Raw genomic sequence first — 57671 nt, forward strand, 5'->3', positions numbered from 1 at the left:
TGGCGTCTGCGGCAGGCCCCCCCCGGTGGGGGGCAGACCGGGGGGGGGGGGGCGTGTGGTGGTGGGTGAGGGGGGGGAAGTTCCCTCCCGGCCACAGCCCCGCCGGGGAGGACACGCCGCCGCTTGCCCGGGACCGCCGAACTTGGAGTACGGGCTGTCAGTCGGTGCGGAAGCCGGCCATCACCGAAGCCGGGTAGCGGCTGCCTGCGGAGCCCTGGGGAAGGACCTCCCGGATACGGGCCAGGTCGGCCTCGGTGAGTTCTGCCTCGGTGGCGCCGACGTTCTCCTCCAGACGTGTGGCGCTGCGGGTGCCCGGGATCGGGACGACGTCCTCGCCCTGGGCGAGCAGCCATGCCAGGGCGAGCTGGGCGGGGGTGATGCCCTTGGTGGCGGCGAGCTTTCGGAGCTGCTCGGCGGCGTTCAGGTTGTAGGCGTAGTTCTCGCCCTGCCAGCGCTCGTCCCAGCGGCGCATGTCGTCCTCGGGATACTCGTCGGCGGGCTTGACCACACCGGAGAGGAAGCCGCGGCCGAGCGGCGAGTACGGCACCAGGCCGATCCCCAACTCCCGCAGGACCGGCAGGATCTCGTCCTCCACCTCGCGTTCGAAGATCGAGTACTCGTACTGGAGGGCTGTGACCGGGGTGACGGCGTGGGCGCGGCGGATGTACTGCGGGCCGACGTTGCTCAGGCCGAAGTACTGCACTTTGCCTTCGGTGATCAGGTCACCGACAGTGCCGGCGACCTCCTCGGCCGGTACGTCGGGGTCGGAGATGTGCTGGTAGAAGAGGTCGATGCGGTCGGTCCGGAGGTAGCGCAGGCTGTTCTCGGCGACCTCACGGATGTTCTCCGGGCGGCTGTTGACGCCGCTCCCCAACGTCTTGCTGGTCATGTCGAAGCCGAACTTGGTGGCCAGGACGACCTCGTCGCGGAAGTCGTTGACCGCGTTGCCGAGCAGCGTCTCGTTGCTGCCGGTGCCTTGGCCGTACAGCTCGGCGGTGTCGAAGAAGTCGACTCCGAGTTCGTGGGCGCGGTGAATGGTGGAGATGCCGTCCTCGTCGTTCGAGGGGCCGTAGGCCAGGGACATCCCCATCACGCCCAGTCCGAGCGCGGAGACGCGCAGTCCCTGCTGTCCCAGGGTGCGGTGCTGCATGAGATCGCTCCTCGTGTCATGTCGGCAGCTCGTAGCTGACCAAACCAAACTGTTCGGTATGACCCTATGCCTGTCCGGGGCGCCGCGCAAAACCGAACGGTTCGGTCGCCTATCCTGGGCTCATGCCTCGCTCCACCAGCCCTGGTCAGACCCCGGACGCCGCCACCTCGGGCGAGTCCACCGACTCCACGCGCCAGCGGATCGTCGCCGCAGCCAAGGAGGAGTTCGCCGGGCACGGGATCGCCGGCGCCCGCGTGGACCGTATCGCCAAGCAGGCCAGGACGAGCAAAGAACGTGTCTACGCCTACTTCCGCAGCAAGGAAGCCCTTTACGCGCACGTCGCCGAACGCGAGACGACCGCACTCGTCGAGGCGACTCAGCTGGATCCGGCCGACCTGCCCGGTTATGCCGGCATCCTCTTCGACCACTTCACGGCTCGTCCGGACCACTACCGCCTGATCACGTGGGGCCGCCTGGAACTGGCCGAGTCCGCAGACGACACCACCAGCCCCCTCCAGGCCACGATCGCCGGGAAGCTCGACAAACTCCGCGACGCTCAGCGCATCGGGCTGCTCGACCCGGCCTGGGACCCGGTCGACGTCCTCGCCCTGATCAACCAGATCGCCATGACCTGGGCAGGTCAGCCCGAGATCGCCGCCGCTGCCGCAGACCTGGCCGTGGACCCCTCCATCACCGCCCGCCGCGCCGCACTGGTGACCGCCGTCGAGCGCATGTTCCCTCGCCCGGACTGAGACCACCACCCAAACCGTCTGGTTTGACGCACGCCTCCGGATGGCGGTAGCAGCCCTCGTCGACGGCTGTGCCGACCAGGAGTTCGGCGACACTCGACAGACGCGCCGCCGGTCGCTTTGTCGGGTGCGGGTCGGTGGGGCTTCTCGCCCAGTTCCCCGCGCCCCTGGCCATGCTGTCCCTAGGCGGTACTCTCCAGGCGCTGTCCGCGCAGCATGAACCAGGCCGCCACCGAGGTGGCCAGGAGGACCACCGCGCCCGCGCCCGCCGCGATGGTGAGGCCGTCCACGAAGGACTCACGCGCGGAGGTCAGCAGGGCCTGGGCCGTGTCCGACGGCATTCCCCCCGCCGCGTCGACCGCGCCGCCCAGTGATTCGTACGCCCCTTCCGGAGTGCCCGCGGGCGCCGCGAAGTCGCGGTACACGCCCGTCACGATCGAGCCGAGGACCGCGATGCCGAGGGCGGCGCCGAGTTCGTAGGCCGTTTCGGAGACCGCCGAGGCCGCGCCGGCCTGTTCCCTGGGGACGCTGGAGAGGATGACGTCGGCGGTGACGGTGAAGGAGAAGCCCGCGCCGATGCCGACGAGCAGCAGGGCGGCGCCGATCAGGGGGTAGCCGGTGGAGCGGTCGACCACGGTGAGCAGGGCGAGGGCCAGGCCGATGGCCGCGAGGCCGCCCGCGACGACGGAGCGGACGGAGAAGCGGCGGGCGGCGGCGCCGGCGATCAGGCCCGCGGCCACCGCGCCGATCGCCGCCGGGAGTTCCGCGAGACCGGCCTCCAACGGGCGCCTGCCCTGGACCAGTTGCAGGAACTGGGAGAGGAAGAAGACCAGGCCGGACAGGCCGAGGATGGTCAGCAGGTCGGCGAGGACGGCTCCGGAGAAGCCCCGGTTGCGGAAGAGCCGCATGTCCAGCAGCGGGTGCGGCCGGGTGAGCTGACGGCGTACGAAGAAGAACAGCCCGGCGATGCCGAAGAGGCCCGCGGCGAGCGCGTTGCCGTCGACGCCGTGGGTGGCGGTCTCCTTCACCGCGTACACGACACCGATCATGCCGACCAGCGACAGACCGACGCTGGGCATGTCCCACGGGCCCGGGTTCGGGTGGCGGGACTCGGGGAGCAGCTTGATGCCGACGAGGACCAGGACGGCCATCACGGGCAGGTTGATGAGGAAGACCGAGCCCCACCAGAAGTGTTCGAGCAGGAAGCCGCCGACGACCGGGCCGACGGCCGTACCGGCGGAGGCCGTGGCGCCCCAGATGCCGATGGCGAGGCTGCGTTCGCGCGGGTCGTGGAAGAGGTTGCGGATCAGGGCGAGGGTGGCGGGCATCAGGGTCGCGCCCGCGACACCGAGCAGCGCCCGCGCCACGATCATCATCTCGGGTGTCGTCGCGTACGCGTTGAGCACGGATATCGCGCCGAACGCCGTGGCGCCGATCAGCAGCAGCTTCTTGCGGCCGATGCGGTCACCGAGGCTGCCCGCCGAGACGAGCAGGCCCGCGATGACGAACGAGTAGACGTCGCCGATCCACAGGAGCTGGGTGCCCGAGGGCTTCAGGTCCTCGCTGATGTAGGGGGTCGCGAGACCGAGGACGGTCGCGTCGACGGCCACCAGCAGCACGGCGAGCACGAGGACGGCGAGGGCGAGCCAGCGGCCGGGCCTCTTCTCCGTCTCCACGGTGCGGGCCGGCCGCAGGGTGCTGGTCATGATTCCTCTCTCGGTCGTACAGCGTGATCGGGGTGTCCCGGTTGGTCCGGGTGGCGCAGGGCGCCGCCGAGCAGCAGCTCGGTGATCATGAAGGTGAAGTCGTTGGGGGCCACGCGGCCCTCCGAGACGGCCCAGGCGCCGGAGGCCAGCAGGCCGTACAGCGCCTCGGTCAGCCAGGCCGGGGTGAGGTCGATACGGAACTCGCCCTCCGCCTGGCCGCGTTTGAAGAGGGCCCCGATACCGGCGTCGATCCGGGCCCAGCCCTCGTGCTGCTCCTCGCCCTCGAACAGCTGGTTCTCGGTGTAGAGGAAGGCGAGGAGGCCCGCGGCCGGTTCGATCTCGCGCACCAGCCGTCGTACGGCGTCGCGTGCCGGACCCTCGGCCGGGCGGGCGGCGGCCAGCGCGGCCTCGCACTCCTCGATACCGAGCGCCTCCAGCGCCCGGACGAGCGCGTCGCGCCCGGCGAAGTGGCGGTGCAGCGTGGCCCGGCTGATCCCGGCGGCCTTCGCGACCTCGTCCATCGTCGCGGTGGACTTACGGGTCAGCAGGGCGGCTGCGCTGCGCAGCACGTGTTCACGATCGACGGCCATGAGACAACCATAGCCCATGTGAGACATTGATGTCTCACTGCAGGCGTGAATGTCTCATGGCCGTGAGGGGGTGCGGGAGGTTCTTCCCGCGCCGGGGCCGCCTGGTCAGTGCCAGGGCAGCCCGGCGCGCTTCTCCCAGTACGTCCGCGGGTCCTCGGCGAGGGCCGCGAGGCGGGTCAGCTGGTCGTCGTCGAGGTCGACGACCGCCGCGTGCAGGTTGGAGGCGAGGTGGCTGACGGTGGCGGCACCGGAGAGGACGACGCCCGCCCACGGCTGTCGCAGGACCACCGCGAGGGCGACCGCGTCGCAGCCGAGGCCCGTCTGCTCGGCCACGGCCCGCAGTGCGTCCGGGGCGTGCGGGCCGGCGAGGCGGCCGTTGGCCATGCCCTCCTTGACGATCACGGTGAGCCCGGCGTCGTGGGCCTCGGCGAGGGCCGGGGCGGCGGAGGTCTCCAGCGCGTTGTACGTCGACTGGACGGTACGGAAGAGGGGTTCGCCGTCGACGGTCACGGTGAGCGCGGTGCGGATGGCGTCCGCCTGGGCCGGGCCGCTGGTGGAGAAGCCGATGGTGACGCCCTGGGCCGCGGCCTCCGCCAGCCGGGCGTGGAGTTCCTTGTCGGTGAGGGCCGGGCTGTCCGGGGTCACCGAGTGGATCTGGTAGAGGTCGAGGCGGTCGCCGAGCAGGTCGGCGGTCTCGGCGCGCTGACGCTCGTACGTCGGCAGGGTGTGGTCCTTGACCTCGTGCCGCTCGGCGTCGGTGGTCCAGTCGGCGGTGTAGGTGTAGCCCCATTTGCTGCCGATGACGACGTCGTCGTAGCCGGGGTGGGTGGTGAGCCAGTCGGCGAGGAAGTCCTCGGAGAGGCCGTAGGAGCGGGCCGCGTCGAAGTAGCGGACGCCCTGGGCGTAGGCGGCGTCGAGGAGTTCGTGGGTGCGGGTGCGGAGGGCTTCGACGGTGCGGGTCTCTCCGAGGTCGGTGTCGCGGTCGAGGGTGATGTAGCCGGGGCGGGCGACTGCGGCGAGGCCGAAACCGATGTGGCAGGTGGGGGTGGTGGCTGTGGCCAGTCGGGCGAAGGGCATCGCGGGCTCCGTTCGGTCGGCTCCTGGGGTTCGACCAACGTAACTCGCGATGACCTTCGTTGTGCGGTGCGGGGGGTTGGGGCTCGGGGAGATTTCGCCCCCGCCGCCCCTACCCGTCCCATCCTCCAGGGGCTGCGCCCCTTCGACCCCCTCTTCGCGCTCCGCGCGGGGGTGGGTGGGTAGGTGCGGGTTCGGTGGGGGCTGGTCGCGCAGTTCCCCGCGCCCCTTACGGGGCGCGCCTTCTCGGCCTCGCCGCTCCCCGGCTCAGCTCTTCTTGGCCGTCGCCCACGTGTGCTGGGCCGTCACGTCGCGCTTGATGTCCGCCAGTTGGATGGCCACCGCGCTCGGGGCGGTGCCGCCGCGGCTGTTGCGGGAGGCCAGGGCGCCGGGGACGTTCAGGACGGTGCGGACCTCGGGGGTGAGGTGGGAGGAGATCTTGGCGAACTGGTCGTCCGTCAGGTCGTTCAGCTCCTTGTTCTCGGCCTCGGCGGCCTTGACGCACTCTCCGGCGACCTCGTGGGCGACGCGGAAGGGGACGCCCTGCTTGACGAGCCACTCGGCGACGTCGGTGGCGAGGGAGAAGCCGGCGGGGGCCAGTTCCTCCATGCGCTCGCGGTGGACGGTGAGGGTGGCCATCATGCCGGTGAAGGCGGGGAGCAGGATCTCCAGCTGGTCGATGGAGTCGAAGACCGGCTCCTTGTCCTCCTGGAGGTCGCGGTTGTAGGCCAGCGGGAGCGCCTTCAGCGTGGCCATCAGACCCGTGAGGTTGCCGATCAGGCGGCCGGACTTGCCGCGTGCCAGCTCCGCGATGTCGGGGTTCTTCTTCTGCGGCATGATCGACGAGCCCGTGGAGAACGCGTCGTGGAGGGTGACGAAGGAGAACTCCTTCGTGTTCCAGATGATGACCTCCTCGGCGATCCGGGAGAGGTTCACGCCGATCATCGCGGTGATGAAGGCGAACTCGGCGACGAAGTCACGGGAGGCCGTGCCGTCGATGGAGTTCGCGGAGCTGCCGTGCTCGAAGCCCAGGTCCTTCGCGACCGCCTCCGGGTCCAGGCCCAGGGAGGAGCCGGCCAGGGCACCGGAGCCGTACGGGGAGACGGCCGTGCGCTCGTCCCACTGGCGCAGCCGCTCCGCGTCCCGGGAGAGGGACTGGACGTGGGCGAGGACATGGTGGGCGAAGAGGACCGGCTGGGCGTGCTGGAGGTGGGTGCGGCCGGGCATCGCCACGTCGGGGTGGGCCTCGGCCAGACCGATCAGGGCGTCCTGGAGGTCGGCGATCAGGCCGCCGACCGTGCGGGCGTGGTCGCGCAGGTACATGCGGAAGAGGGTGGCCACCTGGTCGTTGCGGGAGCGGCCGGCGCGGAGCTTGCCGCCCAGGTCGGGGCCGAGGCGCTCCAGCAGGCCGCGCTCCAGGGCGGTGTGCACGTCCTCGTCGGCGACGGTGCCGACGAACTCGCCCGAGGCCACGTCCGTTTCGAGCTGGTCGAGGCCCGCGATCATCCGGGTCAGCTCGTCCTCGGTGAGCAGGCCCGCCTTGTGCAGCACGCGGGCGTGCGCGCGGGAGCCCGCGATGTCGTACGGGGCCAGCCGCCAGTCGAAGTGGACGGACGCGGACAGCTTCGCCAGGGCCTCGGCGGGGCCGTCGGCGAAACGGGCGCCCCAGAGCCGTACGTCACCGCTGTTGCTGCTCACTCGCGTTGCTCCTAGAGAGGGTCGGTCGGTCTCACACTGTGTGCGCTGCCGTGCGTGATCTGCCACCTGCGATCCGCCATGCATGATTATGCAGAACCCTGCATGAATCGTCAATCTGAGAGAACTTTGAGAGACGCGGAGAAAGGTTTGAACAAACGAAACCGCTTACCCGTAACTCTCCCCGAACGCAGGCGCCGCGTTTGTAAACAACGACCACACCCGACCCTAGTGAGGCATCCGCATGTCCAGGGCTCTTCCGAAGTACAACAAGCGTCGCGTAGGGATCATCGGCGGCGCCGCCGCTGTCGTGCTCTCCGGAGCGGTCATCGCGGGTTCCGCTCTTGCCGGTGAGGGTGCCAACAACGGCCAGGACGCCGCGGGAGCCGCCTCCCCCGGCACCATCTCCTGCCCGGCCGTCGAGGGCAGCCTGCCGGCGATCCCCGCCTCCGCGCAGGCCGAGGTCGACAGCAACCTCGCCCAGCTGCAGACCCAGATCCAGGAAGCCAACCAGCGCCTGATCGACACGGTCGGCCAGGGCGGCGCCAACTTCGTCCAGAACGCCATCCTCGGCCCGCTGGAGGACAAGCGCGTCGCCGCGCTCAACCGCATCGAGACCGCCATCGGCCGCGCCGCCGCCAAGCCCGAGGGCCTCGAAGCCCTCGCCCCCTGTGAGCTCGTCCAGGGCGGCGCCGCGGGCGCCGGCGGGGAAGCCGCGGCCGGCGCGGGTGCGGACGCCGGTGCGGGTGCGGACGCGGGTGAGGGTGCCGCCGACGCGGGCGACGCCGGTGCCGCGGGCACCATCACCTGCCCCGAGGTCGAGGGCAGCCTCCCGGCCATCCCCGCCTCCGCCCAGGCCGAGGTCGACCGCAACCTGGCTCTCCTCGACACCCAGATCCAGGAAGCCAACCAGCGCCTGATCGACACCGTCGGCCAGGGCGGTGCCAACTTCGTCGACAACGCCATCCTCGGCCCGCTGGAGGACAAGCGCGTCGCGACGCTGAACCGCATCGAGACCGCCATCGGCCGCGCCGCCGAGAAGCCCGAGGGCCTGGAGGCGCTCGCCCCCTGCGAGCTGAACGAGGGCGCCGCGGGCGCCGGTGAAGAGGCGGACGCCGGCGCCGAGGCCGGTGCGGGTGCCGAGGCCGGCGCCGGCGAGGAAGCCGGTGCGGGCGCGGACGAGGGTGCCGCCGACGCGGGCGACGCCGGTGCCGCGGGCACCATCACCTGCCCCGAGGTCGAGGGCAGCCTCCCGGCCATCCCCGCCTCCGCCCAGGCCGAGGTGGACCGCAACCTGGCCCAGCTCGACACCCAGATCCAGGAGGCCAACCAGCGCCTGATCGACACGGTCGGCCAGGGCGGTGCCAACTTCGTCGACAACGCCATCCTCGGCCCGCTGGAGGACAAGCGCGTCGCCGCGCTGAACCGCATCGAGACCGCCATCGGCCGCGCCGCCGCCAAGCCCGAGGGCCTCGAAGCCCTCGCCCCCTGCCAGCTCAACCAGTAGTCCGCAGGCCCGGTCGGCGACCGGAGTGACCTCCTGCGCCCCTGGCGGATGACAGGGGCCGTGGCCGCCCCGCGCGCCGGCCGGGGCGGCCATGGAGGACCTGGTTCCGGGTGGATCCCAGCGAGGGGGTCCACCCGGAATTCGTGTTTCCGGGTCCGCTCCCCCGCAGCGCGCGCCAATTCCTTAGACAGACGAAGCGTTTCCGTCAATAATCGTTAGACATGGGAAAGACTTACGAGCGCATCGACGGCCGCCTGCGTACGTTCATCGAGGCCCAGCCTCTCTTCTTCACCGCGACCGCGCCCCTGTCCGGCGACGGCACGGTCAACCTCTCCCCCAAGGGCCTCAAGGGCTCCTTCGTGATCCTCGACGAACTGACCGTCGCCTACCTGGACTTCGCCGGGTCCAACGCGGAGACCATCGCGCATCTGCGCGAGAACGGCCGGATCACCCTGATGTGGTGCGCCTTCCAGGGCCCGCCGAACATCGTGCGGGTGCACGGCACCGGCGAGGCCGTGCTCCGCGACGACCCGCGGTTCGCCGGGCTCCTCGCCCGCTTCCCCGACATCGACCCCACCGCGCACGGGCTGCGCGCGATCGTCGTGGTGCACGCCCGGCGCATCCGGGACAGCTGCGGCTACTCCGTGCCGTTCATGGCGTACGAGGAGGACCGCGACCTGCACGGCCGGCGCTTCGCGCGCGAGGACGACGACTCGCTCAGCGCCTACTTCGCCTCCAAGGAGCACATCGCGACCAGCCTGGACGGTCTGCCGGGGCTCCCCCTGCCGCTGCCGCCCTCGGCGGTCTGACGGCGTCCGCCGCAGCGGGGCGCGCGGCCGGCGTCGGGTACCGCCTCCGGTACCACGCGTTCCGCAAGGCAGTTGTACACATCGTTGAACACGCGGCACTCCCTGCACGTACGTGTGGGCCAAGGGTCCAGCCCACCACGGAGGAACCGTGTCCACGATCGCCGGAGGTCGCGCCGCGCGCCGCCAGACGATGCGCCGCATCCGACCTCGTCGTTCTCCCGCCGTCCCGTTGCTCATCGCCTTCTGGGCGGGCGCGGCCGCGGTGGTGTGGCTGTGGTGGGACAACACGCCGTCCATCGCGGACCAGGGCAGCAAGATGGTCAACGCCGGGCGGATCACGGGCCTGCTCGGCGGCTACCTGATGGCTCTGGTGGTGCTCCAGATGGCCCGGGTGCCCGCGCTGGAGCGCCGGGTCGGCTCCGACCGGGTGGCCCGCTGGCACGCGATGACCGGCCGCTACACGCTCTGCCTGGTCGTCGCGCACGTCGTCCTCACGATGTACGGGTACGCCCTCCAGGCCGGTCTCACCCACACCGCGATCCTGCAGCAGACCATCGACTCCATCAACCAGCTGCCGGACATGGGCAAGGCCGCCATCGGCACCGGCCTGCTGGTCTTCATCGGGCTCATCTCGATCGGCCCGGTGCGCAAGCGGATCCCGTACGACCTCTGGTACCACACGCACCTGCTGACGTACGCGGCCACGTTCCTGACGTTCTGGCACCAGATCACCACGGGCAACGAGTTCGCCGCCACGCCCGCCGCGAAGACCGCCTGGTACGGGCTGTACGGGGCGGTGACCTCGCTGGTGGTCTGGTACCGGATCATCTGCCCGATCAAGCTGAACATGAAGCACCGGCTGCGGGTCGAGGCGGTCATCGAGGAGTCGCCCGGCATCGTGTCCGTGCTGATGAGCGGGCGCAAGCTGCACCGGATGGGCGCGGAGGCCGGGCAGTTCTTCCGCTGGCGGTTCCTCGCGCCGGGCATGCGGTTCAGCTCGCACCCGTACTCGCTGTCGGCGGCGCCCCGCCCCAACATGCTGCGGATCACGGTCAAGGCGATCGGCGACCACAGCACGGCCCTGCGCGATCTGGAGCCCGGCACCCGGGTGTGGGCCGAGGGCCCGTACGGGGCGCTCACGGCCGGCAAGCGCAGCCGGGGCAAGGTGCTGCTGGTGGCCGGCGGTGTGGGCATCACCCCGATGAGAGCGCTGTTCGAGACGCTGCCCGGCGCGGCCGGTGACCTGACCCTGCTCTACCGGGCCAACACCACCCAGGACCTGGCCCTCTGGGACGAGCTGGCGCTGATCGCCGAGGAGCGCGGGGCGCGGCTGATGTACGCGGTGAACAGCCCCGAGGGCGAGCGCCCCGACATCTCGCCGGACTCCCTGCGCCGCAAGATCCCGGACATCGAGAGCCACGACGTCTTCCTGTGCGGGCCGCCCGGCTTCGCCCAGGGCGTGTACGAGGCGCTGCGCGGCGCGGGCGTCCCGACCCGCCGTATCCACCACGAGTCGTTCGAGATGTGAGCGACGCCGGGACCGGACTCCGCCTGTCCCGGCAGTAGGTCCATCCCCACATAGGTCCATCCCCACGTAGGTCCAGGTCCACAGGGCCGCAGGACCTCCCACCCCGACTTCTGGCCATGGGTTTCCCCCGGGTTCGCCCCGCGGAACTCCCCCGCGAGACTTCACACTTCAGGAGCTGAAGGAGCGATGAAGAAGAGCCACCCCATCCGGCGGACCCTGCTCGCCACCGCCGCCACCGTGTCCGGCATCGTGCTGTTGCTGTCGCTGAAGCCGGCCTCGGACGCCGGTTCGGTACAGGCCGGGGCGGCCGGGGGCGCGCCTTCGGCACAGGGCGGGGTGGCGGCCGGGGCGCAGACCCTGACGGGTACCGCGGTCGAGACCGAGTACGGCCCGGTGCAGGTCCGCATCACGGTCAACGGCGGCAAGATCACAGCCGCCGAGGCCGTGCAGCAGCCCAGTGGCGGCCGGTCCACGCAGATCAGCGGCGACGCCATCCCCAAGCTCAACCAGGCGGCCGTGGCGGCGGGCAGCGCCGAGATCGACGCGGTCTCGGGCGCCACCTACACCAGCGCCGGCTACAAGGAGTCCCTCCAGGCCGCCCTCGACCAGGCCGGCAGCGGCCAGGGCGGTGGTGATGCGCAGGTGCTCACGGGTACGACCGTGCAGACCGACTACGGGCCGGTGCAGGTCCGCGTGACGGTCGCCGGCGGCAAGATCACCAACGCGGAGGCCGTCCAGGCGCCGAGCGGTGGCCGGTCCACCCAGATCACCGCCGACTCGGTGCCGAAGCTCAACCAGGCGGCCGTGGCGGCGGGCAGCGCCGAGATCGACGCGGTCTCGGGCGCCACCTACACCAGCGCCGGCTACAAGGAGTCCCTCCAGGCCGCCCTCGACCAGGCCGGCAGCGGTCAGGGTGCCGGTAGCGGGCAGGGCACCGAGGTCGAGGCGGGCGGTTCGCAGGACGCGGGCGGCGGTGCCGAGGACGGTGGGGACGCCGCGGGCTCCGGGGCCGGGCAGGCGACGGGCACCCAGGTGCTGACCGGCTCCGCCATCCAGACCGACTACGGGCCGGTCCAGGTCCGGGTCACGGTCACCGACGGCAAGATCACAGGCGCCGAGGCGCTGCAGCAGCCCAGCGGCGGCCGTTCGACGCAGATCAGCGGCACCGCCATCCCGAAGCTCAACCAGAACGCCGTCTCGGCAGGGAGCGCTGACATCGATGCTGTCTCGGGCGCCACATACACCAGCGGTGGCTACAAGCAGTCCCTCCAGTCCGCGCTGGACCAGGCCGGCTGATCCGGTGGCCGAACCCGCCGGGGCCGCCGCGCCCGCCCAGTTGCGGCACGCCGAGGAGGTCATGGGCACCGTCTTCTCGTTCGACGTCCGGGGAGGCGAGCCCGCGGTGGTCAGGGCCGCGCTCGACGAGGCGGTGGCCGGACTCCACACCGTGGACGAGGTGTTCAGCACCTACCGCGAGGACAGCCAGATCTCCCGGCTCGCCCGGGGCGAGGTGACGATCGAGGAGTGCGGTCCCGAGGTCGGCGAGGTGCTCGAACTGTGCGCCGAGGCCGAGCGGGTGAGCCGGGGCTGGTTCAGCGCGACGTACGAGGGCCGCTTCGATCCGACGGGGCTGGTGAAGGGGTGGGCCACCGAGCGGGCGGCGCTGCGGCTGGTCGAGGCGGGTGTGGTCGGGGTGAGCGTCAACGGGGGCGGCGATGTGCAGTTGTGCGGCGTGCCCGGCCCCGAGCGGCCCTGGCGGGTCGGGGTGGCCGATCCCCTGCGGCCGGGTGGGCTGGCGGCCGTCGTGACCGCCGCCGGTGCCGATCGGCTCGCCGTCGCCACGTCCGGGACGGCGGAGCGGGGGGCCCATATCGTCGACCCCCGTACGGGCAGGTCCGCCGTGACCGACCTGGTCTCCGTGACCGTCGTGGCCCCCAGCCTCACCTGGGCCGACTGCTGGGCCACCGCCGCCTTCGCCATGGGCTCCCGCGAGGGCCTGGCCTGGCTGGAGTCCCTCGACGACGCCGAGGCCCTGCTGATCACCGCGGGCGACGAGGTCCGCTGCACGGGAGGGTTGGCGGCGCGGCTGGGCTGAGGTAGGGGGAAGGCGGGCGCAGCCCGTCCTTCAGGGGCGCGGGGAACTGCGCGACCAGCCACGACGGACCCGCAGTCGGCCTCCCCGCGCAACCCACCCCTTCAGTGGCCGTTCCCGTTCTGAGCGAGCCGCAGCAAATGGTCCGCCAACGCCTGCCCGCCCACCGGATCCCGGCTGATCAGCAGCAGCGTGTCGTCGCCCGCGATCGTCCCGAGGATGTCGTGCAGTTCGGCCTGGTCGATGGCCGAGGCCAGGAACTGGGCCGCGCCGGGCGGCGTCCGGAGCACGACCAGGTTCGCCGACGCCTCCGCGGAGATCAGCAGCTCCGCCGAGAGCCGCCGCATCCGCTCCTCCTTCGCCGACTCCCCCAGCGGCGCCCGGGGCGTCCGGAAACCCCCCTCGCTCGGCACCGCGTAGATCAGGTCGCCGTCGGTGTTGCGGATCTTCACCGCGTTCAGCTCGTCCAGGTCCCGGCTGAGCGTCGCCTGCGTGACGCTCAGCCCGTCGTCGGACAGCAGCTTCGCCAACTGGCTCTGCGACCGCACCGGTTGCCGGTTGAGGATGTCCACGATCCGCCGGTGGCGTGCGGTGCGGGTCTGCGGCACGGCGGGCCCCGCCTGGTCGTGCTCCTGCGCCTGACTCATCGTCGTCTCATTCTCCGGCTCGTCCGTCCCCACTGGCTTCGTGCGCCGCCCGCGCCGCGTCGAGGACGCCGGGCAGCGCCTGGAGGAGGGCATCCACCTCAGCGTCACCGATATTGAGCGCGGGCATCAGCCGTACGACATCGGGGGCGGGCGCGTTCACCAGGAAACCGGCGTCCTGAGCGGCCTGTTGCGCCAGGGGCGCGAGTGGCTCGGTGAGCACGATACCCAGCAGGAGGCCCGCGCCACGGACATAGTCGATCATCGGGTCGCCGAGGGACTCGATTCCGTTCCGCAGCTTCTCGCTCTGCCGCTTGACGTTCTCCAGCAGCCCTTCCGCCCGGATCGTCTCCAGAACGGCCAGTCCGGCGGCGCAGGCGACCGGGTTGCCGCCGAAGGTCGTCCCGTGGTGGCCCGGCTGGAGCAGCTCCGCGGCCCGGCCGAAGGCGACGGTCGCGCCGAGCGGCAGTCCGCCGCCGAGGCCCTTGGCGAGGGTGACGACGTCCGGGAGGACACCCTCGTGCGCCTGGTACTCGAACCAGTGTCCGGTCCGCCCGACTCCGGTCTGCACCTCGTCGAGGACCAGCAGCGAGCCGGTGGCGGCCGTGATGGCCCGGGCGGCCTTCAGATAGCCGGCGGGCGGGACGACCACACCGTTCTCGCCCTGGACGGGCTCGATGATGACGAGCGCCGTCTCCTCGGTGACCGCGGCGGCGAGCGCCTGCGCGTCGCCGTACGGGACGTGGGTGACGTCGCCGGGCAGCGGCAGGAACGGGCCCTGCTTGCCGGGCTGGCCGGTGAGGGCGAGGGCGCCCATGGTCCGGCCGTGGAAACCGCCCTGGGTGGCGACCATATGGGTCCGCCCGGTCAGCCGGCCGATCTTGAACGCACCCTCGTTCGCCTCGGCGCCCGAGTTGCAGAAGAAGACCTTGCCGTCGCGCCCGAAGTGCTCCAGGAGCCGTTCGGCGAGGGCGACGGTCGGCTCGGCGACGAACAGGTTGGAGACATGGCCGAGGGAGGCGATCTGGTTGCTGACGGCCTCGACGACCGCCGGGTGGGCGTGGCCGAGGGCGTTGACCGCGATACCGCCGACGTAGTCGACGTACTCCTTGCCGTCGGCGTCCCACACCCGGCTGCCCGCGCCGCGGACGAGCGGGAGCCTCGGCGTGCCGTAGTTGTTCATGAGCGAGCCCTGCCACCGCTGGGTCAGCTCGGTGTTCGTGGTCATACGGCGTCCCCCTCATGCTCGGCGTCCGGCACGACCATCGTGCCGATGCCCTCGTCGGTGAAGATCTCCAGCAGGATCGAGTGCTGGACCCGGCCGTCGATGACCCGGGCGGTCCGCACGCCGTTGCGTACGGCGTACAGGCAGCCCTGCATCTTCGGCACCATGCCGGAGGACAACTCCGGCAGCAGCTTCTCCAGTTGGGAAGCGGTGAGGCGGCTGATCACCTCGTCGCTGTGCGGCCAGTCCTCATAGAGGCCCTCGACGTCCGTGAGGACCATGAGAGTCTCGGCGCCCAGCGCGGCAGCGAGTGCCGCAGCCGCCGTATCAGCATTGACGTTGTAGACATGTCCGTCGTCCTGGCTACGGGCGATCGACGAGACGACCGGGATCCGGCCGTCGGCGAGCAGTGCCTCGATCGCGCCCGTGTCGATCGCGGTGATCTCGCCCACCCGCCCGATGTCGACCAACTCGCCGTCGATCTCGGGCTGGTGCTTGGTGGCGGTGATGGTGTGCGCGTCCTCGCCGGTCAGTCCGACGGCGAGCGGTCCGTGCTGGTTGAGCAGTCCGACCAGTTCACGCTGCACCTGTCCGGCGAGCACCATCCGTACGACGTCCATGGCGTCCTCGGTGGTGACGCGCAGACCGGCCTTGAACTCGCTGACGATGCCGTGCCGGTCGAGGGCGGCGCTGATCTGCGGGCCGCCGCCGTGCACGACGACGACGTTGAGGCCGGCGTGCCGCAGGAAGACGACGTCCTGGGCGAAGGCCGACTTCAGGTCCTCGTCGACCATGGCGTTGCCGCCGAACTTGATGACGACCGTCCTGCCGTTGTGGCGGGTCAGCCAGGGCAGCGCCTCGATGAGGATCTGGGCCTTGGGGAGAGCGGTGTGCTTCCGCGTGGTGCTCATGAGGAATAGGCGCTGTTCTCGTGGACGTAGTCGGCGGTGAGGTCGTTGGTCCAGATCGTGGCGGTCTCGGACCCGGCGGCGAGGTCGGCGACGATGTGCACCTCGCGGTAGCGCATGTCGACCTGGTCGCGGTCCTCGCCGACGCCGCCGTTCTTGCAGACCCAGACGCCGTTGATGGCGACGTTGAGCCGGTCGGGCTCGAAGGCGGCCCGGGTGGTGCCGATGGCGGAGAGGACACGGCCCCAGTTGGGGTCCTCGCCGTGGATGGCGCACTTGAGGAGGTTGTTGCGGGCGATGGAGCGGCCCACCTCGACGGCGTCGTCCTCGGTCGCGGCGTTCACCACCTCGACCTTGATGTCCTTGCTGGCGCCCTCGGCGTCCCGGATGAGCTGCTGGCCCAGGTCGTCGCAGACGGCACGTACCGCCTCGGCGAACTCCGCGTGGTCGGGGGTGACTTGGGACGCGCCGGAGGCGAGCAGCAGCACGGTGTCGTTGGTGGACATGCAGCCGTCGGAGTCGACGCGGTCGAAGGTCGTGCGCGTGGCGGCCCGCAGGGCGCCGTCGAGCACCTCGCTGTCCAGGTCGGCGTCGGTGGTGAGCACGACGAGCATGGTGGCGAGGCCGGGCGCGAGCATGCCGGCGCCCTTCGCCATGCCGCCGACGGTCCAGCCGTCCTTGGTCACGACGGCCGTCTTGTGCACGGTGTCGGTGGTCTTGATGGCGATGGCTGCCTTCTCACCGCCGTGCTCGGAGAGCTGCGCGGCGGCCGTCTCCACGCCCGGGAGCAGCTTGTCCATGGGCAGGAGCAGGCCGATGAGGCCGGTGGAGGCGACGGCGATCTCGCCCGCGCTGTGCCCGTCGAGGACCTCGGCGGCCTTCTCGGCGGTCGCGTGCGTGTCCTGGAAGCCCTTCGGACCCGTACAGGCGTTGGCGCCACCGGAGTTGAGGACGACCGCGGAGACCTCGCCGCCCTTCAGCACCTGCTCGGACCAGAGGACCGGCGCGGCTTTCACGCGGTTGGAGGTGAACACGCCCGCGGCGGCGAGGCGGGGCCCGTTGTTGACCACGAGGGCCAGGTCCGGGTTGCCGTTCTCCTTGATCCCGGCGGCGATGCCCGCCGCCGTGAATCCCTTGGCTGCCGTCACGCTCACGGTGCGACTCCGATCGTGGAAAGCCCCGTCGTCTCGTGGAGTCCGAGGGCGATGTTCATGCTCTGGAGGGCGCCACCGGCGGTGCCCTTGGTGAGGTTGTCGATGGCGCTGATCGCGATGATCCTGCCCGCCGCCTCGTCGTACGCCACCTGCACCTGAACCGCGTTGGAACCGTAGACGGACGCCGTCGCGGGCCACTGCCCCTCGGGGAGCAGACGCACAAACGGCTCGTCGGCGAAGGCCTTCTCGTACGCGGCGCGCACGGACTCGGCGGTGACACCGGGCCGGGCCTTGGCGCTGCACGTGGCGAGGATGCCCCGGGGCATGGGCGCGAGGGTCGGGGTGAAGGACACGGAGACCGGCTCACCGGCGACGCCGCCGAGGTTCTGCATCATCTCGGGCGTGTGCCGGTGGCCGCCGCCGACGCCGTACGGGGACATGGACCCCATGACCTCGGAGCCCAGCAGATGCGGTTTGGCCGCCTTGCCCGCGCCGGAGGTGCCGGAGGCGGCGACGATCACGGCCTCGTTCTCGGCGAGGGCCGCCGCGTACGCCGGGAACAGGGCCAGCGTGACGGCCGTGGGGTAGCAACCGGGTACCGCGATGCGCTTGGACCCCTCCAGCGCGGCGCGGGCACCCGGCAGTTCGGGGAGGCCGTAGGGCCAGGTCCCGGCGTGCGGGGAGCCGTAGAACCGCTCCCAGTCGGCCGCGTCCTTCAGCCGGAAGTCGGCGCCCATGTCGACGACGAGCACCTCCGGGCCGAGCTGCTCGGCCACGGCGGCGGACTGGCCGTGCGGCAGCGCGAGGAAGACCACGTCGTGCCCGGCGAGCACCTCGGCGGTCGTCTCCTGGAGCACCCGGTCGGCCAGCGGCAGCAGGTGCGGCTGGAGTCCGCCCAGGCGCTGACCCGCGTTGGAGTTGCCGGTCAGTGCACCGATCTCGACCTCGGGGTGCGCGAGGAGCAGACGCAACGCCTCGCCGCCCGCATAACCACTCGCTCCCGCCACCGCCACACGTACCGCCATGGAACCCTCCTCCTGGATGGCATGACTATACGTTTCGTTGCACGTTTATGCAATCTTGTCAGGGCGGCGGCTCCCGCGTCAGATCTTCCATCATGGCGCGTGGGAGCGATGGGTTGGCGGCCGCGGCCTCCGCCACGGACGGGTCGGTGTCGGTGAGCAGGTCCACGATCACCTGCGGCGGGAGGGCCGGGTGCCGGGCGGCGAGGGGCCTCGCGCGCTCGTCCGCCAGGCAGGGCAGGAGCGCCGGAGCCGTGGCCCGGGGATGCCGGGCGATCTCGCGGAATGCCTTCCGCACCGGGGGCCGGTGCCGGGCCAGGTGCTCCAGCAGGGCCGGGGTGGCGTCCGGGTTGGCCGCCACCCGGGCGATCACCTGGACGCCGTGCCGGTCGACCATGGCCCGCAGGCGCGCTTCGGAGAGGCCGGGGTGCGGTGCCGCGGACTTGGCCACCTTCGCGTCGGGGTCGTCGGCCAGCGCGTCCCGGACGGCGGGCGGCAGATCACGCCGCTCGGCGAGCAGCATGCGGACGACGGCGTGCGGGGATCGTGCCAGTTCCTCGACCTCGGCGGCGGTGGCGGAGGCGATCCGCGGCAGAAGGGTGCTGCCGATCCTCGTCCCGGCCGCCAGCCGGGCGAGCACGTCGAGCGGCACCCGGGGGTTGTGCGCGAGCCCACGCCGGACGTCGGGGTCGGTGTCGTCGGCCAGCGCGCGGATCAGGGTGTCGCCGATCGCGGGGTTCCGCGCGAGGTCGGCGCGGGCACCGGGCGTGGAGTCCACGGCGAGCCGTGCGTACGTCTCCGGGGGCAGAGCGGGGCGGGCGGCCAGCGCCCAGCGGAACACCATCGAGGGGTGCCCGGCGAAGCCCGCGACCGCCTCCGGCGGTGTGGCGGGGTTCTGCAGGACGGACCACAGCGTGTCGTGCGCGGTGGATGCGTGGGAGCCGTCGCAGGAGGCGTCCGGCCGCAGATCGCAGTCGGTCCGCGCGCAGTCCGGGCTGTGGGTGAACGGCGGTTCCTCGTGGTCGCAGACCAGGCAGTGCCGTGCGGGCGGCAGGCCCTCCCCGCTGACGAGCGCCGCCAGCGTGTCCGGCGGTGTCGCCTCGTTCGCCGCGACCGCGCGGCGGACCTCGGCGTGCGGATGCGCGGCGAGCCGGGCGGCCAGGTCCGGCGCGGCCCACAGCGCCAGCTCCGCGACGACCTGTATGTCCGGGTCGGCGGCGAGGGTCTCCACCACGTCCTGGGGCAGACCCGGGCAGGCGGCCAGCTTCTCCCGGTGCCACGTCACGGGGTCCACCGCGAGGAGCCGAGCCCACTCCGGGTCACCGGCGCCCTCGTCCAGCAGGGCGAGCGCGACGAGCGGCTGCGCCGTGGGATCGACATCGGCGGCCGTCAGCCGCCCCCCGTACGCCAGCCGCACCCCGCTTCCCTCGTCCCGGGTGGCCAGCACGACCGCCTGCGCCCGGCTGAGATCGTCACGGTCGGCGAGGGCCTCGTCGATCTCGGGGTCCGCGAGCGCGAACAGCCGCTCGACCAGCTGGACCGGCAGAGCCGGATTCGCGGCAAGCCCGCGGAGGAGATCACGCACAGGGGCATCCTGCACGCGGCGCCCACGGCACGGCACGTGGTTTTACGGGTTCTCGGCCCCCGGTCAGGAACGCCCGTCGTCCGCCTGGGCCGCGCGCTCCGCGTTGCGCTTCTTGATGCGGGCGCCTTCCTTGCGGACCTCGGCCTGGGTGGCGCGCTCCTTCTGGAGCCACTCGGGGCTGTCCTGCTTCAGGGCCTCGATCTGCTCGGTGGTGAGGGCCTCGGTGACCCCGCCGCGGGCGAGCCCCGCGATGGAGACGCCCAGCTTCTCGGCGACCACGGGACGGGGGTGCGGGCCGTTGCGGCGCAGCTCCTCCAGCCAGGCCGGCGGGTCCGTCTGGAGCGCGGTCAGCTCGGCGCGCGAGACGACGCCCTCCTGGAACTCCGCGGGGGTGGCCTGGAGGTACACACCCAGCTTCTTCGCCGCGGTGGCGGGCTTCATGGTCTGGGTGGTCTGGTGCGACGTCATGAGGTCAAGGGTATCGACCGCACGCACGACCACCGACCACGACCTCCGACCACGACCACCGACCACGACCTCCGACCATGGCCGCCGAGCACGACTGCCGACCACGACCATGGCCGCCGACCGCGGCCGTCGACCACGACCGATAGCCTTGTCGCGTGACAGGCTCGGAAGCATCCCCTTCGTTCCGGCTCGCGTACGTCCCGGGAGTGACGCCCACCAAGTGGGTGCGGATCTGGAACGAGCGGTTGCCCGACATCCCCCTGACCCTCCTCCAGGTGACGGCCACCGAGGCGTTCGGCGTACTGCGCGACCGTGGCGCCGACGCCGGCTTCGTACGGCTGCCGGTGGACGACACCGACCTCAGCGCGATCCCCCTCTACACCGAGACCACGGTGGTCGTCGTCCCCAAAGACCACGTCGTCGCGGCGGTCGAGGAGGTGACCATCGAGGACCTGGCGGACGAGGTCGTCCTGCACCCCCTGGACGACACCCTCGACTGGGAACGCCCACCGGGAGAGCCCGCGTTCGAACGCCCCGCCACCACGGCGGACGCGATCGAGCTGGTGGCGGCCGGGATCGGTCTGCTGATCGTCCCCCAGTCGCTCGCCCGCCTCCACCATCGCAAGGACCTCACCTACCGCCCGGTCACGGACGCCCCCGAGTCCCGCGTGGCCCTCTCCTGGCCCCAGGACGCGACCACCGACCTGGTCGAGGACTTCATCGGCATCGTCCGCGGCCGCACGGTCAATTCCTCCCGGGGCCGCGCCAAGCCCCCGGAGGAGAAGAAGCAGCAACAGAAGCCCAAGCGCCCCGCGGCGAACACCCCCCGCCGCCAGCCCACGACGCCCCGGGGCCAGCGGAACGCAAAGAGCGGCGGCAAGCCCGGAAAGCCCCGCCGCCGCTCGTGAGCGCGGGCGCGCCCCTTGGATGGGCCGCAGGCCCAACAAGGGGCGCGGGGAACTGCGCGACCAGCCCCCACCCACCCGCACCCGGCTCACAAAGCCAGGCCCACCCCCACCCTCACCGCTCCTTGATCCTCAGGAACGTCACCGAGTTCGCCGGAAACGTATAGCTGAACTCCTCGGCCACCCCACTGAACGTGGACACCACCGGCGCCACCGGCGTAGCCGTCTCCGTGTTCACCGCGTCGGGCGCGGCGGCCAGCGTGGTCACCCGCGCCTTGGAGCGGACCTTCGCACCCCCGAGGTCGATCGCCGCCCGCGCGGCGACCCCCTGCGCGTTGACGACCTTGACGATCAGGTCACCGGTCTGCGCGTCGCGCGTCACCACCTGCCGGAACGGCTCCGCCGGCTTGTCGTCGGTGAAGCGCCCCCACTCCTTGCCGTCGAGCAGCAGCGTCACCTGCCGCCCGCGCACCTTGACCTCGACGTCGTACGTCCGGCCCGTCTCGATCGTGCCCGGCTTGGAGATCAGCGAGGACTTGCCGCCGTCGACGGCCTGCTCGACCGCGCTGGTGGTGTTGTTCCAGCCGCCGAGGTTCCACCAGTAGTAGTTGCCGGTGTCCTTGACGCCGAAGGCGACGAGGAAGCCCTCCTTGCCGGCCTTCTTCGTGGCCTTCACCTTGAGGTCGTAGTCGTGCCAGGCGCTGTCACCGGCCGAGACCATGGTGTTCTCGGCGGCCACGTCGGTCTGCGTGTACTGCCCGTCCTGGACGGTCCAGCTGCCCTTGCCGGTGTGGGTCCACTTCGAGGCGTCGCCGCTGAAGTCGTCGGCGAACAGGGACGCGCCCTCGGCCGAGGTCACCGTCACATCGTCGTACGCCGCTGTCGTGGCCCACGTGGACAGGCCCACGGCCCCGGTGATCGGGCCGGTGAGCGCGGGTGTGCCGGTGGCCGTCGACGGCACCACGTGGTCCCCGACGTTGGTCATGAAGAGCTTCTGGGTCTCGTAGTTGGCGGAGTTCCACGACGCGTGGTTGTTGAACCAGATCATGTCGGGGCTCCACTGCACATAGTCCTCGTTGGCGAGGAGCGGTGCGTAGGAGGCCAGTTTCACGATGTCGGCGTTGCGCTCCAGACCGGTCATGAACGCGGCTTCGGAGAGGGCGTTCTTGAAGGCGTTGCCCTGGGAGGCGTACTCGCCGAGGAAGACCTTCGGGCCGCTCCGGTCGTAGGAGTCGTAGCGGTCGTTGTTCTGGAGGAACCACTGCGGGCTGTTGTAGTAGTGCTCGTCGACCATGTCGACGTGTCCCTCGCGGTTCAGCTTCCACGCGGTGTCGAAGGTGGTGCCCGTGTCGTCGGGGCCGGAGTTCGAGATCACCGTGATGTCGGGGTACTTCGCCTCGATGGCGGCCCGGAACTTCTGGAAGCGGGCGAAGAACTCGTTCGGCAGGTTCTCCTCGTTGCCGACGCCGAGGTGGGTGAGGTGGAAGGGCTTCGGGTGGCCCATCTCGGCGCGCTTCTTGCCCCACTCGCTGGTCACGGGCCCGTTGGCGAACTCGATGAGGTCCAGGGTGTCCTGGATGTGCCGCTGGAGCAGGGCCTCGTCGTCGGTGGCCCTGTTCTGGCCGCACCCGGTGACGAGGGCGGGCACCACGGGCAGCGGCATGGCGCCGATGTCCTCGGAGAACTGGAAGTACTCGTAGTAGCCGAGCCCGTAACTCTGGTTGTAGCCCCAGAAGTTGGAGTTGGTGGCGCGCTGCTCGACGGGGCCGATGGTGTCCTTCCACTGGTACGAGCGCTTGCGCTCCCAGTTTGAGGCCTCGCTGTAGTCCTGCATGGAGCCGGTGTTGACGAGGCAGCCGCCGGGGAAGCGGACGAAGCCCGGCTTCAGGGCGGCGATCTTCTCGGCGAGGTCCTCGCGCAGGCCGTTCTTGTGGCCCTTGTAGGTGTCGCGCGGGAAGAGGGACACCTCGTCGAGGGCGGCGGCACCGGCGGAGGCGACGGTGAGCCGGCCGGCGGAGCTGGTCCGGGTCGCCTTGAACGACCCCTTGTACTTGGCCCAGCCGCCGTTGACCTCGACCCGGTGGGCCTCGGCGAGCGCGCCGTCGGCGTCCTGGAGGGTGACGGTCAGCTCCGTACGGCTGTCGGCGCGCGCCCAGACCGAGAAGCGGTACCGCTTTCCCTCCTCCACGTGCACACCGGTGTTGTATCCGGCGTTGGTGACGGACGAACCGGCGCCCAGGGAGAGGTAGTTGCGGTTGCGTTCGTTGAGGCGGCCGGCGTCGTTCACGACCTGCGCGGTGCCGTCGACGCTCCAGGAGGTGAGGGGCGTGTAGGCACGGTTGTCGGCGGTGGAGTACTCGAAGGACCGGTTCTGCACGAGTTCGGCGTAGAGACCGCCGTCGGCGGCCCGGTTGATGTCCTCGAAGAAGACGCCGTACATCGTGTCGTCGATCTTCGCGCCCTGCGCGGACGGGTCGACGGTGATCGCGTAGTCGGTGACGTCCTCGGCGTGCGCGGGGGCCGGGACGGAGGCGGCGGCCACCAGGAAGGCGGTGGCGGTGAGGCCGAGTCTCCAACGGGTGCGGGTGCTGCGTGACATGGATACTCCGCGACTCTCGTTCGAAATGGCGGACAATGATCAGCACTTCGAACGGCAAGATAGGGAGGTGACCAAGACACCGTCAACGGGTCGCACGGCACCGAAAGTCTCGGAAAAGAAGGACGGATGAGCGGTTTCCTGCCAGTTCCCGATGTCCTGTCCCACCTCCGTGGGCGGTGGCGGGTCCTGCGATCCGTGCGGGATCTGGCGAGCGGCGCGGAGGGGGAGTTCTCCGGGGCGACCGTTTTCAGCCCGCTGGACGACGGCGGCCTCCTCCACCGGGAGACCGGAACGTTCGTCTGGCAGGGCGTCCCGCGCCCCGCCGAGCGGACCCTGCGCTTCCTGCCGGGCACCGCCCCCGGCACGGCGGACGTCCGCTTCGCCGACGGCCGCCCGTTCCACGACCTGGATCTGACCACCGGCCGCTGGCGCACGGACCACCCCTGCGCTGCCGACCTCTACCGGGGCGAGTTCGAGGTGTACGACGCGGACCGCTGGCGGACCACCTGGCGGGTCGGCGGCCCCGCGAAGGACCAGCTCCTGGTCACCGACTACACCCGTAAGCCACGCGCCGGAACCTGAACCTTGCCCGCGCCGTTGCAGCGCGGGCCGGACCAGCGGCGCGTAGCCGAGGGCGTCGCCCATGGTCCCGCAGCGGGGCGTGGGCGAGCATTGACGCCCTCCCCCGCCCGAGGGCAGGGGATTCCGGTCCGTACCGCAATGCGGCACCCCCGTGGGTTCCTGCTTCACAAGCCACTGCCGACCGGTGAGGGTCGGTCTTACACGGCCTCCACAGGCCTGACTTCCCGCCCGTCCGGCGGTAGGCCCGACAACTACGTTGCCGGACAAGGCGATCCTGCCACGGATCCGCCGGCCTTCGGGCCGCCGAAGCGAGGACGCCCCAGCCCTCCACCCTGGAAGGCGAAGAGCTGGGCAAACGTTCGATGGCGCAGCTCGGCCGCCGCCAACGGCACCAGCTCGTGGGCGGCGCGCTGCACTTCGTCCCATCCGGCCTGGTCCAGCGGCCGGTCGTCCTCGAAACGCTCCGCGAGCAGAGAGGAGCAGCGCGCGGCGGCGACGAACGTGACCCGAAGATGCATGCGGCGATGGTGGAACGGGGTTCTGCGCAGGTCAAGAGGCGTTACTCAGGAGTTACCCGGGGTACCGCGCCGCGCACTCCGGGCCACCCGTCGCCACGCTCCGCCCCTCACTCGAACGTCAGCGCCATCCACTGGTCGGGCTTGGCGAGCGGCTCGAACCCGAGCTTGGCGTAGACGCCGTGCGCGTCGTGGGTGGCCAGCAGGACGCGCCGCAGCCCGTACGGCCGCAGGTGCTCGCGCACGGCCGCCACCAACGCGGTGCCGAGCCCCTTCCCGCGCGCCGACGGGGCGACGTACACATCGCAGAGCCAGGCGAACGTGGTCCGGTCGGTCACCACCCGCGCGTACGCCACCTGCTCCCCCGAACCCGCCTCGTACACCCCGAAGTTGAGGGACCCCCGGATCGCGTGCTCCTGCTTCTCACGCGGGCGGCCGAGGGCCCAGTACGCGTCGGTGGACAGCCACCGGTGGACCCGGTCCACGTCGATGCGGCCGGCGTCGTCGGACAGCTCGTAGCCCTCGGGAAGACTCTGGTTCACTCCGGGCGGACTCTGGTTCAACTCGTCGCTCATGGCTGGACGTTCGCAGGCCGGTCGTGCGCTGTCGAACCGTTTACGGCCTCCTTCAGCCGTCGTACGCCCTCCACGATCTCCCCCGCCCCCGCGACCCCGGCGAAGCTCAACCGCAGGTGCCCGGCCGGGGGTTCGGCGCTGAAGTAGGGGCGGCCGGGGGTGACGGCGACACCGGCGCGGAGGGCGGCGGCGACCAGCGAAGGCTCGTCCGTACCGTCGGGGAGGCGCAGCCAGAGGTGGTAGCCGCCGGACGGGATGTGGGGCAGGGCGAGTTCGGGGAGGCGCAGGCGCAGCTCGGTCGTGAGCGTGTCCCGGCGGTTCTTCAACTCCCGTGACACGGAACGGAGATGGCGGGGCCAGGCGGGTGATCCGACGAGTTCGAGGGCGGCCTCCTGGAGAGGGCGCGGCACGAAGAAGGTGTCGACGACCTGGATGGCGCGCAGCCGTTCCAGCACCGGGCCCCGCGCGGCGAGGGCGCCCACCCGGAAGCTGGGCGAGGTCGCCTTGGTCAGCGAGGAGACATGGACGACCACCCCGTCGGGGTCGCCGGCCGCCAGCGGCCTGGGCAGGGGCCCGGCGTCCTCGTGCACGAGCCGGCGTACGAAGTCGTCCTCGATGACGAAGGCCCCCGCCTCCCGCGCGAGCCTCAGGACCTCGCCCCTGCGGTCGGCCGAGAGGACGGCGCCGGTGGGGTTCTGGAACAGCGGCTGGCAGACGAGGACACGGGCGCCGGAGGCCTTGAACGCGTCGGCGAGCAGGGCGGGCCGTACCCCGTCCGCGTCCACCGGCACCGGAACGGGCCGCAGTCCGGCCGCCCGGGCGATCGCCAGCATGCCCGGATAGGTCGGCGACTCGACCAGCACGGGCGCCCCGGGCGGCGCGAGCGCGCGCAGGGCGGTGGTCAGCGCGGACTGGCCGCCCGCCGCGACGATCACCTCGGCCGCGGTGATCGCCCCGCCGATGCTCCGCGCGAACCACTCGCGCAGTTCCGGTACGCCCTCGACCGGTGGCCGTGCCCACACCCCGGGCCGCCGCCCGGCCCGCGACAGGGCCGCGCCCATCGCCTGCTCCGGCTGGAGCGAGGGGTGCAGATAGCCGCCGTTGAACTCGATCACGCCGGGCGGCGGGGAGGCCAGCGAGACCAGCACCCCGGAGGCGTCCACCGTGCGGGGCGACGGCTCGGCGCTGCCGTCGGCGCTCAGCGCGACCTCCTGCCAGGATGTGTCCCCCACGACCGCGGTCCCGCTCTCGCGCGGCCCGGCCCGGAAGGCGCCCGCCCCCGGCCGGGTCACCACGAGCCCCTCGGCGGCGAGGTGCGCCAGGGCCCGCGAGACCGTCACCGGGCTCACCCGGAACCGCTGAACGAGGGCCCGGCTCGACGGCAGCTTTCCACCCGGAGAGTAGCGGTTCAGCTCCTTCCGCAGCTGTTCCACCAGTTCCGCGACACTGCTACGCTCGTGCATGAGAGCAGAGAGTAGCGCTATCGCCCGGAGTTCAGTAGCGGTGGGCGGCGCCCCGGACGGCACCGCGCCACGACCGGCCGCCGCCGACAGCCCCACCTCGCCCGGACCCGGCCGCCGTCCCCGTGCCGGTGGCACCCTCCAAGCCGCCCTCGGTGTCACCGCGTTCTCCCTCACCTTCCCGGCCACCGCCTGGGGGCTGGAGGGCTTCGGTCCCTGGTCGCTGGTCGCCGTGCGGAGCGTGCTCGCGGCCGTCATCGCGGGCGGCTGTCTGCTGGCCCTCCGGGTGCGGCTGCCGGGCCGCCGGCACTGGGCGGGGCTCGCGGTCGTGGCCGCCGGAGTGGTCGTCGGCTTCCCCCTGCTCACCACGCTCGCGCTGCGGACCTCCACCACCGCGCACGCCGCCGTCGTGGTCGGTCTGCTCCCGCTGACGACCGCCCTGTTCTCGGCGCTGCGCATGGGCACCCGCCCGTCGCGCACCTTCTGGGCCGCCGCCCTCGCCGGGGCCGCCGCCGTCGCCGCGTTCACCGTGGCGCAGAGCGGCGGTGCCCTCACCACGGCCGACCTCTATCTCTTCGGCGCCCTGCTGGTGTGCGCGGCCGGCTACACCGAGGGCGGCCGGCTGGCCCGGGTGATGCCCGGCTGGCAGGTCATCGGCTGGGCCCTGGTGCTCTGTCTCCCGCTGACCGTGCCGGGCGCGCTGCTGGCCCTGTCGTACGAGCCGGTCCAGTTGACCGCGCACAGTGTGGCCGGGCTGCTGTGGGTGGCGGCCGGGTCCCAGTTCCTGGGCCTGGTCGTCTGGTACCGGGGCATGGCGGCGATCGGCATACCGAAGGCCAGCCAGTTGCAGCTGGCGCAGCCGCTGCTCACACTGGTGTGGTCGGTGCTGCTCCTCGGCGAGCAGCTCACCCCGGCCGCGCCCCTGACGGCCGCCGCCGTGCTGGTCTGTATCGCGGTCACCCAGCGCTCGTCCGCCTGAGAAGGACCGCCGACGACAGAGAACGACCGAGAGCCCGTACGAGGAGGCCCCCGATGCAGGCAACTGTTGGCGACACCCTGCTGGTGCACGGCAGGACCGTCGGGCACCACGACCGGACCGCGGAGGTCCTGGAGGTGCTCGGCCAGAACGGGAACCCGCCCTACCGGGTCAGGTTCCAGGACGACGGGCACGAGGCGCTCATGTCCCCCGGCCCGGACACGGTCGTCCGCCACCTCGGAGACGAGAGGTAGTCACCGGCGCCCCTCTCCCCCGGCCTCTCACCGTGGTGGTTCCGCCGGCCGCTGGTAGTGGTCGGCGACCACGCGTGCCATCGCGCCTATCCGGTCGAGCCCGACCTCCTGGGCCGAGAAGAGACATGCCCGCGGGCTGAGCCGGGCGGCCCCGCCTGGTAAAGGGCCTCCTCACTGCGGAGCCACGATTCTGCGGTGCCGCCGCGGGTCTCCCCGACCGGCCGGCGACCTGTGCGCCAACCGTCCTCGGCCCGTTTCCCACAAGTCTCAAGTCGCCCGGCCGAGAAGGGAATACGATGAGTCACGCGGTGCGCACGGAATGTGCCGCGTGCGCCTGTCCGTCCCTGGACCATGCACCAGCGGGTGGGGCACGGTGGGACCCGGGCGGTTCACGCTGCCGGGAGAGGACGGAGCCGCATGACCGCTCAGGACGCCGCCACCGAACTGGTCGGGCTGTGGCCGAAACTGCCGGGGCTGGTGGGACCGGACTGGCCGCGTGTGCGCGCGGCGGCCCTGAATCTGGTCGGTCGGCTCACTGGCGCGGGCACCGACGAGGAGCGCGTCGGCCACGCCGAGTCCCTGCTCGAACTCCTGCTTCCGTACCCGGAGGCGGCCGGCGTTCTCGGTGAGGCGTACCACCGCGGGCGTCGATCCTCCGGACCCCTGACGGAGACCCCCGACTGGACCGAACTGTGCCGACTGCTGGACGCCATGCCGCGCGAGCAGTGGATAACGGCTCGGTTCGACCGGCTCTGTCTGGGCGCCCCGGCAGCGGCCGGGCGCACTCACCGGCTCGTCCTCGGTATCGACCGGGCTGCCCACCCGTACGCCTTCGACGCCGCCCAACTCGGCCTGGCGCTCCCTCCGGAGGCGGACGCCGGCGTCCTGGACATCGAGGTGTACGGAGCGCCGGAAGCCGTCGCTGTGGTGCCGGTGAACCGGTCGCTCGTCGTGCGTCGGCACATGCCCGCTCCGAAGACCGGCGTGTCCGAGGCGCTCTTCGACGTCACGTTCCTCGACGATGACCGAACGGTGTCCCTCATCGTGGTGGCACGTACTCCGGGCGGGCACGTCCCCCATCAACTCCGCCTCGTCGTCCACCCGTCGGGCCGACTGGAACAGGAGATCCTGCTGGCACCGTGGCGTGCGGCTCCGGTCTCCCCTGCGACACAGATCGCCCTGTCGCTCATCCTGACCTCGACCGGTGGCACCCATGTCCTCACCGTGCGGGACGGAACAGGCAGTGCCACGGCGGAACTCCCCTACAGCCGCGGCGAACTGGACGACCTCGTGCGTGCGGCGAGGGGCGGTGTCGAGAAGCTTCTGCTGGGGCCGCAGGGCCTGATATACGAGTCGTCCCTCGACATTCCCGAGGAGACGTACCAGTCCGATCTCCGTCTGCTGGCACGATCCGGCTACGACCTCTTCGACGCCCTTTTCCGCCCTGACGGCGGCAGCCCGGGCCTGCGCAGGGTCGGTGACATCATCATCGACGCCCTGGCGTCCGCCGGACCGGACCGCGCCCCGTCCATCGAGGTCGTCAGCGACGGACTGGGCCTGCCCTGGCACCTCATGTACGCCGTCGACACCTACGACGACGCCCAGGTGTCGCCCTACCGTCTGCTGGGCCTGGGGTCCAGGCTCACCCTCGTCCCGCTGCGCTCCGGCCATCACCAACGCCACCGCACGCAGTACGTGCCGCGGACCGCCGCCGAGGCCACGGCGTTCATCGCCGTCAACACGGACATCGACCGGGCCCGGACCCAGCGGCCCCGCGCACTCGTGGCCGGACAGGTCGGCTACTGGAAGCGACGCATCGCCGACCGCGCGGAGGTCGTCGACGACGCGGAGAAGGTCACCGAGGCCCTGCGTAAACCGCATCGGTCCGATGCCCTCTGGTACTTCTACTGCCACCTCACGGGTGGTCAGCAGACATCCGTGATGGGTGACATGGCGCTGGAGTTCACCGGGGGACGGCAGGTGTCACTGCGGGACGCGAGGCGCGACGCCCCACCGGAAGTGCCCCTGCCGGGCGCCCCGCTCGTCGTTCTCAACGCCTGCGCGTCGTCCGCCCGCGGGTCCGCCCTGCGTGCGGCGTTCTCCTCGTACTTCCTGAGCAAGGGTGCCCGTGCCGTAGTCTGCACCGACATCGAGGTGCCGACGGAACTCGGCGCCGAATGGGCCCGCCGCTTCTTCGACCGCCTGCTCGCGGGTGACGCCGTCGCCACCGCGCTGCATGTGACGGCCCGCACGCTCGTCGAGGAGCACCGCAATCTGCTGTGTCTGCTCTACACGGCGTTCGGCACCGCCGACGCGCGGATGGTGACGCCCTCGTGATCAGTGTCGAGGCGTTGCCCGCGGCACACGGCGACTGTCTGTGGGTCGAGTGGGACGACGGACCCCACCGGCGGCGCATGCTCATCGACGGCGGTCCCGGACGCTACGGGAACCTGCCCGCCGGGCTGGCGGCGCGTTTCGCACGCCAGCCCGAGGACCAGCGGGAGTTCGAGCTCGTCGTGTGCAGCCACATCGACGACGACCACATCGTCGGGCTGCTGCCGCTGCTGACCACACCCCCCAAGAATTTCCAGGTGCGCGAGGTCTGGTTCAACGCTCTCGAACACACCGGTCCCACGGACACGCTCGGGGTGCGCAGCGCCGAACGGCTGGCGGCGTTCCTGCGCGAGGGTCGACTTCCCTGGAACACCGCCACACACGGCGGTCCCGTCGTCGTACCCGAACGACAGGGCCCGCCCACGTTCCCCCTGCGTGGACTGACCCTCACCCTGCTCTCCCCCTGGCAGGAGCAGCTGACCCGGTTGCGCACCGAGTGGCTCACCAAGGCGGCCGCCCGGCCGGAGCGGGACGTCCTGGGATCCGCCGCCGCACCCACGGCGTTCGACGCGCGTGTGCTCGCCGAGTTGGCCGCCCGCCCGCACCGAGCCGACCGCTCCCCGGCGAACGGCTCCAGCATCGCCTTCCTGGCCCAGCACCCCGACGGCAGCAACGTCCTGTTCGCCGCGGACGCCCACGCGGAAGTCCTTGTCCGCTCGTTGCACCGACTGTGGCACGGCAACGGCTACCCGGTCTCCCTGGTCAAGGCACCCCACCACGGCAGCGCGCACAACGTGAGCGCCGGGCTGGTCGCCGCGGTCGAATGCCGGGACTGGCTGTTCTCCACCAACGGCGGTCGCGGCCACGAGAAGCGCGCGCAGGCCGGTCACTCGACGCACCCCTCCCCCGAGGCGATCGCCCACATCCTGCTGCGGAACGCCACGGACGAGGCCAGCCCACCCGAGCCACACACCACTTTCTGGTTCAACCACCGCACGCCCAGCACACAGCGCTACGCCCACCCTTCACTGGCGACGCTGGGCCTGCGGGCCGAGTATCCGGAGGGCGACAGCGACGGAATCACGGTGACCGTCTCGGAGGGCAGGGTCCTCCGGGGCGAGCCGTCCGGACTCGGCGGGCCCTCTCACGGTCACACCCCGACGTAGGCGAAGCCGGCCCAGTGGTCGGGGTGGGCATAGGAGCGCGCCTCCAGACCGCCGGGCAGGGTCATCAGCGCCAGCCGGAAGCGGCGGGCGGCCTCCGCGGGGAGCCAGGGGGCGCCTTCGGCGGTGGCCCTGCCGTACTCGTCGAACTTCTCCGCGTTGGTGGTGTCGCGCATCCAGCTCTGGGCCCGGGCGAGTGCCTCGGGAGGAGCAACAGCCTCCTCCTGGTGGCGCCAGAGCCGGTAGAACTCCGTCATCAGCATCGTGGTGGCCACGTCCCCGACCTCCCACAGGGAGGCGAGCACCCCGGCCGCGCCGGCCTGGAGCAGTCCGGTGGGCAGTGCGACGACCTCGTCGGGCAGATCCGTGCCGGGCACCAGGGTCTCGCAGGCCGACAGTACGGCCAGCCGCAGTCGAAGCCGCAGCGTCAGCAAGTCCCTGAGCCGCAGCCGATCAGCGCCCGCGAGGAGCAGATGGCTCTCCAGCGGCTCGGTCAGATCCGCCTCCCCGTGACAGGCCAGATGGGCGACATCGGCCTCGCGCAGCGCTTCGGCGACAGCCCGTGCACCGGCCTCGGCTCCGGCCAGCCGCGCATGGTCCCCCGGAAACGCGGCGCGGGCGACCGCCGCCTCGGTGCCGGCGTACTCCAGATGCCTACCGGGCGGCGTACGCAGCGGAGCGGCCACGGTGAGCAGCCGACGCGCGGGAATCCGGGACATCGCACGGGCCGCGCTGAGGGCGCGGGCGTTGGGCACGTAGTTCAGCGTGCGGTGGTCGAGGGCGTAGCGGCGCCCGGTCACCCGGTCCGCGTCCTCGGTCCAGGCGGCGTGCAGCGGCAACAGCCCGAGGAGCCCGCCGGCCACGAGCGTCGCCGCGCCCGGCCCGGGTAACCGCCGCAGCACGGGGTCCATGACGGTCGGCCACAGCCAGCCCGTGATCTCGTCGAGGGCCGTGCGCCAGGCTTCCCCGTCCTGCGACGACGTGTCCTTGTCGCGGGCGTGCGCCTCCAGGTACGGCATCACCTGGTCGCGCAGAGCCTGCGTGGTGAGCGACGGTAGCGGTACGTGTTCGACCTCCGGGCCGCGCACGATCAGCGCCAGCCCGCCCGGATCGGCCGCCGTGAGGTAGACCAGCGGAGGGCCGGAGGCGGCGTCCGCGATGTCGTCCATGGTCGGCGGTGCGAGGAACGAGGCGAACTCTCGCACGCCGTCGATCTCGACGTTCTGGATATCCCGGACGACGTCGTCCAGTTCACGGCGCGCGGCCCGGATCTCGGCCACGCGGTCGTCGTACGTCACCCTCGTCCTCCCCCTGTTCCCCGGCGGCCCGCTCGCCGCTCGATGGCGCTCATGTGCCGTCGTACGTCTCCATGGCTTGGTCCAGCCGCGCCGCGGCCCGTGCGTACCGGTCGGCCAGCGCCGGGTACACCGTCCGCAGCCTGCCCAGGGCGAAGCGGTCGCGGTCGAGGGCCTCGGCGAGGGTGACCGCCCGGGCGGTCTCCAGGGCCAGGGCCGCGGGACCGGGTGCGCCCACGAGGGTGTGGGCGTGGGCCGCGCGCCGGGCTGCGACGGACGCGTCGGAGAGCACGGCCTCCTTGTCGTCACGGGTGATCTGAGTGATCGTCACCCCGTACAGGAGCCGCAGCGTCCAGTCGTACGCCTCGGCCGATTCGCGCGCCCTGTGGTTCTGCCACGTCCACCGGGCCCAGACGCGGGCCGCGTCCAGTGCGGCGTACGGCATGACCTGCGCCAGGGCGCGCACCGTGCGGCGGGAGCAGCCGGTCGCCTCGGCCCAGTGATCGCTCAGGCCGGTGCCGTCCGCGCGGAGGAGCAGCACCTGGGCGAGGGCGGCATCGGCGTGCGCCCGGCGCACGGTCCCCTTCGGCAGCCGCCGGGACGCCTCGGCGCGCAGCTCCAGTGCCCGGGTGAAGTCCTCGGCCGTGTGGTCCCGGGCACTGCGCAGCAGGAGGGCGTCCGCGTAGCGGCCGCGCGCGGCGGGGAGGATGTCGGGCCGCCGGGCCGGCGAGCCCAGCACCCGTTCGAGGAGGGTGACCGCTTCGTCCAGGCCGCGCGGATCACGCGGGGCGATCTCGACGTACCGGTGGATCAGGCACTCGGCCAGCAGAGTCCGCGCGCCGTCGACGTGCACGCCCACGGCCACCTCCTCCGCCTCACGGGCCAGTACGAGGGCGGCCAGGAGATCCTGGTTCGCACGGTCCGGATCGGCACGGCGGTACCGCTGCGCCCGGCCCAGCCGGCCGTGGGCGGCGTCGCACAACAGGGGCGCGCGCGAGGGACTGTGGGGCGGAACGCCGTCGAGAGCGCGGTCAGCCAGGGCGACGGCCCGGTCGGCCTCGTGCAGTCGGCCGGTCACCGCCGCCGACACCGCGGACCGCGTCCCCGACAGTTGCTCGGGGAGACCCGCGCCGCCGAGGCCGGGCAGCAGCCCGGAGCCGTCCGGGCCGGGCGACGGTTCGGCGGTCCGGTCCAGCGCGCCGGGGTCGCTGTCGGTCCGTACCCGGAACCACTCCAGCCGTGCGGCTTCCAGGTTGGTCCGCAGGGCCCCCTCGAAGCCGACCACCGCGCGACCCGTGCCCGCCCGTTCCAGTGCTTCCAGGAGCCGTACGGCGCGTGCGGCATCCTCGGGGTCGGCGCTGACACGGCGGCAGCGCTCCATGAGGGCGCAGCCCAGGCCCATGGTGAGGACGGCGTGGACGGCGTCCGTGAGGCGCGGTCCCGCGAGCGCCGCGTCGAGATGCGCGACGGCGCGTTCCAGGTCCGTCGGCCCCGCGCGCAGTTCGTGCAGGGCGAGGAGGGCGAGTCCGCTGGAACCGAGGGCCTCCGCGTGCGCGGACGACCCCGCGCGCAGCCCGTCCAGTACGTACAGCCACAGCTCCACGGCCTCTTGCTGGGCGGCCACGGTCCGTACGTACGAAAGGCAGCTGGCGAGGTTGGCGGTCAACGTCCGGCGCTCGGGGCGCCCTTCAGGAACCTGGGCGAGCGCCTCCCGGCCGGCCGTCACCGACTCCTCCCAGTCCCTGTGGTGCCCGGTACAGCGGTAGCCGGCCAAGTGAGCCTGCGACAGGTCCGACAAGGCCACCGCGCGGCGCAGTTTCGAGGCGCCGGGGCCCGGCAGGGCGGCACGGGCGTGGCGCAGCAGCTCCGGTACTCGTGCGCACGGCACCTCCTCGGCCGGGAGTCGGCGGATGTCCAATTCGGGTCCTCCCCCTAGGCCGAAGCTAGCCCCCCAGTATGGACCGGCCCTGCTCCCGTATACGGGGCGATCGGTCAACTGGCGATAATCCGGTCGGAGTCGGCGGATTGTCGAGACAGCCGGGCATTCGGAATCGCTACAGTGCTCTCGGGGAAGGACAAGTGGGTGCCACCGGGCTGTTCAGAATGATTTCGGTGACACACGGGGCAGGTGGGGGCATGACGGACGAGTCAGGTGCGAGATCCGGGCCGATCGGCGAGCCGCGAGATGACGAGGACGTCACCCGCAGGGACTCGAAGGAGCATGACTACGGCGCGGGGGACGCGACCCGACGGGATACCCGGTCCGGCGGCACCCGCCCCGAGGACGCCACGCGGGCCGACACCCGGTCTCAGGGCTCCGGCGGAAGGACCACGGGCGGCCGGGACGGCGGCTGGAGCCATGTTCCGGCCGCGATCACCGAGCGATACGAGGTGGTGAGGGCGCTGCCCGCCGGGGGCGAGGCGTACCGCGTCCTGCTCGTGCGCGACAAACTCGTACGCGACGAAGGGGAAGGCTCCGCCTGGGTCGTGAAGCTCTACCACGGCTCCGAGCGGCGTACGGACGAGGTGATGCGGGGCCTGCGCGATGCCGGCCACCCGCACATCGTCAGGGTGCGCGACTTCGGTGCGGAGCCGGACGCCTTCGGTGGTCACGCATGGCCCTGGGAGGTCCTGGAGTACGTGCCCGGCGGTTCGCTGCACGCCCTGCTGAGCGATCAAGGAGCGTTGCCACCGCGGCAGGTACGGAAGGTGCTGGAACAGATCACGGACGCGCTCCACCATCTGCACACCGAACTGCGCATCGGCGAGCGCCGGGGAGCCGCGCACCGGGACGTCAAGCCGGCGAACGTGCTGTTGCGTCATGCGGACGGCCCCCTGGAGGCGGTCCTGGCCGACTTCGGGCTGGTCGCGGAAGCGCGCGAGACCCGGCAGACCGACATCAAGGCCGGCAGCGGGTCGTACCAGGCACCGGAGACCTTCCACCGGGCGGACCGACGTCCCGCCCAGGACTGGTGGTCCCTCGGTGTGATGGTCGCGGAGATGCTGACGGGTGAGAACCCCAACTGCGCCGGTGGCGGAGGGTGGAGCAGCAACACGGCGCTGCACGAGTACCTCACCACCCACGACGTGGACCTCTCCGGGGTCACCGACCCCCGCTGGAAGCTGCTGTGCCGAGGGCTGCTGACCCGGGAGCCCGAGCACCGCTGGGGGCACGAACAGGTGCGTACCTGGCTGCGGGGCGGCAGCCCGAAGGTGCACCGGGCGGAGACCCGGGCGGGGTCGGGGGAGCCGTTCCGGCTGGACGGACGGACCTTCGACGATCTGGAAAGTCTGGCCGAGGCGATGGCCGGCCCGTCCTGGCCCGCCGCCCGGGACCTGTTCCTCTCCGACGACCGGCTCTCCTACCTGCGCACCTGGCTGCAACGAGAGTTCGCCGGCGGCGGCATCCCCGGCGACCTCGTCGCCTCACGCGCCCAGGACGCGCGGGAGGCGGCGGTGCGCATGGCAGCGTTCCGCGCGGCGGTCCTCACGGACGCGCCGGCGAGGTTCGCGGACCAGCCCGCGGACGCCGCCGGGCTGTGCGCGCTGACGGCGTCCTCCGCGGCCCAGGACCGGCAGGTGGTGGCGCTCATCAGCGGCGAACTCCTGCGGGTCCTGGCCACCCACCCGTGCACCACGCCGACTGCCGCCGGACATCACCGCTGCGCGGGCCGCTGCGAGGTGCTCGCCACCGCGGCGGAGACCCTTCCCGAGACCGAGTCCCAGCTGTGGCGGGCGATCACGGGCCTGCGGACGCGGCTCGGCACCGGCGCCTCGGCGACGCTGCGCGACGCGCTGGGCTCGTTGCAGCACGACCGCGATCTGCGGGTGCTGTGTCTGCGCAGCGTCCTCGACCCCGCCGGTGTGCGCCGGGAGCGGGTGTGGATGGCCGTGCGCCGCCTCAGACCGCGTATGAGGGCTTGCGACTGGTGGATGCGGCTGTCCTCGGAGGCTTTACGGGACAAGGACTCGCCTGCTCGTCTCCTGCTGGCCCGGGTGCTCCTGCGCCTGGCCGCGGCCGAGGGTCTTCAGGAACTCCGCAGACCGGGCGGTGTCGGCGACCGGTGGCGTACTAGGGGCAGGGACTCGCTGAAGCGTGTGGCGACGGTCTCCGCGGTGGTCCTCGCCGACCTGGCCACGGCCGCGCTGTTCCTGGTCGCGTCGCTCGTCGCGCTGTACGCCGCCACGACGGCCTGGCTCACCTGGTCCGTGGAGACACCCGAGCCGGACATGAACCGGTATGCGCAGGTGGCCGCGACCGTGCAGTACCAGCTCGCGGTTCCGCTCGCGGCCGTGACGCTGGCGGTGGTGCTCTGGCGACGGCGTCCGGGCCCGGCCGCGCGGCAGGCGGTCTGGATCGTGCTGCTCACGGGTGGGCTCGTGGCCGCCACCCTGTGGAGCGGCCACGGCGGTGAGATCGTGTTCCCCTACCTCCCCGACGCGGAGTTCAGGGAGACCCTCCTGACGACGAACAGGCGGGCGGGCGAGCATCCGGGGTCCACGGCCGTATGGGCCGCGATCATCTCGTTCGTCTGTCTGGTGGCCGCCGTGAAGGCGGCGGACAGGCGTCCCGGCGGGCGTGGGCCGGTCGGCGACGTCGCATGGGCACGGGTCCTCGTCGTCGTGGCCGTCCTGGTCATGCTGGTCTTCCCCGCCCTGGACATCTGGCTGCCCCTCGTGCCGGACCGGCCGCAGGAGCTGTGGTGAGCAGCGGGCGCGAGCCGACGCACGTCGTCGGGGCACGGAAGGTACGGCCATGAGTTCGATGGGAGCGGCGTCCTACCGTGTGGAGACGCCCGAGGAGATCGAGGCGCGCCGGCGCAGAGCCGCCCGGGAGCGCTATCGCGGGGCGGCGGTCCGGCACGCCGCCATGGTGACAGAGACAGCGGCGTGCCGGACCGCGCACGGCAGGGCGGTCTCCGCGCTGCGGCGCGCGTCCGAGCCCCCGGCCCACGCGACGGCGGACGAACTGGAGGCGGCGGCCGAGCGGCTCGACGCACAGGCGGCGCACGCCCGTGGCCTCCTCGACGCGCAGTTGGCCCAGGTCTTCCGTGACGAGCTGACGGCTCTGGCGACGCGTCCGGCCCCCAGGGTGACCCGCCGGGAGCCCACGACGCGGGCAGGGGCCACCAGCGGGCAGACCGAAGCGGCACGCGCCATGGAGGCCCGGGCGGCCGCCGAGAGGCGCCGGGCTCTGGCGGAGCGGGCAGCGGACCTGCTGGCTCGGCTGCCCGCCGGCACCCCGGCCCCGGTACGGGAGCGGTGCGCCGCGGACGCCCGGGAGGTGGCCTCGGCCGCCGGCGAGGAGAAGGCGCGGCGTGTCCTGGCCTCGCTGGAGGACCGACTGCGGTCCGCCGAGCGGGCCCGGCGGGCGGTCGAGGCGGTCGCCGGGCAGGCCGCCGCCCTGCTGGCGAGGCTGGAGGATGTACCGGACGCGAGGAGCGAGGAGCTGACGGGCAGGCTGGTCGCGGTGATCGAGGAAGGGTGCGCCGAGATGCCGCCCGGTCTCGTCGCCGACGTCGAGCGGGCGGTCGGCGAGGCCGACAGGGAGCGCGCCCGCCGTATCGCCGCCCGGGCCCTCGCCAAGGTGCTGGCCGACCTCGACTACCACGTCGGCGAGGGATTCGAGACGGCTCTGGTGGACCAGAGCACAGCCCACGCCGCGCTGCCCGGCGACACCGGCTACGGGCTGAAGATCCTCTTCGATCAGGGCAGTTCGGTGCTGCGCCACATCGTCGTGCGTGGCGCGGACGCGGAGGGCGGCGAGAGCGCCGACCGGCGGGCGCAGCGGACGTTCTGCGAGGCGCTGCCCGCGCTGGTCGCCGGGCTGGGGCAGTACCACGTGCGCCTCGGCACGGGCGACCTGGAGGAACCCGGTCGACGGCCGGTGCCCCGGGTGGGCTCGGGAGTCGTTCCCCGGCGGGAACGCGGTGGCGGTCAGGAACGGGAGGCACAGGCATGACCGGTACGCAGGGCTTCGGCGCGTCCTACAAGGGTGGCGGCCCTCCGGGCGGGGAGGACTCCCGGCCCGCGTGGGTGCGGGAAGTGGCGCTGGCCGTCGGGGCGCACCCACAGATCCTGCTGACAGGGAACGTCCACGATCAGTACCTGCTGCCCGACCCGGAACTCGACGGGCGGGAGCGCTATATGGAGTTGGTCGACGTACTGGGCAGCGTCCTCGCCGAACGCCACTACTCGGCGGTACTGAGTTCGGCCGGCGGGGAGGGTTTGCGGGTGGTGCGCCCCGAGGGCGCGGTCCCGCGCGTGGTGACCGAACTCCTCGGCCGGGCCGAGGCCGAGTTGGGGCAGCATCTGTCACTGGGACAGTTACGGGACGTCATGGTCGCCGTGGCCGGCGAGCGGGCTCCAGGTGCCGAGCCCGTGGCGTTGATCGTCACCGACGCGTCCCGGTTGCTGTCCGGGGAGCAGAGCACGGCCGAGGAACGGCTGTTCCTCTCCGTCGCGGACCGGCTGGCCTACCGGGCGCTGCCGACGGCGGTCGGCTATCCGGTCATCTTCTGGGTGCTGGACCGCGTCAACGACCTGCCCAGTTGGTTCACCACGGGCAACCACACCCTGCGGGTGACCGCGGTGCCGGAACCCGACCTGGGGACACGTGAGCGGGCGGCGGCGGAGTACATGCCCCGGATGCTGAGCGCCCCCGCGCATCCCGCGGAACGTGCGGCTCTGGCCCGCCGCTTCGCCGAGGCCACCCACGGCATGCGACTGCGGCAGATGCGTGACGTGGTGGAGCTGGCGCGAGTGGCGGGCATTCCGGCGGAGCGCGTGGAGGACGCCGTACGCACCTTCCGTGTGGGCGTGCCCGACAACCCCTGGCAGCACCCGACGCTGCGCAGCCGACTGGCCGGGGCCGAGGAGGTGTTGGGGCGCCGGGTGCTGGGCCAGCCGGACGCGGTGCGCCGGGCGGTGGACATCGTCGCCCGGTCCGTCACCGGGCTCGCCGGGGCGCAGACCGGCGGCACCGGCACCAAACCACGAGGCGTGCTGTTCTTCTCGGGTCCCACGGGCGTGGGCAAGACGGAGCTGGCGAAGGCGCTGGCGGGGCTCCTCTTCGGCGACGAGAAGGCGTATCTGCGCTTCGACATGAGCGAGTTCTCCGCAGAGCACTCCGAAGCCCGTCTCATCGGCGCGCCCCCCGGCTATGTCGGTCACAACGCGGGCGGGGAGCTCACCAACGGCATCCGTGAACAGCCCTTCAGAGTCGTGCTCTTCGACGAGATCGAGAAAGCGCACCCGAGGCTGATGGACAAGTTCCTCCAGATCCTCGACGACGGCCGGCTCACCGACGGGCGCGGTGCCACCGTGTACTTCACCGAGACGCTGCTGGTGTTCACCACCAACCTCGGTGTGATCACGGCGGACGAGCAGGGCAAGCCGAAGGAGAACGTCACCCCGGAGGACGATCTGGAGAGCATCGAGAGCCGTGTGCGGGAGCACCTGCAGCTGTACTTCCGCTATCTGCTGGGGCGTCCCGAGTTGTACAACCGCATCCAGCAGAACATCGTCGTCTTCGACTTCCTGCGACCACCGGTGACCGAACAGATCGCCGAGCGTGCGCTGGACAGGGTCACCGAGACCGTCCTGCGCGTGCACGGGGTCACCGTGGAGTACACGGACGAGATCCGGAAGCGGCTGCGCGAGCTGGCCATCTTCGATCTGCGCAACGGCGGTCGGGGCATCGTCTCGGAGATCGAGGCCATCCTGGTCAACCCCCTGGCCCGGGAGCTGTTCCTGAATCCCCGTCGGCCCGGGGACACCGTCCGCGTCCGGGGGCTGGAAAAGGACGGGCAGAACTGGAGGCTGATCACCGAATGATCCTCAATGTCGCCCGGCTGCACCACCCGGTGACGGCGCTCGGTCCGGGTTCCCGGCTCGGGATCTGGGTCCAGGGCTGCACGCTGGCCTGTCCGGGCTGTCTGTCCCGGGACACCTGGGCATCGGGGCCCGAGTACGCGGTGGACACCCGGACGATTCTCGACTGGTGCGACGACCGGCCGCCCGCGGACATCGGCGGAGTCTCTCTCAGCGGCGGCGAACCATCCGAACAGCCGCTCGCGCTCGCCGAGTTGCTCAGTGGTCTCGCCGCACGCCGGGACCGCCACGGCTGGGACCTGCTGTGCTGGACGGGTCTGGAGGAGGATGTCTTCGCCGCCCGCTGTCCGGAGGCGTACGCGCTGCTGGACGGCCTGGTGACCGGCCCCTACCGAGCGGCGGAGGCCGGTGGGGGGAGGTGGCGCGGCTCTGCGAACCAGAGGTTGGTGCCGCTCACCGACCTCGGACGGCGGCGCTACGGCCCGTGGACCGGGGACGGTCCGGGCCCCGGGCCTCCGGCCGAACTGCAGTTCCAGGTCGAGGAGGACCGGATGTTCCTGATCGGCGTCCCGCGGCCCGGCGATCCCGCCCGCATCCAACGGGCCCTCGCCTCGCAGGGCATCACCATGGAAGGTGTCACATGGCGGCCCTGATCTGCCCGCGGGGGCACGACGACCCCGGCGACAGCTCGCTGTGCGCGCACTGCGGCGAGTATCTGCGCAAGGCACCGCCTCCCGAAGCGCCCGCCGAACCGGCGCGCGAGTCCTCGCATGACGCCCGGCCTGGTTCCCCGGCGGCAGAGACCTGTCCGGAACCGGGGTGCGGTCTCGAACTCGACGGACACCGATGCCCGTTGCACGGTGCCGTTGTCCCGGCGGCCTCGCAACGGTCCCGCGAGGCGGGCCCCGCGTCGACCGGTTCGCCCGGCGGCTCCGGCGCGCCGGGCCTGACGGTGGTGTTTCCCTGGGGTTCCTACGCACTCGGCCCGGAGCCTCTGCTCGTCGGCCGCTCGACCACCGCGGCGGGCCCGCTCGCCGAGCGCATGCTGGAACACGGCCGGTGGACGGGCTCCGACTACGGCAACGTCTCCCGGAGCCATGCCGTGGTCTGGTCGGACACCGAGGGTGCCTGGATCCGTCACCTCAGCACGACCAACGACACGCTCGTCAACGGCCACGCGCTTCCCCGGGACCAGGCCCGCCGCCTGCGCGTCGGTGACGTCCTCACCTTCTCCCAGGGCCTGCGTGCGCATGTCGCGGCGGCGCGACCGGAGTGACGTGCGGCCAGGCGGAACGACGGGCGGCTCAGTGTGCGTCGGCGGGACGGGTCACCGGGCCTTCCAGATTCCTGAGCCGACGGGCGGCGGCCGCCAGCCGCCGCAGCAGGACGGGTGGCAGACCGGCGGGCGCCGGACCCGTCTGCACGGCTCTGAGCAGCAGCGCCTCACTGAGCAGGACACACCGTCCGGTCTCCATCAGCCGGGCGGCCTCCCGTGGGTCACCGGCCGCCGCGGCGGCGTGGGCGGCCTCGCCGGTGAGCCGGCCACCCGAGCGCAGCCACCAGGTGCCCAGGTGCCGGTCCGCCTGACGCCGGGCCAGCTCGTTCAGGGTCTCGACAGCGATCCGGTAGCCCAGGGCGGCGTCCCGAGGCCGGCCCTCCCCGCTCGCCCAACGCCCCCAGAGCGAGCCGATCCACAGCAATGTCTCGGGGTCGGTCCGCGCGGCGTCGACCCGGATGCGCCGTACGGTCCGCCGCAGGGCCGGCAGAGACGCCTCGACCAGACCGGCCTCGGCCGCCGCGAGCGTCACGATGAGCAGCGTGGCCCGGACGCGGTGCCGGTCCAGCAGGACGGTACGCCTTCGTGCCAGGGCGCGGACGGAGGTGAGCGCCGCGATCAGGCCGGCCCGGTGGTCCGCGGCCGGTGGTGCGCCGCCGGGTGCCTCGCGGGACGGGGGCTGTGTGAACACATAGCGCTCGAACCTCGACAGGGCCAGCAGCAGGGCAACACGGACGTCCTCCGGTGAGCGCGGCGGGCCGTCAGCAGTGGCCCGCTCCAGCTGGAGAACGGCCTGCCGCAGGTCCTCGGGGTCGTTGCTCAGGCCGAAGCGGTCGCGCCGAGCGCCCCCGATGCCGGCCAGCGCCGCACGCCGGACGGGGGGTGGTGGATCGGCGCGCAGGGCCGCGCTGAAGGTGTCGAGCGCTGTGTCGAGCAGGCCGAGGTCGGCGGACTGCCGTGCGATCTCCTCCCTGACCACCGCGAGGTTGACCAGCCACGCCGCGCGTTCCCCGGTCCGCGCCACCGACGCCTCAGCGGCTTCCCTGGCGAGGCCGAGCGCCACCCGCAGGGCCGCCAGCTCCCCACCGGTTTCGAACACGCGATACCAGTACCCGGAGTAGTGCCCCAGGACAGAGGCCCGGTCGGGCGACGTCACCGGCACCGCCTCCAGGGCCTCGCGCAGCGCACTCTCCGCCGCGGTGAGGCACGCGTCGGACGGATGGCGCTGGTGCAGGTTCAGCAGGGCCACACCCAGGTCCAGCGTCCGGCGCACGCGATGCGGGGACATGGCCGGGGTGGCCTCGGCGGCCGCCGCCAGCAGCCCCACCGCAGCGTCCAGATCCGAGGCCCGGCCATGGGCCTCGTACCGCTGGCGCAGTACGGCGCCGAGGGTGTGGGCGATGTCCGCCTCCCGTGCTCCCGCCTCCCATACGGCGGCCAACTCGCGTACCGCCGCGTCCAGGTGGGCCGTCCGGCCGTCGCCCCAGTACGCGTGCAGCCGTCCCAGGGCGAGCCGCGTGTGGCAGTCCGCCCATGGCGCGGTGCCGACTGCCGCGCTGCGTGCGGCGCGGCGCAGCAGCGTCATCGCCGTGGTGCGGTGCGAGGCCGCCTCCAGGGTGTCCGGGATTTCGGAGAGTTCCAGCAGAACCAGGCCCAGATTGCTCTGCCGGGTCGCCAGGCGGGGCGAGGCCGTGGGCGTCAGTGCGACCGCTTCCGACGCCCATGCGGCGGCCTGGCGCAGGAGCCCGCCGCCTCCCACCGCGTAGTGGCACAGCAGGTACGCCCGCGCGGCGTCGTTCAGCAGCGCGGCGCGCAACGCGGGGTGCGCGGCGCCGAGGGCCGCCTCGTCCAGCACTCTGGCCCATCCCGCGGTCCACTTCCCAGCGGCGGTCGCACGGTCGGTCGGGGAGGCTGCCTCGTCGAAGTCCGTCTCGGCGCGCTCCGCCGCCCGGTGGTGGTCGGCCACGACCGCATGGCACAGCGGGTCGATGACCGGGTGCCCCTCGGGGAAGACCGCGTCGAGGTCGGTACGGCAGCGGTCGAGGAAGAGCAGGTGCTGCTCGGCCAGCCTCCGGACGGTGCGCGGACCCCGGTTCGCCATGCGCCCGAGGGCGGCTGCCGCCGCGTCGCCCAGCAATTCGGGGTGTGCCCGTACGAGCGCGCCGGCGCGGTGGTAGTCGTCCTCGGCGACATAGGCGCGAAGGATCTCGGTGATGCCCGGGTCCGCCGTGTCTCCGGTGGTCACTCGACGCCCCGCATGGCGGCCCCGAGCCGTCCCAGGACATGGGTGTAGCGGTCGCGCAGCGGCTGCGGCAGCCGCTCCGACGACGCCCGTGCGAGGCCGAGTTCCTCGCTGAGCAGGACGGCCCTGCCTCGTTCGAGACGAACCGCCGCATCCGGCGTACGTCCCAGCATGGCCAGCGCGTATACGGACTCCTGGGTGAGTCCGCGCCACGCGACGAGCCATGTCTCCCTGTGGCGGCGCAGCGACTGGGCCCGGTGCAGTGTCTCCGCCGCTCGCATCAGGTAGTCGTCGGCCTCCCCCACCTCGTCCCAGGCCGAGCGCCGGACCGCCCAGCGCATCCAGTTGTCGGCTGCGGCCACCGTCATCTCGGGAGCGGTCAGCAGGCCCGCCTCGCACGACTGCCGTAGCGAGTCGCGTGCCATGGCGACGTCGCCGGGCTCGCCGGTCTCCTCGCAGATGACGCGCCAGGCCTCGCCGAGGACGTTCAGCCGGCTCGCCCGATACGGTGCGGTGGGCGGGGTCAGCGAAACGGCTTCGGTGAGTGAGTCCACGGCCTCCAGGAGGGCGGATCGGCTGTGCTCCGGCTGTTCGCCGAGGCGGTACATCTCGCCCAGGTCCGACAGGGCGTTTCCGAGGTTGGCCAGGAACGTGGCCCTGCCCGCGACGCCCCACGGGGACACCTCGATGGCTTTGCGGTACGCCGCGACAGCGGCCTCCAGGTCCCGCAGGTCGACGGAGTCGCCCGGCCGTGGCATCGCGCGTTCGGGGAACCGCGCGCCGAACCGGGTCAGCAACGCACTGCCGAGGTTGTTGTACCAGCCGCCCAGTTCGGGGTCGTCCTCATACGCGTGCGTGGTCGCACTCCGCGCGTGTGCGACCGCTTCCTGGAGGTCGTCGTCGGTGCCGTGGCGTTCGTGGCGATCCATCCGCAGCATGCCGACGTTGCTGCAGAGCCGTGCCCAGGCCCGGTCCTCACGCGGAAGAGCGGCCAGGGCCCGAGTGCCGAGATCGATCGCCGCGTCCAGATCGTCGAGGGAACCGGTGGCGTCGTAGCGGTCCCACAGACACAGCACCGAGGTGGCCGCGTACCGTGCCCAGGCCACCGATCCCTCCGGCACACCGGCCACCGCCGTCTCGGCCGCCGCCGTCGCGGCGTCGAGGTCGTCGGGGTCGCCCGTCATGTCGTAGCGGTCGGTGAGGACGACCGCCAGATCGTTGGCGCGTTCCGCCGTGTCGTGTCGGTCGATGTCGGCCGCGCGGCGGTATCCGGCCACGGCACGGTCGAGGTCAGCGACGTTTCCGAGGTTCCAGAACCGCCTGCGGTAAGCGTCGCTCAGCTCCACGAGCAGCCGCGTCAGCAAGTCGCTCCCGGCCCCCGCGGCCTCGGCCGATCGCAGTTCCCTCTCGGCGCGTTCCGGCTGCTCGACGTCAGCGTCTCCCCCGTTGTCCACCGGCGACTCCGCACCTTCCCCCCACAGCCCGCCCCACCGCGTGGGCCTCTTCATGGTACTGAGCCGGAGCTGCGGCGAGGCAGGATTCCGTGTCTCGGCCGTCGTGAGCGTCGTCGGAACGGTCACGGACGCGACAGGACGGTTCGGGCCGGGCCCGGTCGGGCGGCGGCGCCCGTACCGGCCGTCTCCAGGTCCGAAACCCGACGTGCGGCACGGCGGAAACGCGCCGCCAGGGCGGGGCGCGCGGCGTCGAGCGCGGTCAGATCGGCCCGGTCCCGTCCGAGTGCGTCGGACAGCGCCCGGGCCCGGCCCTGTTCCAAGCTCAGCACCGCGCCGCGGACATCGTCCAGGGCGGCCTGTTCGTGGGCGGTGTGCGAGGGGATCTCGGCCAGCGTGGTGAGCCAGGTGTCGACGGAGGCGCGTGTGCTCTGGACACGCACCAGCCGCTCCATCGCGTCGGCCGCGTGTCCGAATGCCTCGACGGCCTCGGCGTGTTCCGCGCGTGCGCACGCCCACATCCCCCAGGACCGGGCGGCGACCAGCCGGACCTCAGGTGGGACCGGCTCCGCGAGGAGACAGCTACGGCGGTACGCGGCCACGGCCGACGCCAGGTCTTCGGCGTTCCCCGTACGGTCGTGGCGGGCGCGCAGGCCGTGCGCGAGATTGCACAGCCGGCCCGCGACTTCCGGAGAGCCCGGTCCGGTGTCGGCGACCGCACGGCCCAGCACCTCGATCGCCGCGTCGAGTCCGGCCACGTCGCCGGTAGCCGTGGCGTGGTCGAGCATGCCGACGCCGAGATTGGCCTGGACTGCCCGCCACTGACCGGTGCCCGGCCGGACGAGCCCGAGCGCCTGCCGGTACGGAGCAGCACTCCCCGGTGGTACCTGTGGGAGTCGGCCACGTCGTGTGCGCCGATCCGGTCGGCGGCGTCCGCGAGTTCCCCGATCAGCTGATCGGCGGCGGACGTCGTGAGCACCGGGTGGCGTTCCACGAGCCGCTGGGCCGCCGGCCAGGAGTCCGCCGCCACGAACCGGTCCATGAGCCGTTCGAGTCGGCGTTCCCGCAGACGGACGCGCATGGCCGCGAGCAGCCGCCGGGCCGACGGGCCCCGGCTGCCCCGGCTGCCCCGTAGGACGGTCATGGGCCGCCTCGCCTGGCGGTCGGCGGTGAGGCTCCCTCGGCGGAGGAGAGTTCACGGTGGCGGGCGGCGATCATACGTTCCGCGGCCCTCCCGTACCGGTCGGTGAGGTCTTCTCTTCCGGCGGAGGACAGCCGGGCAAGATCTGCCTCGCCGGCGCGCAGGGCTTCGGTGAGGAGCACTGCCCGACCGCGCTCCATCGCCAGCGCGGCCCGCGCGGGGTCTCCGCGGCGGGCGTGCGCGTATCCGGCACGGGCCGGGAGTTCCCGGGCCTCTCGCAACCAGACCTCCTTGCCCTGTCTGGTCAGCTGGGTACGGAAGAGGGTCTCCAGAGCATCCAGTGCGTGCTCGCACGCCTCGGCGGCCTCCGTCCAGGTCTGCCGGCCGACGGCCCATGCGGACCAGTCGGCCGCGGCGTGCAATGCCGCCGGATGGGCGGTGGCACCAGCGGACGTACTGGCCAGCCGGTATCGCTCCACCGCCTCATGGAGGTCGGCCGGGTCCCCGGTCACGGTGTGCCGTTGTCTGAGCGCGTTGGCCAGATTGCCCTCGTAGCGCGGACGATGCGGATTCTGTGGGCCGGCGCAGTCGAGAGCGCGTCGCAACCGGCGAACGGCGCGGCCGAGATCACGCGGGGCGGCGGTGAGCGCGGCCATGGCCATCAGGGTGATGCCGTGGTTGCTGAGTCGCTGCGCCCGCTCGTCCGAACCACGGGGTGTCAGGCGCAGTGCGTGGCGGTGTGCGGCCGACGCGTGGCTCAGGTCCCGTGGATCGCTGGTCAGTTCGCGGCGCTGACGCAGTCCTGTCGCCAGGTTGTCGAGGTTGAGGGCCCGCTGCCGGCTACGGCGCGGCGCGTACCGGGCCGCGTCCTGGAAGCAGACGATCGACTCCTCCAGGTCCTCGGGCCCGCGGAGGATGTCGTAGCGCGTGGCCAGGGCCGCTCCGAGGTTGCCGCGCCGCCATGCGTGTTCCGCCGTGTCGCCGGAAAGGCGTTCCGAGGCTTCGCGGTAAACGTCGATGGCTTGGTCGAGGTCCTCCAGTCCCCCTGTGCGGGCGTAGCGGTCCAGCAGGGCGTTGCCGAGGTTGTTCAGGCGGCCGGCGTGCTGGGGGCCGTGATGATCCGTCAGGTCCACGGCGTTCCGGAGAAGTGTCACGGCCTCCTCGATGTCGGCGGCGTCACCGTCCCGCAGATGTCGCAGACGCAGTCCGATGCCGAGATTTCCGGAGTACAGAGCGAGGTGCTCTGGGGCCGAGGCCGCTCCGCTGCTCACCGCCTCGCGGCACATGCGGAGGGAGCGGTCCAGGTCGGTACGGTCACCGAAGGCCGTCCATCGGTCGCGCAGGCAGTTGGCGAGGTTGTTCCAGTCCGCCGGACGTCCCCGCAGCTCCGGGCCCGGGCCGATGATCCGCTCGTACAGGGCCGTGGCCCGCTGCAGGTCGCGGGCGGTACCGTGCCGCAGGTAGCGCTCGCGCAGCAGGTCGGCCAGCCCGGACAGCCGGGCGGAGTACGCCGGTGAGTCCACGGGTGTACCCCGCAGCGCGCGCCGGACGGCGGCCAGAGCGCGCCGAAGATCGCGGGGCCGTCCGGTCAGCGCGGTCCGGCGACGCAGGGCATCGGCCAGGTTGGCCAGGAACAGCGCGTGATCCTCGGTCTCCCGTGGTTCGGCCCGCACGGCCGCCCGGTACCCGGTCACCGCCCGGTCCAGATCGGCGATCCCGCCTTCGCGGTCGTATCGCTGAAGCAGGGCATTGGCCAGCGTGTTGGTGTACAGCGGCAGATCCGGAGAGCCACGCGGAGTCAGCCGTACCGCGCGACGGGCCGCGGCCAGTGCCTCTCGTACGGTGCCTGGGGCTCGGCCCTCGGAGCACGCGGTGACCAGGGCGTTGCTCAGGTTGTTCAGCAGCCTCGGCAGGTCCGGATCGTCGTCGCCGGTGAGCTCGGCCGCCCTACGGTGGCACTCGACGGCTCGCGGCAGCGCCTCGGGGTCGGCCAGCGCGATGTGCCGCTCCTCGTGGACGACCCCGAGGTTGCTCAGGTAGAAGGCCTGCTCGCGGGGGTCGCCCTCGACGGCCGCGATCCCGTCGATGAGCCACGAACACGCGGTGTCGAGGTCCTGGGGGTGCTGTCCGGTCGCCTGGCAGCGCTGAAGGAGCACCCCGGCCGCCTCACTGAGCAACTGCGCGCGGTCACGGCCGTCGCCCGCGTCGGCGTCTCCCAGGGTCCGCACCACTGCCCGCCACACCTCGACCGCCCGGTCCCAGTCGGCGAGGTGGTCGGTGGCGCCTGCCAGCTCGACCGCCGCGCGGGCCGCGGCCACTTCTGTCGCGTGGCGCGGCTCCGCGTCCTGGGGTGGATCGCCCATCTCTACTCGCCCTACCGGGTCCGCCTGGCCGTCATGAAGCCGTGGGGCCCAGCACGGGGTCCGTGGAAAGCGTCTGAGGGCCGGGCAGGGCCGCAGTCTCCAGCAGCCGCTCGGCGTAGGACCAGGCAGCCGACTCCACCCAAGGCACCCGCACCAACAGCGCCTGGAAGCCCACCAGGAGTGACTCCATCGTCAAGAGCACGACCAGCAGCGGGGTGCCGGGCCGGCCCAGGAATCCGGGCGCGGCGAACGTCCAGACCAGCGAGGCCAGCAGTCCTGCCACGGCAACGGGCAGGGCGTAGGGGCGCAGCCCGAGGGCATTGCGCCGGAACCCGTATTCGCAGTTCTGCTCAAGGACCAGTTCGCCACCCGGCAGTCCACGGGCCCGGACCCGTAGGGCCAGTCCTGCGGCGTCGTAGATCTGGTCCGCCCTCTGCGGATCCGCGGCCTCCTCCTGTTCGGTGGGCAGCCGTAGCGAAGGACCGGTGAGCTCCTGGATCCGGGCGTGCAGAAAGCCGAGCTGCAGCCGGTTGGTGGGACCGCGCCAGCGCAGCACCTGCACGCTGGGTTTTCCTCCCCACGAGCGGAAGAGCCGCTGCTCGATACGCTTGCCCCTGCTACGTCCGAGCTGGTCGGCGAAGAGGGGCAGTCCGCTCAGCAGGACCAGCGACCACAACCACTGTGTCCTGGGCAGGGCCGGGGCGCCCGCGGCGAGGGGCAGCGCGAGCGGAAGCAGCGCGATGAGGACGGGCCGCAGTCGCGCCCGTCGGCTGTACTTGTCGAACAGGACAAAGAGCGCGCCGTGTCCCATGGATCCCCCCATGAAGTCGGCCGATCATCGGCACCCGCACGGCCCCGTCAGCTGAGATACCCGCTCGGCGCCCCGGCCATGCGAGTGTCGTCCACGGCCTCGTGCACCGCACTGACGTACCGCGACGCCGGCGGAGGCCTGCCCCTCATCATCGGGGCGCCCGCGCAGGCCGCTGGTAGTGGTCGGCGACCACGCGTGCCATCGCGCCGATCGTGTCGAGCCCGACCTCCTTGCCCGAGAAGAACACGTGCCCGCCCACCTCCGGAACGTCCCGGGCCAGGGTGAGGTGCTTCGACAGCTCGGCCGGGTCCTGCCACTCCGCGGGCTGCGCCGGGTCGCCCGCCTTGTACAGGGCCTCCCCGAGGTACAGCCGCGTCCCGCTGTCGCGCGCGGTCGCGGCCCACCAGGGCAGCAGCTTGGCGTAGTCGGCGGCGGCGAAGCCGATGTTCCAGTACAGCTGCGGCACGATGTAGTCGATCCAGTTCTCCCGGACCCATTTCCTGGTGTCCGCGTACAGGTCGTCGTACGTCTGGACGCCGGCCTGGGTGTCCGAGCCCGCCGCGTCGGTCACCTTGTTGCGCCACACCCCGAACGGGCTGATCCCGAACTGGGTGCCCGGCCGGATCACCTTGATCTCCGCGGCCGTCTCCCGCACCAGCCGGTCGATGTTGTCGCGCCGCCAGGCCGCCCGATTGGGGAAGCCCCCGCCGTACGCGTCGTACGCGGCGTCGTCGTCGAAGACCTGGCCCGCCACCGGATACGGGTAGAAGTAGTCGTCGAAGTGCACGGCGTCGACGGCGTACTTCCGTACGGCGTCGAGCATGGCCTTCTCCACGAAGGCGCGGACGGCGGGGATGCCGGGGTTGTAGTAGAGCTTGCCGCCGTAGGGGACGACCCAGTCGGGGTGCAGCCGGGCCGGGTGCGAGGCGACGAGACGGCTCGGGTCGGTGTGGACGGCGATCCGGTACGGGTTGAACCAGGCGTGCAGTTCGAGTCCCCGGGCGTGGGCCTCCTCGACCGCCGTGCCCAGCGGGTCCCACCCGGGGGCCTTGCCCTGGGTGCCGGTGAGGTACTGCGACCAGGGTTCGTACGGGGAGGGCCAGAGCGCGTCGGCGGTGGGGCGGACCTGGAAGATCACCGCGTTGAGCCGGCGTTCCACGGCGGTGTCGAGGTGGGTGAGGAGTTCGGCGCGCTGTTCGGCGGCGGTGAGGCCGGGCGCGGAGGGCCAGTCCCGGTTGAGGACGGTGGCCAGCCACATGCCGCGCAGTTCGCCCTCGGCCGCCCGGCGGCGGGGGCGCGGCTCCCCGCCGGCGATGGCGGTGCCCGCCGCCACCCCGCCGGCCGCCACGAGGGTCGCCGCCGCGGTCGCCCAGAACGCCCGTCGTGACATCCGTGGCTTGCGATGCATCCTGCTACCTCCGGGTCCCGCGTCCCGCGGGTCCGCTCCGTCGCGGACCGTTCCGTCGCGGACCGTTCCCGGATCCAGCCTTCCATGTGACACCCGGAATACTGATCAGTAGACGTCGCGGGTAACGTGCGGGTTTGGCGCAGGCCCACACCCCGGGTATCTGCCAGGCACGTAGACCAGTGAAAGGGACGATGTGACGGACTTCCCAACGGGAGATCTCGCACGGGTCGGAGTCGTGGGCTGCGGCCAGATGGGAGCGGGCATCGCCGAGGTGTGCGCCCGCGCCGGACTGGACGTGAAGGTCGCCGAGACCAGCGGCGAGGCTCTGGAGATCGGCCGTACCCGGCTGTTCAACTCCCTGTCCAAGGCGGCCGAGCGCGGCAAGATCAGCGAGGCGGAGCGGGACGACACCCAGGCCCGGCTGAGCTTCACCACCGACCTCGGCGAGTTCGCCGACCGGGATCTCGTCATCGAGGCGGTCGTGGAGAACGAGCAGGTGAAGACCCAGATCTTCCAGGTGCTCGACCAGGTGGTGACCCGGCCGGACGCGATCCTCGCCTCCAACACCTCCTCCATCCCGCTGGTGAAGCTCGCGGTCGCCACCTCGCGCCCGGACCACGTCATCGGCATCCACTTCTTCAACCCGGCCCCGGTGCAGAAGCTCGTCGAGCTGATCCCGGCGCTGACCACCTCCGAGGGCACGCTCAGCCGGGCGCAGCTGTTCGCCGAGAAGGTGCTCGGCAAGCACGCCGTGCGCGCCCAGGACCGCTCGGGCTTCGTCGTCAACGCGCTGCTGGTGCCGTATCTGCTCTCCGCGATCCGGATGTTCGAGTCGGGCATCGCGGGCCGCGAGGACATCGACAACGGCATGGAGCTGGGCTGCGCCCACCCGATGGGCCCGCTGAAGCTGTCGGACCTGATCGGCCTGGACACCATCGTCTCCATCGCCAACAGCATGTACGAGGAGTACAAGGAGCCGCTGTACGCCGCTCCCCCGCTGCTCCAGCGCATGGTGGACGCGGGCCGGCTCGGCCGGAAGTCGGGATCGGGCTTCTACTCGTACGCCTGACCACGGACGGTCGTCCGACCACGGACCGTCGTCCGACCACGGACGGTCACACACCTCGTCCCGCACGGGCCCGGCACCGGAATCGGTGCCGGGTCCGTCGTATTCACACACCGTGTGCGCGGCGGACACGCATATGCCGTGCGCACACTCTCCCCACCCGCCCACCAGGCGAGTTGACTTCACGTGCGCATGCAAGGGATGGGTTGACTACAGAAAGGAGCGGACTCGTGGCCATCGACCCCGAGCATCCCGTGCACCACGGCGAACTCGCAGAGTTACGCCGCCGCCTGGATGTGGCGCACACACGCGTCGAAGGAGGGCTGACCCTGCTGAGCCACCGCGCCGAACAGAGCGCCAAGGAACTCGACGACCTGCACACGCGGGTCGTCACCCTGGAGCACGCCCGCTGGCCCCTGCCCGCGGTGGCGGCCCTCACGGCCCTGGGCGCCCTGGTGGTGTCCATCTGGCAGGCGCTGGGCCGTTAGGACCCCGGGCGGGACGCGAGGGGACGTCATGGCTTGGCGTCCTGCCCGAGACGCAGATGGTGCAGCAGGAGCAGGGCGGCCGCCATGTTGGCGGCCGGGACCTCGCCGCGGGCGACCATGTCGGGGACGAGCTTGAGAGGGACCCATTCCCTGCGGTCCGACTCGAAGTCGTCCACCGGGTGACCGACATACGCGCCCTCGTCGGCCCAGTAGATGTGGTGCCGGGCGTCGGTGAGCCCGTTGGAAGGCTCGACGCTCATCAGGTGGTGCAGGGGTCCCGGCCGCCATCCGGTCTCCTCCTCCAGTTCACGGGCGGCCGCCTCCACCACGGGTTCGCCGTCCTCGACGACACCCGCCGCGAGTTCCCACCCCCAGCTGTCGGTGATGAAGCGGTGCCGCCACAGCAGCAGCACCTCGTTCGCCTCGTTGACCACGGTGGCCACGGCCACAGGCCGCAGCCGGATCAGGAAGTGGTCGAGGTGCCGCCCGTCAGGCAGGACGACATCTGCGAGATTGACGCTGAACCAGCGGTTCGAGTACACAGTTTGTTCGCTCTGTTTCGCCCACTGCATGGTTCTGCCACCTTCCGCCGAGTAAGTGGCAATATCGCAGGAGGAGCTTTGTGGCAGCAGGCGCACGGCCGGTGCACGGCCGCGCCCCCGGGACGCTGTCAGAGCGGTACGCGCAGTGCTCCGTCGATGAGTTCGGCGGCCTCGGAGGTCCCCGCGCAGCCGCTGCGCACGAGGTGTTCGCGTACCGCCCGGAGTCTGTCACGCAGGCGCATGGACTCCATTCCGCGCGCCCGTTCGGCCATTTCGACGGCGGTGGCCGCCGCCTTGTCCGCGTTGCCCTGCCGCAGTTCGATCTGGCTGAGCATCGCGAGCCGGTGCACCCGCCCCCGGTCGTGCGCCGGGGTGCCGACGGCCGCCGCGGCGTGCTCCGCCGCGGCCGTCAGGTCGCCGAGGCTGAGCAGCGCCTCCGCCACCTGTACGTTCACCAGGCCGGGTTGGACATAGCCGGTCTCATCGGGTTCGTACCCGCGCCGGATGCGCTCGGCGGCCTGTTCGGCCCGCCGGATGCAGGACAGGGCACTCGTGCCGTCGCCCAGGTGCGCGTACGCCTTCGCCTGCATCGCGTAGAGGTCGGAGGAGAGCGCCGGCGTGATGTGTTTGCCCGCGGTGCGCAGCGCCGCCTCGGCGAAGGCGACGGCCTGCCGGTGCTCCCGCATGAACAGCGACTGGTTGACGAGGAGCGCGATGACGTACGCCCCGAGCCCCCGGTCCCCGCTGGCCTTCGCCAGCCGCAGCGCCTGGTGGAAGTAGCGCTGGGCCAGACCGTGGGCGTCGGAGTCGTACGCGCAGATCCCGGCGATCGCCACCAACCCCCCGGTGGCCCGGTGCAGTTGGCGGCCGGTGGCGTCGGTGTAGCTGCCCCGCAGCAGCGGCGCGGCCTCGGAGTTGAGGAAGCCGACGATCCGGGTGCGCGTGGCGACTCCCCCGGCCTTGCGGTACAGCTGCTCGTAGTGCGTACGGGCCGCGCGCAGCATCTCGATGTCGGCCATGCTGACGCGATGCCGTCCGCCCCGGGACACATCGACGTCCTCCGGCGGGTTCTCCCACTCCCAGACGGGCATCACGGCGGGCGTCCCGGTGACGGCGGGGGCGCCGAGGACATGGGGGCGCTGCTGTTCGTCGGAGCGCCACAGGGCGGTGGCCCGCTCCACGAAGCCGGAGAGCCCGGCGCCGTGCGAGGAGATCGGCTCGCCGGGTACGCCGAGCCCGATGTCGTCGAGGGTGACGGTCCGGCGCAGCCGTCCGGCGAGCACCTCGCAGATGAGGTCGGGCACCTGGCCGCGGGGGCGCTGGCCCTTGAGCCACCGGGCCACGGCCGTGTGCTCGTATCTCAGCGCGAGCCCCCGGGCCCGCCCTGCCTGGTTCACGTGTGCGGCCAGACCGGCGTGGGAGATACCGGCCTCGTCGAGGATCGCGTCGAGCAGGGTGTTGGGCTGCATGGGCCCTCCGGTGGCTCGGTGGGGCGCGCCCCTGCCGGGAGGGACCGGGGCGACTAGGGGGTAGGGGCGACCGGTGGGATGTCGACTGCGGGAACATTGTGGCTTGTCGCGCAGTTCCCCGCGCCCCTGAAAAAGGACAGCGCGCGTTCGTTGTGGAGTACCAGTATGGCGATGTCGTCCTTGGGCCGTCCTCCTGCGTGGCGGAAGAGTTGGGTGAACACCGCGCGGAGCACGAACTGGGGGGAGATGGGGCGGCCTCGGACGGCTTCCGCCAGCGCGCCCGCCAAGGGGAAGAAGCGGCCGTGTCCGTCCCTCGCGTCCTCGACGCCGTCCGTGTGGAGGAACAGGGCCTCGCCGGGGAGGAGGTGGCCGCACGGCGTCAGCGGGAGTTCGGGGGGCAGGGGGAACAGGCCCAGTGGGGGCAGCGGGTCGGTGGGGGCCACGCGTCGCGCCCAGCCGGCGCTGAGCAGATAGGGCCAGGGATGGCCGCAGTTGAGGGCGTGGAGGGCTCCGTCGGGGGCGATCTCCAGGAGGAGGACGGTGACGAAGTCCTCGATGACCGTGGTGTCCTCGGCGTGGGCGCGGTGGTGCCGGGCGAGGGCGCGGTCGAGGCGGGTGAGGACCCCGGCGAGTTCGGCCTCGTCGTGGACGGCCTCGCGGAAGCAGCCCAGCACGGCGGCGACGGTGCCGACGGCGGCGAGGCCGTGCCCTCGTACGTCGCCCATCACCACCCGTACGCCGTGCTCGGTGGCGATCACCTCGTACAGGTCGCCGCCGGCGCGTGCGCCCCGGTCGGCGGAGAGTTGCGCGGCGGCGGTGGCCAGCCCGTCGATCCGCGCGGGCAGCGGCCTGAGCGGAACGCTCCGCGCGGCGCCGGCGGTCTCGCGGGCCTGCCGCACTTCCCGCAGCATGACCCGCCTGACGTGCAGCATCAGCCCGGTGCCGGCCGCGAGGAACACGGCCCCGCCCAGCACCCGCCGACGAGCCCCGGCCCTGCTTCGAATCATCCCGTTGGCCCCCCATCAGGCCCGGACAGCGCAGAAGGCCCCAAGAGGCCGGTCCGATTCTGTCCACGGGATGCCGCGATGGAGGCGATCACCCAGAATTGTCACCCGAATGAGTGAGGTGACTGCGAGGGCGCCCCTGGGGGGCATAGGGGCTTGCCCCATGCCCCCCCAGGGGCGCGGGGAACTGCGCGACCAGCCACGACGAACCCGCAGCCGCCGACACAGCGCAGCCCCCACCCCCTAGGCGCCCTAACTCCGCAGAACCGCCCCGGTCCGCTCACCCGCGAGCGCAACCGCCGCATCCCGCGCGGCCGAGGCCTCGTCCACGGTCAGGGTCCTGTCCCCGGCCCGGAAGCGGAGCGCGTACGCCAGCGACTTCCGCCCGTCCCCGAGCTGTTCCGCGTTCTCGTAGACGTCGAACAGCCGGATGCCCTCCAGCAGTTCACCCGCCCCCTCGCGCAGCGCGGCCTCCACGTCGGCGTGCGGCACGAACGCGTCGACGACCAGCGCGACGTCCTGCGTGGCGACGGGGAACGTGGAGATGCCGGGTGCCTGCGGGGTGCCGTCCCCGACCCGCTCCAGGGCGTCCAGGTCCAGCTCCATCGCGGCGGTCCGGGCCGGCAGCCCGAGCGCCTTGAGGACCCGCGGGTGCAGTTCACCGGCGTGGCCGACGACCCGCTCGACGCCGTCCACGAGGACCACGAACTTGGCGCACCGGCCCGGGTGCCAGGGGCCGTACTGCCCCTTGCGGACGAGGAGTTCGGCACCGGCCTCGCGGGCGACCGCGCGGCCGGCCTCGATGGTGTCGGCCCAGTCGGCGGCGCGGCCCTTGCCCCACCAGCCGGCCTGCTCACGGGCTCCGGCGACGACGACGGCGACGTGGCGCGGCTGCTCGGGCAGCGCGGCGTTCAGCGACGCGATCTCCTCGTCGGTGGGCCGGCGGTCGACCGGGAGGGACACGGCGACGGCCTGCTCCTCGCGCGGGAGGAAGACCAGCCCGGTCTCGAACAGGGCCAGGTCGTGCGTGCCCCGGCCGTCGTTGCGCCGCAGCGCGCCCAGCAGACCCGGCAGCAGCGACGTACGGAGCGCGGGCTCCTCGTCGTTGAGCGGGTTGGTGAGCCTGACGACGCGGCGGGCCGGGTCGTCGGCGTCCAGGCCGAGCTGGTCGAAGACCTGCTCGCCGATGAACGGGTAGTTGGGCGCCTCGACGTAGCCGGCTCCGGCCAGTGCCCGGCCGACGCGGCGGTGCAGCCGCTGCCGGTGGGTCAGACCGCGGCCCGACGGGGGCTTGGGGAGCGTGGAGGGCAGGTTCTCGTAGCCCTCCAGGCGGATGACCTCCTCGGCGAGGTCGTTGACCTCGGTGAGGTCGGGCCGCCAGGACGGCACGGTGACGAGCAGCTCGTCCTGGCCGTAGACGTCGCAGCCCACCTCCTGGAGGCGGCGTACGACGGTCTCGCGGCCGTAGACGACGCCCGCGACCCTGTCCGGGTGGTCCGCCGGCATGGTGATGGTGTGCGGCGCGGACGGGGTGGTCACCTCGGTGACGCCCGCGTCGGCCGTGCCGCCGGCGAGGAGCACCAGCAGGTCGACGGTGCGCTGGGCGGCAGCGGCGGCGGCCTGCGGGTCGACGCCGCGCTCGAAGCGGCGGGACGCCTCCGAGGACAGCTTGTGCCGGCGGGCGGTGCGCGCGATGGCGACCTGGTCGAAGTGGGCGGCTTCGATGACGACGTCGCTGGAGGCGTTCTCCAGGTCGTCGTGGTCGGCGATCTCGGTGTTGGCGCCGCCCATGACACCGGCGAGGCCGATGGGGCCGCGCTCGTCGGTGATCACCAGGTCCTCGGCGTGCAGCTTCCGCGTGGCGCCGTCGAGGGTGACGATCTTCTCGCCCTCCTCGGCCCGGCGGACGCCGATCGTGCCCTGGACGAGGGAGCGGTCGTAGGCGTGCAGCGGCTGGCCCAGCTCCATCATCACGTAGTTGGTGATGTCGACGGCGAGCGAGATCGGGCGCAT

46 protein-coding genes and 2 pseudogenes (1 of these 48 running past the window's edge) are annotated in these 57671 nt (G+C 72.2%); 20 read left to right on the forward strand and 28 right to left on the reverse strand.

From position 1 onward, the window contains the following. Positions 1–157 precede the first annotated feature (157 nt). Positions 158–1150 carry an aldo/keto reductase gene (locus ACZ7MG_RS34615; RefSeq protein ID WP_471389654.1) on the reverse strand — a complete coding sequence of 331 codons (993 nt, stop codon included), beginning with the start codon at positions 1148–1150 and terminating at the stop codon, positions 158–160. 122 nt (positions 1151–1272) lie between these two features. Between ACZ7MG_RS34615 and ACZ7MG_RS34620 the strand changes: the two genes are divergently transcribed. Continuing rightward, a complete protein-coding gene (locus ACZ7MG_RS34620) occupies positions 1273–1902 on the forward strand; it encodes a TetR/AcrR family transcriptional regulator (RefSeq protein WP_471389651.1) in 630 nt (209 codons plus the stop codon). Positions 1903–2081: 179 nt separating this feature from the next. Here ACZ7MG_RS34620 and ACZ7MG_RS34625 read toward each other — a convergent pair whose 3' ends face one another. The 4 genes from ACZ7MG_RS34625 to argH all read right to left on the reverse strand — a co-directional run bounded on the left by ACZ7MG_RS34625 (position 2082) and on the right by argH (position 6967). Next, positions 2082–3605: an MFS transporter gene (locus ACZ7MG_RS34625; protein ID WP_471389648.1), complete on the reverse strand. Its 1524-nt coding sequence runs from the start codon at positions 3603–3605 to the stop codon at positions 2082–2084. After that, positions 3602–4195, reverse strand: coding sequence for a TetR/AcrR family transcriptional regulator (locus tag ACZ7MG_RS34630; protein ID WP_471389645.1), 594 nt, complete (start codon positions 4193–4195; stop codon positions 3602–3604). The genes ACZ7MG_RS34625 and ACZ7MG_RS34630 overlap by 4 nt, the downstream gene beginning before the upstream one ends. A 105-nt stretch (positions 4196–4300) precedes the next feature. Next, positions 4301–5272 carry an aldo/keto reductase gene (locus tag ACZ7MG_RS34635; RefSeq protein WP_471389642.1) on the reverse strand — a complete coding sequence of 324 codons (972 nt, stop codon included), beginning with the start codon at positions 5270–5272 and terminating at the stop codon, positions 4301–4303. A 264-nt stretch (positions 5273–5536) separates the two neighbouring features. Then, positions 5537–6967 carry an argininosuccinate lyase gene (gene argH / locus ACZ7MG_RS34640; protein WP_471389639.1) on the reverse strand — a complete coding sequence of 477 codons (1431 nt, stop codon included), beginning with the start codon at positions 6965–6967 and terminating at the stop codon, positions 5537–5539. A 241-nt stretch (positions 6968–7208) separates the two neighbouring features. Here argH and ACZ7MG_RS34645 point away from each other — a divergent pair. The 5 genes and pseudogenes from ACZ7MG_RS34645 to ACZ7MG_RS34665 form a co-directional block, all read left to right on the forward strand. Further along, positions 7209–8048 (forward strand): annotated as a pseudogene (locus ACZ7MG_RS34645) (hypothetical protein); the annotation flags it as partial. Between the two features lie 644 nt (positions 8049–8692). Next, positions 8693–9280 (forward strand): pyridoxamine 5'-phosphate oxidase family protein, encoded by a 588-nt coding sequence (locus ACZ7MG_RS34650; RefSeq protein ID WP_471389636.1) that lies wholly within the window; start codon positions 8693–8695, stop codon positions 9278–9280. Positions 9281–9470: 190 nt separating this feature from the next. Next, on the forward strand, positions 9471–10808 hold the full coding sequence (locus tag ACZ7MG_RS34655) for a ferredoxin reductase family protein (protein ID WP_471389987.1): 1338 nt from the start codon (positions 9471–9473) through the stop codon (positions 10806–10808). Between the two features lie 186 nt (positions 10809–10994). Further along, complete coding sequence (locus ACZ7MG_RS34660) at positions 10995–12104, forward strand: FMN-binding protein (protein ID WP_471389633.1); 1110 nt, start codon at positions 10995–10997, stop codon at positions 12102–12104. Between the two features lie 4 nt (positions 12105–12108). Beyond that, complete coding sequence (locus ACZ7MG_RS34665) at positions 12109–12903, forward strand: FAD:protein FMN transferase (protein ID WP_471389630.1); 795 nt, start codon at positions 12109–12111, stop codon at positions 12901–12903. A gap of 101 nt (positions 12904–13004) precedes the next feature. On the opposite strand, the gene ACZ7MG_RS34670 is transcribed toward ACZ7MG_RS34665, so the two are convergent. The 7 genes from ACZ7MG_RS34670 to ACZ7MG_RS34700 all read right to left on the reverse strand — a co-directional run bounded on the left by ACZ7MG_RS34670 (position 13005) and on the right by ACZ7MG_RS34700 (position 19906). Then, positions 13005–13547, reverse strand: a complete 543-nt coding sequence (locus ACZ7MG_RS34670) for an arginine repressor (RefSeq protein WP_184896243.1) — start codon at positions 13545–13547, stop codon at positions 13005–13007. 7 nt (positions 13548–13554) lie between these two features. Then, a complete protein-coding gene (locus tag ACZ7MG_RS34675; protein WP_471389627.1) occupies positions 13555–14772 on the reverse strand; it encodes an acetylornithine transaminase in 1218 nt (405 codons plus the stop codon). Next, positions 14769–15680 carry an acetylglutamate kinase gene (gene argB, locus ACZ7MG_RS34680; protein ID WP_471389624.1) on the reverse strand — a complete coding sequence of 304 codons (912 nt, stop codon included), beginning with the start codon at positions 15678–15680 and terminating at the stop codon, positions 14769–14771. Before argB ends, ACZ7MG_RS34675 begins: the two co-directional genes overlap by 4 nt. Then, positions 15677–16831: a bifunctional glutamate N-acetyltransferase/amino-acid acetyltransferase ArgJ gene (gene argJ / locus ACZ7MG_RS34685; protein WP_471389621.1), complete on the reverse strand. Its 1155-nt coding sequence runs from the start codon at positions 16829–16831 to the stop codon at positions 15677–15679. The genes argB and argJ overlap by 4 nt, the downstream gene beginning before the upstream one ends. After that, complete coding sequence (argC, locus tag ACZ7MG_RS34690) at positions 16828–17856, reverse strand: N-acetyl-gamma-glutamyl-phosphate reductase (protein ID WP_471389619.1); 1029 nt, start codon at positions 17854–17856, stop codon at positions 16828–16830. Before argC ends, argJ begins: the two co-directional genes overlap by 4 nt. 58 nt (positions 17857–17914) lie before the next feature. Further along, positions 17915–19438: a hypothetical protein gene (locus tag ACZ7MG_RS34695; protein WP_471389616.1), complete on the reverse strand. Its 1524-nt coding sequence runs from the start codon at positions 19436–19438 to the stop codon at positions 17915–17917. Between the two features lie 63 nt (positions 19439–19501). Then, complete coding sequence (locus ACZ7MG_RS34700; protein ID WP_471389613.1) at positions 19502–19906, reverse strand: DUF5997 family protein; 405 nt, start codon at positions 19904–19906, stop codon at positions 19502–19504. 155 nt (positions 19907–20061) lie between these two features. Between ACZ7MG_RS34700 and ACZ7MG_RS34705 the strand changes: the two genes are divergently transcribed. After that, positions 20062–20814, forward strand: a complete 753-nt coding sequence (locus tag ACZ7MG_RS34705; protein WP_471389610.1) for a LysR substrate-binding domain-containing protein — start codon at positions 20062–20064, stop codon at positions 20812–20814. 112 nt (positions 20815–20926) lie between these two features. On the opposite strand, the gene ACZ7MG_RS34710 is transcribed toward ACZ7MG_RS34705, so the two are convergent. After that, positions 20927–23410 (reverse strand): alpha-L-arabinofuranosidase C-terminal domain-containing protein, encoded by a 2484-nt coding sequence (locus ACZ7MG_RS34710; RefSeq protein ID WP_471389607.1) that lies wholly within the window; start codon positions 23408–23410, stop codon positions 20927–20929. A gap of 126 nt (positions 23411–23536) precedes the next feature. Here ACZ7MG_RS34710 and ACZ7MG_RS34715 point away from each other — a divergent pair, with 126 nt between their 5' ends. Next, on the forward strand, positions 23537–23992 hold the full coding sequence (locus ACZ7MG_RS34715; protein ID WP_471389605.1) for a DUF6314 family protein: 456 nt from the start codon (positions 23537–23539) through the stop codon (positions 23990–23992). A 362-nt stretch (positions 23993–24354) separates the two neighbouring features. Here the strand turns inward: ACZ7MG_RS34715 and ACZ7MG_RS34720 are convergent. The 3 genes and pseudogenes from ACZ7MG_RS34720 to ACZ7MG_RS34730 all read right to left on the reverse strand — a co-directional run. Next, positions 24355–24510, reverse strand: a pseudogene (locus ACZ7MG_RS34720) (histidine phosphatase family protein); the annotation flags it as partial. A gap of 107 nt (positions 24511–24617) precedes the next feature. Continuing rightward, positions 24618–25082 carry a GNAT family N-acetyltransferase gene (locus ACZ7MG_RS34725; protein ID WP_471389602.1) on the reverse strand — a complete coding sequence of 155 codons (465 nt, stop codon included), beginning with the start codon at positions 25080–25082 and terminating at the stop codon, positions 24618–24620. Beyond that, a complete protein-coding gene (locus tag ACZ7MG_RS34730) occupies positions 25079–26545 on the reverse strand; it encodes an aminotransferase-like domain-containing protein (RefSeq protein ID WP_471389600.1) in 1467 nt (488 codons plus the stop codon). Before ACZ7MG_RS34730 ends, ACZ7MG_RS34725 begins: the two co-directional genes overlap by 4 nt. On the opposite strand from ACZ7MG_RS34730, the gene ACZ7MG_RS34735 reads away from it, so the two are divergent. From ACZ7MG_RS34735 to ACZ7MG_RS34750, 4 genes are all read left to right on the forward strand, one after another. Beyond that, the gene (locus ACZ7MG_RS34735) at positions 26544–27521 is read left to right on the forward strand and encodes a DMT family transporter (RefSeq protein ID WP_471389598.1); all 978 of its coding nucleotides are present in this window, start codon (positions 26544–26546) and stop codon (positions 27519–27521) included. The two genes, ACZ7MG_RS34730 and ACZ7MG_RS34735, sit on opposite strands and share 2 nt — an antisense overlap. A 53-nt stretch (positions 27522–27574) precedes the next feature. Continuing rightward, positions 27575–27772, forward strand: coding sequence for a DUF1918 domain-containing protein (locus ACZ7MG_RS34740; RefSeq protein WP_471389595.1), 198 nt, complete (start codon positions 27575–27577; stop codon positions 27770–27772). A 417-nt stretch (positions 27773–28189) separates the two neighbouring features. After that, on the forward strand, positions 28190–30109 hold the full coding sequence (locus ACZ7MG_RS34745) for a CHAT domain-containing protein (RefSeq protein ID WP_471389592.1): 1920 nt from the start codon (positions 28190–28192) through the stop codon (positions 30107–30109). Continuing rightward, on the forward strand, positions 30106–31272 hold the full coding sequence (locus ACZ7MG_RS34750; protein WP_471389589.1) for a ComEC/Rec2 family competence protein: 1167 nt from the start codon (positions 30106–30108) through the stop codon (positions 31270–31272). Before ACZ7MG_RS34745 ends, ACZ7MG_RS34750 begins: the two co-directional genes overlap by 4 nt. Here ACZ7MG_RS34750 and ACZ7MG_RS34755 read toward each other — a convergent pair. After that, on the reverse strand, positions 31257–32567 hold the full coding sequence (locus ACZ7MG_RS34755) for a CHAT domain-containing protein (RefSeq protein ID WP_471389586.1): 1311 nt from the start codon (positions 32565–32567) through the stop codon (positions 31257–31259). The genes ACZ7MG_RS34750 and ACZ7MG_RS34755 overlap by 16 nt on opposite strands. A gap of 49 nt (positions 32568–32616) precedes the next feature. Further along, on the reverse strand, positions 32617–34482 hold the full coding sequence (locus ACZ7MG_RS34760) for a hypothetical protein (RefSeq protein WP_471389583.1): 1866 nt from the start codon (positions 34480–34482) through the stop codon (positions 32617–32619). A gap of 218 nt (positions 34483–34700) precedes the next feature. Here ACZ7MG_RS34760 and ACZ7MG_RS34765 point away from each other — a divergent pair, with 218 nt between their 5' ends. From ACZ7MG_RS34765 to ACZ7MG_RS34785, 5 genes are read left to right on the forward strand one after another with little or no spacing between them, the layout of a single operon-like run. Then, the gene (locus tag ACZ7MG_RS34765) at positions 34701–37271 is read left to right on the forward strand and encodes a protein kinase domain-containing protein (protein WP_471389580.1); all 2571 of its coding nucleotides are present in this window, start codon (positions 34701–34703) and stop codon (positions 37269–37271) included. Positions 37272–37320: 49 nt separating this feature from the next. Continuing rightward, positions 37321–38526, forward strand: a complete 1206-nt coding sequence (locus ACZ7MG_RS34770) for a hypothetical protein (RefSeq protein WP_471389578.1) — start codon at positions 37321–37323, stop codon at positions 38524–38526. After that, a complete protein-coding gene (locus tag ACZ7MG_RS34775) occupies positions 38523–40400 on the forward strand; it encodes an AAA family ATPase (protein ID WP_471389575.1) in 1878 nt (625 codons plus the stop codon). Before ACZ7MG_RS34770 ends, ACZ7MG_RS34775 begins: the two co-directional genes overlap by 4 nt. Further along, positions 40397–41050, forward strand: a complete 654-nt coding sequence (locus ACZ7MG_RS34780) for a 4Fe-4S single cluster domain-containing protein (RefSeq protein ID WP_471389572.1) — start codon at positions 40397–40399, stop codon at positions 41048–41050. Before ACZ7MG_RS34775 ends, ACZ7MG_RS34780 begins: the two co-directional genes overlap by 4 nt. Beyond that, complete coding sequence (locus tag ACZ7MG_RS34785) at positions 41038–41673, forward strand: FHA domain-containing protein (protein ID WP_471389569.1); 636 nt, start codon at positions 41038–41040, stop codon at positions 41671–41673. Before ACZ7MG_RS34780 ends, ACZ7MG_RS34785 begins: the two co-directional genes overlap by 13 nt. 28 nt (positions 41674–41701) lie before the next feature. On the opposite strand, the gene ACZ7MG_RS34790 is transcribed toward ACZ7MG_RS34785, so the two are convergent. The 3 genes from ACZ7MG_RS34790 to ACZ7MG_RS34800 all read right to left on the reverse strand — a co-directional run bounded on the left by ACZ7MG_RS34790 (position 41702) and on the right by ACZ7MG_RS34800 (position 46154). Further along, positions 41702–43918, reverse strand: a complete 2217-nt coding sequence (locus tag ACZ7MG_RS34790; protein ID WP_471389566.1) for a hypothetical protein — start codon at positions 43916–43918, stop codon at positions 41702–41704. Further along, complete coding sequence (locus tag ACZ7MG_RS34795; RefSeq protein WP_471389563.1) at positions 43915–45369, reverse strand: hypothetical protein; 1455 nt, start codon at positions 45367–45369, stop codon at positions 43915–43917. Before ACZ7MG_RS34795 ends, ACZ7MG_RS34790 begins: the two co-directional genes overlap by 4 nt. Before the next feature lie 122 nt (positions 45370–45491). Further along, entirely contained in the window at positions 45492–46154 is a 663-nt protein-coding gene (locus ACZ7MG_RS34800; RefSeq protein WP_471389561.1) for a hypothetical protein, read from the reverse strand. 119 nt (positions 46155–46273) lie between these two features. Between ACZ7MG_RS34800 and ACZ7MG_RS34805 the strand changes: the two genes are divergently transcribed. Next, the gene (locus tag ACZ7MG_RS34805) at positions 46274–46501 is read left to right on the forward strand and encodes a hypothetical protein (RefSeq protein WP_471389558.1); all 228 of its coding nucleotides are present in this window, start codon (positions 46274–46276) and stop codon (positions 46499–46501) included. 5 nt (positions 46502–46506) lie between these two features. On the opposite strand, the gene ACZ7MG_RS34810 is transcribed toward ACZ7MG_RS34805, so the two are convergent. From ACZ7MG_RS34810 to ACZ7MG_RS34820, 3 genes are all read right to left on the reverse strand, one after another. Further along, the gene (locus tag ACZ7MG_RS34810) at positions 46507–48870 is read right to left on the reverse strand and encodes a hypothetical protein (RefSeq protein ID WP_471389556.1); all 2364 of its coding nucleotides are present in this window, start codon (positions 48868–48870) and stop codon (positions 46507–46509) included. Positions 48871–48901: 31 nt separating this feature from the next. After that, positions 48902–49681 (reverse strand): hypothetical protein, encoded by a 780-nt coding sequence (locus tag ACZ7MG_RS34815; RefSeq protein WP_471389553.1) that lies wholly within the window; start codon positions 49679–49681, stop codon positions 48902–48904. A gap of 148 nt (positions 49682–49829) precedes the next feature. Then, entirely contained in the window at positions 49830–51089 is a 1260-nt protein-coding gene (locus ACZ7MG_RS34820; protein WP_471389550.1) for a glycoside hydrolase family 10-like protein, read from the reverse strand. Positions 51090–51282: 193 nt separating this feature from the next. On the opposite strand from ACZ7MG_RS34820, the gene ACZ7MG_RS34825 reads away from it, so the two are divergent. Then, complete coding sequence (locus ACZ7MG_RS34825; RefSeq protein WP_086759335.1) at positions 51283–52158, forward strand: 3-hydroxybutyryl-CoA dehydrogenase; 876 nt, start codon at positions 51283–51285, stop codon at positions 52156–52158. A 227-nt stretch (positions 52159–52385) separates the two neighbouring features. Then, entirely contained in the window at positions 52386–52643 is a 258-nt protein-coding gene (locus tag ACZ7MG_RS34830; protein ID WP_471389546.1) for a hypothetical protein, read from the forward strand. A gap of 26 nt (positions 52644–52669) precedes the next feature. Here the strand turns inward: ACZ7MG_RS34830 and ACZ7MG_RS34835 are convergent, their stop codons facing one another. The 4 genes from ACZ7MG_RS34835 to pheT all read right to left on the reverse strand — a co-directional run. Next, complete coding sequence (locus ACZ7MG_RS34835; RefSeq protein ID WP_471389543.1) at positions 52670–53215, reverse strand: NUDIX domain-containing protein; 546 nt, start codon at positions 53213–53215, stop codon at positions 52670–52672. A gap of 98 nt (positions 53216–53313) precedes the next feature. After that, positions 53314–54654, reverse strand: coding sequence for a transcriptional regulator (locus ACZ7MG_RS34840; protein WP_471389540.1), 1341 nt, complete (start codon positions 54652–54654; stop codon positions 53314–53316). Between the two features lie 53 nt (positions 54655–54707). Next, on the reverse strand, positions 54708–55661 hold the full coding sequence (locus ACZ7MG_RS34845; RefSeq protein ID WP_471389537.1) for a PP2C family protein-serine/threonine phosphatase: 954 nt from the start codon (positions 55659–55661) through the stop codon (positions 54708–54710). A gap of 249 nt (positions 55662–55910) precedes the next feature. Further along, positions 55911–57671, reverse strand: the 3' portion of a protein-coding gene (gene pheT, locus ACZ7MG_RS34850) for a phenylalanine--tRNA ligase subunit beta (protein ID WP_471389534.1). 753 nt of this gene lie beyond the right edge of the window; 1761 of the gene's 2514 nt are visible here — the last part of the coding sequence; the start codon falls outside the window, past its right edge; it ends in the stop codon at positions 55911–55913.

This window comes from Streptomyces sp. NPDC107538, assembly GCF_055657445.1.

Coding starts and splice junctions, on each gene's coding strand:
- ACZ7MG_RS34635 (WP_471389642.1), bottom strand. CDS start 5,272: ATGCCCTTCGCCCGACTGGCCACAGCCACCACCCCCACCTGCCACATC.
- ACZ7MG_RS34655 (WP_471389987.1), top strand. CDS start 9,471: ATGCGCCGCATCCGACCTCGTCGTTCTCCCGCCGTCCCGTTGCTCATC.
- ACZ7MG_RS34675 (WP_471389627.1), bottom strand. CDS start 14,772: ATGACCACGAACACCGAGCTGACCCAGCGGTGGCAGGGCTCGCTCATG.
- ACZ7MG_RS34740 (WP_471389595.1), top strand. CDS start 27,575: ATGCAGGCAACTGTTGGCGACACCCTGCTGGTGCACGGCAGGACCGTC.
- ACZ7MG_RS34730 (WP_471389600.1), bottom strand. CDS start 26,545: ATGCACGAGCGTAGCAGTGTCGCGGAACTGGTGGAACAGCTGCGGAAG.
- ACZ7MG_RS34725 (WP_471389602.1), bottom strand. CDS start 25,082: ATGAGCGACGAGTTGAACCAGAGTCCGCCCGGAGTGAACCAGAGTCTT.
- argC (WP_471389619.1), bottom strand. CDS start 17,856: ATGGCGGTACGTGTGGCGGTGGCGGGAGCGAGTGGTTATGCGGGCGGC.
- ACZ7MG_RS34745 (WP_471389592.1), top strand. CDS start 28,190: ATGACCGCTCAGGACGCCGCCACCGAACTGGTCGGGCTGTGGCCGAAA.
- ACZ7MG_RS34630 (WP_471389645.1), bottom strand. CDS start 4,195: ATGGCCGTCGATCGTGAACACGTGCTGCGCAGCGCAGCCGCCCTGCTG.
- argB (WP_471389624.1), bottom strand. CDS start 15,680: ATGAGCACCACGCGGAAGCACACCGCTCTCCCCAAGGCCCAGATCCTC.
- ACZ7MG_RS34710 (WP_471389607.1), bottom strand. CDS start 23,410: ATGTCACGCAGCACCCGCACCCGTTGGAGACTCGGCCTCACCGCCACC.
- ACZ7MG_RS34835 (WP_471389543.1), bottom strand. CDS start 53,215: ATGCAGTGGGCGAAACAGAGCGAACAAACTGTGTACTCGAACCGCTGG.
- ACZ7MG_RS34620 (WP_471389651.1), top strand. CDS start 1,273: ATGCCTCGCTCCACCAGCCCTGGTCAGACCCCGGACGCCGCCACCTCG.
- ACZ7MG_RS34820 (WP_471389550.1), bottom strand. CDS start 51,089: ATGCATCGCAAGCCACGGATGTCACGACGGGCGTTCTGGGCGACCGCG.
- ACZ7MG_RS34815 (WP_471389553.1), bottom strand. CDS start 49,681: ATGGGACACGGCGCGCTCTTTGTCCTGTTCGACAAGTACAGCCGACGG.
- ACZ7MG_RS34660 (WP_471389633.1), top strand. CDS start 10,995: ATGAAGAAGAGCCACCCCATCCGGCGGACCCTGCTCGCCACCGCCGCC.
- ACZ7MG_RS34715 (WP_471389605.1), top strand. CDS start 23,537: ATGAGCGGTTTCCTGCCAGTTCCCGATGTCCTGTCCCACCTCCGTGGG.
- ACZ7MG_RS34765 (WP_471389580.1), top strand. CDS start 34,701: ATGACGGACGAGTCAGGTGCGAGATCCGGGCCGATCGGCGAGCCGCGA.
- ACZ7MG_RS34780 (WP_471389572.1), top strand. CDS start 40,397: ATGATCCTCAATGTCGCCCGGCTGCACCACCCGGTGACGGCGCTCGGT.
- ACZ7MG_RS34700 (WP_471389613.1), bottom strand. CDS start 19,906: ATGACGTCGCACCAGACCACCCAGACCATGAAGCCCGCCACCGCGGCG.
- ACZ7MG_RS34810 (WP_471389556.1), bottom strand. CDS start 48,870: ATGGGCGATCCACCCCAGGACGCGGAGCCGCGCCACGCGACAGAAGTG.
- ACZ7MG_RS34775 (WP_471389575.1), top strand. CDS start 38,523: ATGACCGGTACGCAGGGCTTCGGCGCGTCCTACAAGGGTGGCGGCCCT.
- ACZ7MG_RS34800 (WP_471389561.1), bottom strand. CDS start 46,154: ATGCTCGACCACGCCACGGCTACCGGCGACGTGGCCGGACTCGACGCG.
- ACZ7MG_RS34615 (WP_471389654.1), bottom strand. CDS start 1,150: ATGCAGCACCGCACCCTGGGACAGCAGGGACTGCGCGTCTCCGCGCTC.
- ACZ7MG_RS34625 (WP_471389648.1), bottom strand. CDS start 3,605: ATGACCAGCACCCTGCGGCCGGCCCGCACCGTGGAGACGGAGAAGAGG.
- ACZ7MG_RS34650 (WP_471389636.1), top strand. CDS start 8,693: ATGGGAAAGACTTACGAGCGCATCGACGGCCGCCTGCGTACGTTCATC.
- ACZ7MG_RS34785 (WP_471389569.1), top strand. CDS start 41,038: ATGGCGGCCCTGATCTGCCCGCGGGGGCACGACGACCCCGGCGACAGC.
- ACZ7MG_RS34840 (WP_471389540.1), bottom strand. CDS start 54,654: ATGCAGCCCAACACCCTGCTCGACGCGATCCTCGACGAGGCCGGTATC.
- ACZ7MG_RS34735 (WP_471389598.1), top strand. CDS start 26,544: ATGAGAGCAGAGAGTAGCGCTATCGCCCGGAGTTCAGTAGCGGTGGGC.
- ACZ7MG_RS34670 (WP_184896243.1), bottom strand. CDS start 13,547: ATGAGTCAGGCGCAGGAGCACGACCAGGCGGGGCCCGCCGTGCCGCAG.
- ACZ7MG_RS34770 (WP_471389578.1), top strand. CDS start 37,321: ATGAGTTCGATGGGAGCGGCGTCCTACCGTGTGGAGACGCCCGAGGAG.
- ACZ7MG_RS34845 (WP_471389537.1), bottom strand. CDS start 55,661: ATGATTCGAAGCAGGGCCGGGGCTCGTCGGCGGGTGCTGGGCGGGGCC.